Annotated in this window: 57 protein-coding genes and 1 pseudogene; 48 read left to right on the top strand and 10 right to left on the bottom strand. The window is 39.5% G+C overall.

The genetic code is table 11. The annotated features are described in order from the left end of the window. Positions 1-158 precede the first annotated feature (158 nt). On the top strand, positions 159-1,118 hold the full coding sequence (locus NQ782_RS19035) for a tyrosine-type recombinase/integrase (protein WP_267581219.1): 960 nt from the start codon (positions 159-161) through the stop codon (positions 1,116-1,118). On the opposite strand, the gene NQ782_RS19030 is transcribed toward NQ782_RS19035, so the two are convergent. The 10 genes from NQ782_RS19030 to NQ782_RS18985 all read right to left on the bottom strand — a co-directional run bounded on the left by NQ782_RS19030 (position 1,084) and on the right by NQ782_RS18985 (position 5,843). Beyond that, complete coding sequence (locus tag NQ782_RS19030; protein WP_031980966.1) at positions 1,084-1,335, bottom strand: hypothetical protein; 252 nt, start codon at positions 1,333-1,335, stop codon at positions 1,084-1,086. The two genes, NQ782_RS19035 and NQ782_RS19030, sit on opposite strands and share 35 nt — an antisense overlap. Further along, positions 1,332-1,619: a hypothetical protein gene (locus NQ782_RS19025; RefSeq protein WP_267581218.1), complete on the bottom strand. Its 288-nt coding sequence runs from the start codon at positions 1,617-1,619 to the stop codon at positions 1,332-1,334. The genes NQ782_RS19030 and NQ782_RS19025 overlap by 4 nt, the downstream gene beginning before the upstream one ends. 2 nt (positions 1,620-1,621) lie before the next feature. Further along, complete coding sequence (locus tag NQ782_RS19020; protein ID WP_267581220.1) at positions 1,622-2,395, bottom strand: BRO family protein; 774 nt, start codon at positions 2,393-2,395, stop codon at positions 1,622-1,624. Next, positions 2,395-2,670: a hypothetical protein gene (locus tag NQ782_RS19015; protein ID WP_267581217.1), complete on the bottom strand. Its 276-nt coding sequence runs from the start codon at positions 2,668-2,670 to the stop codon at positions 2,395-2,397. The genes NQ782_RS19020 and NQ782_RS19015 overlap by 1 nt, the downstream gene beginning before the upstream one ends. Positions 2,671-2,680: 10 nt before the next feature. After that, positions 2,681-3,229, bottom strand: coding sequence for a hypothetical protein (locus NQ782_RS19010; RefSeq protein WP_267581216.1), 549 nt, complete (start codon positions 3,227-3,229; stop codon positions 2,681-2,683). Positions 3,230-3,231: 2 nt separating this feature from the next. Further along, a complete protein-coding gene (locus tag NQ782_RS19005; protein ID WP_267581215.1) occupies positions 3,232-3,468 on the bottom strand; it encodes a hypothetical protein in 237 nt (78 codons plus the stop codon). Next, positions 3,452-3,868: a hypothetical protein gene (locus tag NQ782_RS19000; RefSeq protein WP_267581214.1), complete on the bottom strand. Its 417-nt coding sequence runs from the start codon at positions 3,866-3,868 to the stop codon at positions 3,452-3,454. The genes NQ782_RS19005 and NQ782_RS19000 overlap by 17 nt, the downstream gene beginning before the upstream one ends. Continuing rightward, positions 3,861-4,604, bottom strand: a complete 744-nt coding sequence (locus tag NQ782_RS18995) for a hypothetical protein (protein WP_267581213.1) — start codon at positions 4,602-4,604, stop codon at positions 3,861-3,863. The genes NQ782_RS19000 and NQ782_RS18995 overlap by 8 nt, the downstream gene beginning before the upstream one ends. Before the next feature lie 241 nt (positions 4,605-4,845). Further along, a complete protein-coding gene (locus tag NQ782_RS18990; protein ID WP_267581212.1) occupies positions 4,846-5,067 on the bottom strand; it encodes a hypothetical protein in 222 nt (73 codons plus the stop codon). 14 nt (positions 5,068-5,081) lie between these two features. Beyond that, a complete protein-coding gene (locus NQ782_RS18985; protein WP_267581211.1) occupies positions 5,082-5,843 on the bottom strand; it encodes a S24 family peptidase in 762 nt (253 codons plus the stop codon). 105 nt (positions 5,844-5,948) lie between these two features. On the opposite strand from NQ782_RS18985, the gene NQ782_RS18980 reads away from it, so the two are divergent. The 47 genes and pseudogenes from NQ782_RS18980 (at position 5,949) to NQ782_RS18750 (ending at position 41,758) form a co-directional block, all read left to right on the top strand. After that, entirely contained in the window at positions 5,949-6,200 is a 252-nt protein-coding gene (locus NQ782_RS18980; protein ID WP_267581210.1) for a Cro/CI family transcriptional regulator, read from the top strand. Positions 6,201-6,258: 58 nt separating this feature from the next. After that, on the top strand, positions 6,259-6,555 hold the full coding sequence (locus NQ782_RS18975) for a hypothetical protein (protein ID WP_140995445.1): 297 nt from the start codon (positions 6,259-6,261) through the stop codon (positions 6,553-6,555). Next, positions 6,555-7,421, top strand: a complete 867-nt coding sequence (locus NQ782_RS18970; RefSeq protein ID WP_267581209.1) for a DUF1376 domain-containing protein — start codon at positions 6,555-6,557, stop codon at positions 7,419-7,421. The genes NQ782_RS18975 and NQ782_RS18970 overlap by 1 nt, the downstream gene beginning before the upstream one ends. Next, a complete protein-coding gene (locus NQ782_RS18965; RefSeq protein ID WP_267581208.1) occupies positions 7,421-8,752 on the top strand; it encodes a DnaB-like helicase C-terminal domain-containing protein in 1,332 nt (443 codons plus the stop codon). The genes NQ782_RS18970 and NQ782_RS18965 overlap by 1 nt, the downstream gene beginning before the upstream one ends. Further along, positions 8,749-9,027, top strand: coding sequence for a hypothetical protein (locus NQ782_RS18960; RefSeq protein WP_267581207.1), 279 nt, complete (start codon positions 8,749-8,751; stop codon positions 9,025-9,027). The genes NQ782_RS18965 and NQ782_RS18960 overlap by 4 nt, the downstream gene beginning before the upstream one ends. Next, positions 9,024-9,833, top strand: coding sequence for a hypothetical protein (locus tag NQ782_RS18955; RefSeq protein WP_267581206.1), 810 nt, complete (start codon positions 9,024-9,026; stop codon positions 9,831-9,833). Before NQ782_RS18960 ends, NQ782_RS18955 begins: the two co-directional genes overlap by 4 nt. Positions 9,834-9,862: 29 nt before the next feature. Next, a pseudogene (locus NQ782_RS18950) lies at positions 9,863-10,105 on the top strand (hypothetical protein); the annotation flags it as partial. A gap of 80 nt (positions 10,106-10,185) precedes the next feature. Next, a complete protein-coding gene (locus tag NQ782_RS18945) occupies positions 10,186-10,455 on the top strand; it encodes a hypothetical protein (protein ID WP_267581204.1) in 270 nt (89 codons plus the stop codon). A 14-nt stretch (positions 10,456-10,469) separates the two neighbouring features. Then, on the top strand, positions 10,470-10,964 hold the full coding sequence (locus NQ782_RS18940; protein WP_261492486.1) for a hypothetical protein: 495 nt from the start codon (positions 10,470-10,472) through the stop codon (positions 10,962-10,964). A gap of 65 nt (positions 10,965-11,029) precedes the next feature. Beyond that, the gene (locus NQ782_RS18935) at positions 11,030-11,926 is read left to right on the top strand and encodes a hypothetical protein (protein WP_114200763.1); all 897 of its coding nucleotides are present in this window, start codon (positions 11,030-11,032) and stop codon (positions 11,924-11,926) included. Between the two features lie 553 nt (positions 11,927-12,479). Next, positions 12,480-12,845, top strand: coding sequence for a Gp49 family protein (locus NQ782_RS18930; RefSeq protein WP_267581203.1), 366 nt, complete (start codon positions 12,480-12,482; stop codon positions 12,843-12,845). A gap of 316 nt (positions 12,846-13,161) precedes the next feature. Continuing rightward, positions 13,162-13,437, top strand: coding sequence for an HNH endonuclease (locus tag NQ782_RS18925; protein ID WP_228131753.1), 276 nt, complete (start codon positions 13,162-13,164; stop codon positions 13,435-13,437). 37 nt (positions 13,438-13,474) lie between these two features. Next, positions 13,475-13,693 (top strand): hypothetical protein, encoded by a 219-nt coding sequence (locus NQ782_RS18920; RefSeq protein ID WP_000238616.1) that lies wholly within the window; start codon positions 13,475-13,477, stop codon positions 13,691-13,693. A gap of 75 nt (positions 13,694-13,768) precedes the next feature. Next, positions 13,769-14,167, top strand: coding sequence for a hypothetical protein (locus NQ782_RS18915; protein WP_000856318.1), 399 nt, complete (start codon positions 13,769-13,771; stop codon positions 14,165-14,167). A 15-nt stretch (positions 14,168-14,182) separates the two neighbouring features. Next, entirely contained in the window at positions 14,183-14,713 is a 531-nt protein-coding gene (locus NQ782_RS18910) for a hypothetical protein (protein ID WP_000433061.1), read from the top strand. Continuing rightward, the gene (locus NQ782_RS18905) at positions 14,703-14,927 is read left to right on the top strand and encodes a hypothetical protein (protein WP_032021382.1); all 225 of its coding nucleotides are present in this window, start codon (positions 14,703-14,705) and stop codon (positions 14,925-14,927) included. The genes NQ782_RS18910 and NQ782_RS18905 overlap by 11 nt, the downstream gene beginning before the upstream one ends. Positions 14,928-14,932: 5 nt before the next feature. Further along, positions 14,933-15,226, top strand: coding sequence for a hypothetical protein (locus tag NQ782_RS18900; protein WP_032028292.1), 294 nt, complete (start codon positions 14,933-14,935; stop codon positions 15,224-15,226). Continuing rightward, positions 15,156-15,455: an HNH endonuclease gene (locus NQ782_RS18895; protein WP_032028291.1), complete on the top strand. Its 300-nt coding sequence runs from the start codon at positions 15,156-15,158 to the stop codon at positions 15,453-15,455. The genes NQ782_RS18900 and NQ782_RS18895 overlap by 71 nt, the downstream gene beginning before the upstream one ends. Beyond that, positions 15,452-15,655, top strand: coding sequence for a hypothetical protein (locus tag NQ782_RS18890; protein WP_032028288.1), 204 nt, complete (start codon positions 15,452-15,454; stop codon positions 15,653-15,655). Before NQ782_RS18895 ends, NQ782_RS18890 begins: the two co-directional genes overlap by 4 nt. Positions 15,656-15,847: 192 nt before the next feature. Beyond that, complete coding sequence (locus tag NQ782_RS18885) at positions 15,848-16,330, top strand: terminase small subunit (RefSeq protein WP_001219093.1); 483 nt, start codon at positions 15,848-15,850, stop codon at positions 16,328-16,330. 46 nt (positions 16,331-16,376) lie between these two features. After that, on the top strand, positions 16,377-17,201 hold the full coding sequence (locus NQ782_RS18880) for a hypothetical protein (protein WP_031980906.1): 825 nt from the start codon (positions 16,377-16,379) through the stop codon (positions 17,199-17,201). A gap of 65 nt (positions 17,202-17,266) precedes the next feature. After that, positions 17,267-18,943 (top strand): terminase large subunit, encoded by a 1,677-nt coding sequence (locus NQ782_RS18875; protein WP_032028286.1) that lies wholly within the window; start codon positions 17,267-17,269, stop codon positions 18,941-18,943. Positions 18,944-19,001: 58 nt separating this feature from the next. Then, positions 19,002-19,595: an HK97 family phage prohead protease gene (locus NQ782_RS18870; RefSeq protein ID WP_031979550.1), complete on the top strand. Its 594-nt coding sequence runs from the start codon at positions 19,002-19,004 to the stop codon at positions 19,593-19,595. Continuing rightward, positions 19,592-20,911, top strand: a complete 1,320-nt coding sequence (locus tag NQ782_RS18865; RefSeq protein WP_031979551.1) for a phage major capsid protein — start codon at positions 19,592-19,594, stop codon at positions 20,909-20,911. Before NQ782_RS18870 ends, NQ782_RS18865 begins: the two co-directional genes overlap by 4 nt. Before the next feature lie 91 nt (positions 20,912-21,002). Beyond that, positions 21,003-21,170 (top strand): hypothetical protein, encoded by a 168-nt coding sequence (locus NQ782_RS18860; RefSeq protein WP_171071154.1) that lies wholly within the window; start codon positions 21,003-21,005, stop codon positions 21,168-21,170. 10 nt (positions 21,171-21,180) lie between these two features. Then, positions 21,181-22,614 (top strand): phage portal protein, encoded by a 1,434-nt coding sequence (locus NQ782_RS18855; RefSeq protein WP_031980904.1) that lies wholly within the window; start codon positions 21,181-21,183, stop codon positions 22,612-22,614. Continuing rightward, complete coding sequence (locus NQ782_RS18850; protein ID WP_000028576.1) at positions 22,614-22,907, top strand: head-tail connector protein; 294 nt, start codon at positions 22,614-22,616, stop codon at positions 22,905-22,907. The genes NQ782_RS18855 and NQ782_RS18850 overlap by 1 nt, the downstream gene beginning before the upstream one ends. 7 nt (positions 22,908-22,914) lie before the next feature. Next, positions 22,915-23,271, top strand: coding sequence for a phage head closure protein (locus NQ782_RS18845; protein ID WP_031980902.1), 357 nt, complete (start codon positions 22,915-22,917; stop codon positions 23,269-23,271). 3 nt (positions 23,272-23,274) lie between these two features. After that, positions 23,275-23,760: an HK97-gp10 family putative phage morphogenesis protein gene (locus tag NQ782_RS18840; RefSeq protein WP_031980901.1), complete on the top strand. Its 486-nt coding sequence runs from the start codon at positions 23,275-23,277 to the stop codon at positions 23,758-23,760. Then, positions 23,760-24,131, top strand: a complete 372-nt coding sequence (locus tag NQ782_RS18835) for a DUF3168 domain-containing protein (RefSeq protein WP_017724752.1) — start codon at positions 23,760-23,762, stop codon at positions 24,129-24,131. The genes NQ782_RS18840 and NQ782_RS18835 overlap by 1 nt, the downstream gene beginning before the upstream one ends. Before the next feature lie 76 nt (positions 24,132-24,207). Further along, on the top strand, positions 24,208-24,681 hold the full coding sequence (locus NQ782_RS18830; RefSeq protein ID WP_031980900.1) for a phage tail tube protein: 474 nt from the start codon (positions 24,208-24,210) through the stop codon (positions 24,679-24,681). Then, positions 24,681-25,196 carry a phage tail assembly chaperone family protein, TAC gene (locus tag NQ782_RS18825; protein WP_031980899.1) on the top strand — a complete coding sequence of 172 codons (516 nt, stop codon included), beginning with the start codon at positions 24,681-24,683 and terminating at the stop codon, positions 25,194-25,196. Before NQ782_RS18830 ends, NQ782_RS18825 begins: the two co-directional genes overlap by 1 nt. Positions 25,197-25,231: 35 nt before the next feature. Continuing rightward, complete coding sequence (locus tag NQ782_RS18820) at positions 25,232-25,447, top strand: hypothetical protein (RefSeq protein WP_031978683.1); 216 nt, start codon at positions 25,232-25,234, stop codon at positions 25,445-25,447. A 141-nt stretch (positions 25,448-25,588) separates the two neighbouring features. Further along, positions 25,589-25,873 (top strand): hypothetical protein, encoded by a 285-nt coding sequence (locus NQ782_RS18815; protein ID WP_000718016.1) that lies wholly within the window; start codon positions 25,589-25,591, stop codon positions 25,871-25,873. Between the two features lie 57 nt (positions 25,874-25,930). Further along, a complete protein-coding gene (locus NQ782_RS18810; RefSeq protein WP_032028282.1) occupies positions 25,931-29,602 on the top strand; it encodes a transglycosylase SLT domain-containing protein in 3,672 nt (1,223 codons plus the stop codon). Between the two features lie 77 nt (positions 29,603-29,679). After that, positions 29,680-30,009, top strand: a complete 330-nt coding sequence (locus NQ782_RS18805) for a hypothetical protein (RefSeq protein ID WP_031980896.1) — start codon at positions 29,680-29,682, stop codon at positions 30,007-30,009. Next, a complete protein-coding gene (locus tag NQ782_RS18800) occupies positions 30,002-30,343 on the top strand; it encodes a phage tail protein (RefSeq protein ID WP_000071085.1) in 342 nt (113 codons plus the stop codon). Before NQ782_RS18805 ends, NQ782_RS18800 begins: the two co-directional genes overlap by 8 nt. Positions 30,344-30,397: 54 nt before the next feature. After that, complete coding sequence (locus NQ782_RS18795; protein ID WP_267581202.1) at positions 30,398-31,702, top strand: pyocin knob domain-containing protein; 1,305 nt, start codon at positions 30,398-30,400, stop codon at positions 31,700-31,702. Next, on the top strand, positions 31,686-32,495 hold the full coding sequence (locus NQ782_RS18790) for a phage minor tail protein L (RefSeq protein ID WP_031980894.1): 810 nt from the start codon (positions 31,686-31,688) through the stop codon (positions 32,493-32,495). Before NQ782_RS18795 ends, NQ782_RS18790 begins: the two co-directional genes overlap by 17 nt. A 6-nt stretch (positions 32,496-32,501) precedes the next feature. Beyond that, a complete protein-coding gene (locus NQ782_RS18785; protein ID WP_000778497.1) occupies positions 32,502-33,257 on the top strand; it encodes a C40 family peptidase in 756 nt (251 codons plus the stop codon). Beyond that, positions 33,241-33,906: a tail assembly protein gene (locus tag NQ782_RS18780; protein WP_000920733.1), complete on the top strand. Its 666-nt coding sequence runs from the start codon at positions 33,241-33,243 to the stop codon at positions 33,904-33,906. The genes NQ782_RS18785 and NQ782_RS18780 overlap by 17 nt, the downstream gene beginning before the upstream one ends. A 56-nt stretch (positions 33,907-33,962) precedes the next feature. Continuing rightward, positions 33,963-39,944 (top strand): phage tail protein, encoded by a 5,982-nt coding sequence (locus tag NQ782_RS18775; RefSeq protein WP_001018922.1) that lies wholly within the window; start codon positions 33,963-33,965, stop codon positions 39,942-39,944. After that, positions 39,944-40,123, top strand: coding sequence for a hypothetical protein (locus NQ782_RS18770; protein ID WP_000323007.1), 180 nt, complete (start codon positions 39,944-39,946; stop codon positions 40,121-40,123). The genes NQ782_RS18775 and NQ782_RS18770 overlap by 1 nt, the downstream gene beginning before the upstream one ends. A 66-nt stretch (positions 40,124-40,189) precedes the next feature. Continuing rightward, on the top strand, positions 40,190-40,465 hold the full coding sequence (locus tag NQ782_RS18765) for a holin (protein WP_000005351.1): 276 nt from the start codon (positions 40,190-40,192) through the stop codon (positions 40,463-40,465). Then, positions 40,449-40,958: a lysozyme gene (locus tag NQ782_RS18760; protein ID WP_000066823.1), complete on the top strand. Its 510-nt coding sequence runs from the start codon at positions 40,449-40,451 to the stop codon at positions 40,956-40,958. The genes NQ782_RS18765 and NQ782_RS18760 overlap by 17 nt, the downstream gene beginning before the upstream one ends. Continuing rightward, positions 40,958-41,326: a hypothetical protein gene (locus NQ782_RS18755; RefSeq protein ID WP_032028976.1), complete on the top strand. Its 369-nt coding sequence runs from the start codon at positions 40,958-40,960 to the stop codon at positions 41,324-41,326. The genes NQ782_RS18760 and NQ782_RS18755 overlap by 1 nt, the downstream gene beginning before the upstream one ends. Before the next feature lie 234 nt (positions 41,327-41,560). Continuing rightward, positions 41,561-41,758, top strand: coding sequence for a hypothetical protein (locus NQ782_RS18750; RefSeq protein WP_001186628.1), 198 nt, complete (start codon positions 41,561-41,563; stop codon positions 41,756-41,758). The last annotated feature ends 238 nt before the right edge of the window (positions 41,759-41,996 follow it).

Here is a 41,996-nt window from a genome sequence, read left to right as displayed (position 1 = left end):
CGCTCTAAATTGAGCGCTTTTTATTGAATTTAATTAAAATATGTTTTAATAAAAAATATAAAAAACAATGATTTATAAATTTAATTTAATTTGCTTGCAATTCAAATTGCATAGAATTTAAAATCAAGTGCAACAAAAGTGCAGCAAGATTTTAAACAATGGCGACCTTTCAAAAACGTAATGGTAGAGTGACAGCTACCGTTAGAATTAAACCACATCCGGCTAAATCAAAAACATTTGATACGTTGCGCGATGCAAAGAAATGGGCGCAAGAAACAGAAGTAAGATTAAAAAATGAAAAGTTAGAAATTTTTGACCATATCATTTTTAAAGATGCCTTAATTGAGTACCGTGATACGGTCTCTATTAATAAACGCGGTTATGAAAAAGAACGAAGAAAAATAAACTTTTTATTGAAAGCGATGTATGTGGATCAACCATTAATTCAAATTAATAAGGACTTTTTGACAGAATGGCGTGAGCAAAGACTTTTAAATGTTAAAGGTGCCACGATTAGGCGTGAATTCATATTGCTTTCCGCTTTTTTCACATGGTGTATTGATGTCAAACGTTGGCTATCTGTAAACCCCTTACGTGAAATTAAATTCCCTTCAGAATCGCCACATCGTGAACGTGTAATTAGTGATGAAGAGATAGAAATCTTATTACCATTCTTATCTACAGAGATGCGATATATCTTTTTAATTGCATTAGAAACTGGAATGAGACTTTCAGAAATCTGCGAGCTGAAATGGGAAAAAATTAGATTAAGTAAAAACTACTTAATTTTGGAGCTTACAAAGAACGGCCGTGCAAGGGAAGTGCCCCTAAGCACTAAAGCAGTTGAAATCTTTAAATCCATTGGCCCAAAAAAGCAAGGGTATGTGTTTAATATAACTAGCGATGATGCAACCGATGAATTTCGTGATGCTAAATTTGAAGCGGGTTTAGAAGGTTTTACTTTCCATGATAGCCGCCATACGGCGGCCACAAGGATTGCTCAAAAAATTCAGCTATTAGATTTGTGCAAAATGTTTGGATGGAGCAACCCACGCCGTGCAATGATTTACTACAATCCCACATCTAGTGAGATTGCAGCGCGGCTTTCACAGCCGTAAGAGAATAGCGGCCTTTAATATCTTTGAATCTATGCTCTTTGGCTAGCTTCTTAAAAGAGTGATAAGACAAGCCGGGTATACGTTCACATAACTGAGTAATATTTAGCAGCTCATCACCTTGGGCTGCTAGCACCTTTGAAACAGCCTTTTCACAAACTTTTTCTATCAATTGCTCCAGTTCAGAGGCAGGCATAGAAACAAATTTAACTTCTGTCATTCCACACCATCCAATGCCTCAAGAATAAGAATTAATTGCTTTTCAATCTCGGCGCCTCTCTTAAGGCCTAGACCATCCATAAGATCCAAAACAATATCCCTTGCCCCATTAATACGACAGAACAAATCAAACTCCTGTGCTTCGAGTTTTTGGGCGCTCTTTACAACCTTTCTAAGTTTTAAAGCGAGCTTATCGCGTGACTTTGGCTCAAACTCTGAATTTTCTTTATCTAGTCCACGAGATAATGAGCCTAATTGACACATAAGTTTAGATGGCTGTTTCATAGTTACGCTCCAAAAACTGAGGTTAAATCAATGTTAAAAATTGCAAGCCAAGCATCTCGGTGATATGAATTTACTTCGGAGAAGCGTTGACCCTGTACAGTTGCTTTTTTAATTTCTAAATGGTGCTCACGACTATATTTAGAGAGTAGGCGACCTTCCTTATTTCCAAAGTTGGTTTTGAGTTTTGTGTTGATTGACGCAACCGCTGCGAAAGAAATGGATTCACCTAATTTCTGTTTAAGGTCTTCATTTTCACGCTTAAATTTAGATGCAGTTGCCATGGCTGTAGCCTCTCGGCGACTGCCAATCTCCGCTTTAGTTGTAATAGCATGGTCGCGTTCGGCCTGAACTTGCTGCAATTCTTGAGTCTTGCGAAGAATCACGTTATTGGCTACTTGCAAAGCCTTAGCCATTATGATTTCAGGATCATCATTTTCCTGACCAACAATATAACCACCATTTTTTCGGATGCTTGGCAAGACATCAGAAGTGATCCATTTTTTAAATTGCTTCGCTTCTGGTTTTCGGCTTTTTAGAGTTGCTGAGTAAAGGCCGGATTCATTAATGATGGTTATGTTGGGATTGCCACCAGAGCTACTACGCACAATTTGCGTAGTACTTACTTCATCATTATCTAAATTGCGTACCATATCAGGTGCGTTGCGATAACCTAAAACTGTTGCCACATCAGGAGCAACAAACCAAATCTCACCATCATCTTTTACAATAGTGCGTACTTCATTTTGATTGAAGTTGAATACAGATACATTACTCATCATTTAGTCTCCTCAACCTTTTCAGCAATCCCCTCTAAAATTCTCCACCCATCTAATCTATGAAGTGGCTCTTGTACTCCGCTGGCATCACATTGTTGCTGAACCATGTTTTCAATGGCCACTACAACCTCTCTAGTTCTAGGAACTACAATGCAACCCTTTGGCACCGCCTGAGCTTTGGTTAACTCACTAACAGCCAAATCAAAACCATATTGCCACTGCTGAGGTTTACCTTTATAGCCGCACCGAATTTTTAACTGTTCAATATCGATCATTAAAGTTCTCCTAAACTCGCAATGGCATTAATAAGCCGTGTACGCCGTCCACAAACTCAACATAAGTTGAAGTGGTAGCACCAGATGGATAAAAGCGAGGGTAAAGGCAATTAAGAATTTTTGAGCATTTCATGAACTGGCCCACATACTCTAAATTCCACTGAACAAACTCTTTAGGCGGCTCAGTTGGCTTTGGAATATCGACACGGCTAATATCTGGAAACTTGCCATCAATTGGGCGAAAGAACTCAAACATGCCTTTTTCATAATCCAACAACCAAAATTCATCATCGATTTGGCTTAATGTAATAGTTTTAACCTTTGGATTATTTCCAACCTTTTTAATAAAAGATTTAACTATTTCAATTGGGATGATTACTTCTACATCTTTAACTTCTGGGGCATCACAGATAAGCGCACAGTGACCATTTGTAGCAGCCATCATTCCATCCTTAACCAACACGCCCATTAAGTAGAACCTTACTTCACGATGTGCCGCAAAAAGGCTAGTTGCTTGGAGGTGTTTATAAGTAAGTGTTACTTGTTTTATAAAATTCATGATCACGCCTTTAAATGATTTTCAAATTCTTTAAAAAGTTGGGTAGCTGCTTTATTCATTTTTCCGTCATACATGATGTGTACGTTTCTAGGAAAAAGTTTGCTGACTGTGGCGCAATAAAACTCCATACGCCCACATGGTCTAACAATTCCGCGATACCCAATCTTTGTAAGCCACAATAAAAACGCCTTAAAAAGAACCTCTTTGGAGAGGTCGACGTATTTAACGCCGTTTGTCATGTTTGAACCCGTCTAAAATAGTCTTAGAGATAGCCGCATTTGCAGGAGCTAAATGATTTGGATTTACCTTGACTGCATCCTGGTCGAAACTTAAATTCCCAATAGAAAGTTTCAGCTCATCAAGTTGATATTGCCCACCAGTTAATTGAGCAAGTTCGCCGTTGTGATAATCTTGAGATAAATCTGCTTGAGTTTTAGCAATCTCAATCAAGCGAAAGGTTTTATCAAATCCTAACTTGCTTAAATCAAGGTCTTTTAACTTCTCAGCAAGACTTAGTTCAATTGCAGAGAGTAGGGCGTTTATGTCACCCATATCATTTTTGGCTTCACTGCGTGCAGTAATGAGGTCATCAATAGTTACATTTTGATTATCTGGATAAAGTTGTGAAGAACTACGCATTTTTGTTTACTCCCTTTTCATTTAATGCTGCTAAACGCTCTTTGTGGTCATCAATCAAGTTTTGGAAGCAATCACTTGTTCTACCATCTATCGCCATTAAACTTGCTGTAGGCATGACTGCTGATAGGATCTCAACTTGACGATTAGGCATGGTTTTTTGAAAGTGGATTCTTGCGCTAATAGCATCTCGCAAATCAAAATAAAACTGAGATGACATTGGGATGCACTCCCCAGTAGCATCAATTGCCTGTGCATAGTAATAATGGCAACTATCAGCAGTATTTAACTTGTCTTGCCAAACCATCATTTCTTCATAATTTGGTACAAGTTCCACCAACTGTTTCTGAGACATTTTTTTGATGCGTAAGTTTGTGAGGCGGAATTCATGCTGGTTAAGCCAAACTCGCTCCCACATAGGTACGTTTTCATCTTCAAAATCCAATATAGAATTGTCAAAAGCACCATAACTTATGTAGTAACAAACTTGAGGGTTTTTGCTTTTTAAGCTTTCTAGCTTTCTTTCTGCTTGATCAAGATGAAAGAAAGGGCGATTTATCACACCGAATGGATAAACCTCCTGGCCTTGTATTTGAATTGAAAAATAATGACAAGAGTCCTCATCAAGCAACCATGCTTCAATTTGGGCAAGCATCTTTTCAGGAGTCTTAGCTTTGTTGGATGAACGAAGGTGTGAATTAATACTGTTTTGTTGACTAGTATCTGTGATTTGGTTCATAATGAATCACCAGTTATAGTGATGCAGCTCTGAAATTTTGGTCGAGGACAGAGAAAGCATCTAGGTTTTAAAAATCAGCTCCACAATGTGGGGCTTTTAGTGTTTGTTGATATGAATATTAGGCTTGCCTAATTTTAATGTCAATAGGTAAGCCTAATTAAATTTGGTATTCCTAATTTTTTTTATTTGATAGATAAAAGAAAGCCCATCACAGGGATGGGCTGGTAATACTTTTTTAGTATCATTTTTCTTTTTTTCCTGAAAACACTGGTTGTCCTAATTTTCCTTCTTTTACCATTTTTGTAATTTGTTCATTTGACAGCACTGGGATAAAGAAACAGTCCCCAACTTCTTTTGAAAGAATTTTTACTTCTTCAGCTGTTAGCACTAACGCTTCACTATTTTCAGCAGCATCATTAATACGGGCAATAATTTGATTAATTGGTAGTTTTGAGTTGTCCATGGCTTGTCCTAGAATTAATGTGAATATGGATGTTCTTGTCTATGCTGACTTGGTGGAACAATATCTGTAATAGCAGTAATACTTTCAACTTCATCCATGTTAAAAGTAAGGCGTTCACCGCCATTTACTGCAATAAGGCTTAGTACATCATTGTTGATCCCAATAAACTCTTTAATGGTACATCTCCCATCCTTCAGACACACCTGAACGAATTCAGTCGGCACAAGTTCCGCATCAGGATCACATACTACATACCAACCATTACGGATAGCTGGAAACATTGAGTCGCCAGTACCTTTAATGCCATAGGCTCGTGGACCTGCTGTATGAGTTGGAACATAGCCATCCCCAGCATTTCCATCGTATCCCATATCTGTGAAATACCCATCCATTCCCATCTTTGAATAGGCTTTAACAGGGACATATCTTTTTTGAATAGGGAATGGCTTAGCTGCGTTTTGAACAAACTTAACAGCATCTTCACTATCTGGAATATTGTACTTCTGCTTAAAGGCTTCAATATCTAGGTTTTTAAATTTTGCTTCATTGATTTCTTTTGGTTCTCCCACACCAGTCGCTAACCAATCAGGATTAATTCCTAGAAATTTAGCTGCTTTTACTAGATTTTCTCCTTCCATTGTTTTTGATCTGCCCGATAACCAATCGCTTACAGAAGGTGGTTTAACACCAACTGCACGAGCAAGATCAATACCTTTAACTTTTTTAGATGGCAATATTTCCATTGCATATCTCAAACGTTCAGCAAGAGTGTTCATAAAATATCCTCATAAAGTTAGGCAATCCTAACATAAAAATAATTAGGTGTCCCTATTGATTTTATATTAGGCATACCTAATAATTGTGTGATCAAGGAGAATTAAATGAATGATGCTCAACTTATTAAAAAATTAGGTGGAGTCAACGCTGTTGCAAGACTTCTTGGAATAACAGCTGCATCTGTATCTGGATGGAGTTCAATACCTGTCGATCGAAAAATCAGGCTTGCTGTAATAGCTGAGGATATGGGGGTATGTACACGGAAAGAGCTTTTCCCAGATACATATCAAGATATCTGGATCGAATTAAGACCCACCAATAGTGAATTACTCAATATCGACTTATCAAAGAAATAAAAACCGCCATCTGCTGGAACAGATAGCGGTCTGAATATCGTATTTGGAGCAAACCAAAATGAATGAACCAATACTAGCACAAAATTCAGACTGTGCAAGCCCATATGATGATGAGGATCAAGTCCTTACTCAATGGCAAATAGACCATGATGCATATGCCGAAACACTTGAAGCTTATAGAGAAACACATCGGGATCTTGAAAAAGCTTTAGGTGTTGAAAAGGACTTCGACAAAACATGTCACAGCGCAAAGGAAATCATAGATGACTTGCGAAAGAACGGTCATTTGTACGCACTAATCAATCGCTTTGAAGAAGCCGTCATTAACCGTCTAAGAGCAAAGGATAAGTTGTAATGCATTACTACGAGCGAAATATTGGTGATTATTACCGCAAGGCTGGAAGATTAAACATTTTGCAGCATGGGGTTTATAACTTGCTCATGGATGCCTGTTACGACCGTGAATCGTTCCCAACGCTTGAAGAGGCTATTGAATGGGTATGGGCGGAAACTGAGGAAGAAATTGACGCTGTTAAATTTGTACTTAAGAAGTTTTTCAAATTAAATGAGGACGGGGTTTATGTGCAAACACATATTGAGGAAGAGTTGTGTCGCTACAGAGAGTATTGTGCAAAGCAATCTGAAAATGGCAAAAAAGGTGGACGTCCAAAAAAAGCACCTAAATCAGATGAATCTGGAAAAAATGGCTTTAAAAATGAAAGCCAAGACAACCCAAATGAAAGCGAATTAAACCCAGAAAAACCCAAAGAAACCCAAATAAAGCCTAAACCATCTAACCATCTAACCAACGAACCATCTAACCAAGAAAATAATATATGTCCGCCTAACGGCGAACCTATGTCTGCTGAAAAGCCTAAAGAGAATTTCAAAAATGAGATTCAAGAGGTTTTCGAGTTTTGGAAAGTGACGTTTAACAAGAATAATCGAACCGTTCTTGATAACCCGCGCAAATCCAAAATTCAAGCAAGACTCAAAGAGGGTTACACGGTTGAAGATATCAAGACGGCTATTGTTGGGTGCTCTAAATCTCAATTCCATATTGAGGGCAATCATACTGATCTAACGCTAATTTGCCGCGATGCAACCAAGCTTGATCACTTTCTTGCCATGTCTAATCCAGCACAGGTAATAGCATGTCCTCAAACTGAGGATGAGCAACCAGCACCCACTCAATACAAAGTAATTGAAGGGAGATGGTAATGGGGTTTAGTTCAAATATTCATGATGTGAACATGGAGCAATGTGTTCTTGCGGCTCTAATGACTACAGCTTTGTCACTAGAGACAATTGGTCAAGAATTGGATGCAGAGTGTTTTTACTCAGATCGTCATCAACAAATATACAAGGCAATCGTAGAGCTATCAGAAAGCAATTGTCCGTATGACGTGGTAATGGTGAGTAACTACCTAAAAGGCAAAAACGTTTTGCATTTGATGGGTGGGGAAGAATACTTAATTCAACTTATGCAAGATGCGCCGAGTAGTTTTTACAACGCTGAAAGTTATGTCACTCAGTTAAATAAACTCAAAACACATCGAAGAATTGAGCAGATTGGTTTACGTATTGCTGCAATGGCGAAAGATACAACTTTGCCTGATGTATTTGTTGAGGCTGAAAATCTTCTTGGGCAAGTAGATAAGACGGATGATGCAGATATGGGAGCAAGTTTTGGAAGTGCTCTCGATAGTGCCTTAGAGCAAATGATTGACAAGTTTGAAAAGCAGAGCAGAGACGAAACAACGGGTGTTAAGTTCAACCTTAAAACACTAGATGAGATGTTAGGAACCGTACAAAACGGTCATTTTTGTGTAGTTGGTGGACGTCCCGGTTCTGGGAAGTCAACTTTAGCCCAAATGATGGCAATTGATACGGCAATGCTTAAAAAAGAGGGTGTTCTTTTCATATCAGCAGAAATGGACAAAGAAACACTATCTAATCGTATGTTTAGCTCACTTAGTTCCATTCCATACAACAACCTACACAATGCAACACTTTACGATGGGCTACTAAAAGAATATGCAAATTACAAACAAGTTTATAGCGATCTGCCTATATGGATAGAGCCAAAGCAAAAACCAAGCATTAGTGAAGTAAGAGCATATGCAAGGAGAGCTAAGCGCCGTTTTGCCAAAGCTGGCACCAAACTTGGCTGCATCATTGTTGATTATCTTCAGCTTGTAAGAGATCCAAGCAAAAAAGACCGCTTTCAAGAAGTTGGCTCTATTAGTCGTGAACTTAAATCTATGGCTAAGGAGTTTGAATGTCCAGTTGTTGCGTTGGTTCAATTAAATCGCGAGTCAGAGAAAGGCAAAAAGCCTAAAGCATCCGATATTAAAGAGTCGGGACAAATAGAACAGGATGCAGACCAGATCATCCTTGTTAATCCATTAACTGATGACAAAACACTTCAACCTCTCGGGGTTACAGAATTAATTATTGCCAAAAACCGACACGGGAAAAGGGGGACAGTCCGAGTTCAAGAGCATTTAGACATGTGTAGATTTAAAGCCATTCAGGAGCTAGAAGAATGAAAACATTCCTAATCATTATGACCGTTATCTGTATTGCTACTTTTATGGGACTGGTTGTAGCTGCAATAGCTGCAAAGCTGCACCAGTTTTCAGGAAGTCTAGCTAAATTTCGTTTTTCTTTGGCTTTCATGGATATCACTTTTTTCTTTTTATGTGTTTTGACCCTAATCGTATTGGGTGGAGGTAAATATCTGGCGTTTTCTCACGGAATTTTATTTTTGTTGGCGTTGTATCTAATTTTTTATCGGTTCGAAAAGTGGGAGCATAAAGCATGAGCCATAAAATAATTAAACCTGACCTTGATTTGGTTTTTGCGAGATTTGCCATTTTTGGAATGTTGGCAATTTTATTTGCAGTGCTCTCTACCAATGGCTTGCCATCATGGTTTTTATGGCTCGTTCTGTTGTGTGGTGTGTTCTCAATATTTGAGACAGCGATTAAAGCGGATGAGGTTTTAGAGGGTGCAGTAAATACCCAAACCGTGCTTGATAATCTTACAAAGCGAGTAATCATTCAGCACAGAATAATCAAATATCAAGACCAATCTATTAACCAACTGATTGATAGGAAGCACAAAGAGATAGGTGAACTTAAGAGCTCAATACAAGGCGGTCAAGGGCGTATTACTGAACTAGAGCGCTTAAATCAAGTGAAGGCTCAGACCATTCTTAACTTACATGAAGAAATTAAAGAATTAAAAGCATCTCATCATGGAGAAATAATTGGGCATGAAGTCCACTTGAAGCAAGTTAAGAAAAATCGTGATGATCTTGAAAAGAAGATGGAGCAAATTAAATGGCTGGTAAACCATCAACATAAGATCATTACGCAGCATGACCAGTCTTTAGAGCGAATGCTTGAATTTAAAAAGCAGATTAAAGACCTCGTTTTAAGCTTAAGAAATGAATACAACCTTTGGGCTAATGAGGAGATTCCACAGATAGAAGTACAACTTGATCATCTTGAAAATTTGATCGAAGCCAATAGCCAGAAATGTAAGTGTACCGACTTACCAAAAGCGCAGAAATTCTTTAACAAGCTGATCATTTGCCATCAGTGCGGAAAGGAGCATTTGATGTGAATAAAGATCAAGACTTATCAAAAATCGGAATGATGTTTGTTCATTGGATTCAGGTCCATAGGGAGTCAATCAATCGTTTTGAGGATTTCCGCAATTGCTTTGTAGATGATCCAAATGAGCCTGTGCATAGCAAAAAGGATTACAACAAAGCTTGGGAAATTCAGAAAGAAGCTTCGGTTTTGGGTGGTGAAGCTAAAAGACGCTATGAGGCATTGCTTGAAGAAGTTGACCTATATCTAGCGCGTGAAAGAACGGATGTTTTAGGTCAAGACAATCAATATGAAACGCACCGCCAAAAGGCTGAGGAAGCGATAACAAATGGCGCAAGTCTGACAAAGCATGAGGTGGATCTATGAAATTCAAAGTTGATGTGGATGCATTAAAGCTCACCCTGCAATGGCAAGGGTTCTTTTTGAAGGGTTGGTTTAAGGATCAATGGTATGACCTTTTGGACTATTTGGAGGTAACTTTAAAAATACTCTTGATCCTTCTACGGGTTCTGTATTCTCCAATTTTAATTATCTATGTCATTTGGCAAACCAAAAAAATGTACAGACAAATAGCAAGTGGAGAAGTCAATAGAGAAAAAGTCAGAAGTCACATCAAGAGATACGGTAAGTAAGGGGAAAAATAATTATGAATTCAAAGTTACATATCATGCAAGGTGTAGACTGGTCTAAATATGATTTGCCTGAATGGTTGCGCCAATTTGGTTATTGGCAGGGTGCAATGATTCGATTTGGTGGATCTACTGAAAATCCATTAGTAGGAGCGATTAAAAAAGCAAAACTTAGACTTAAGAAAGGGGATAGGGAAAAGATCGTTGCTTATTATCTCTGTGATGAAAATTTTATCGAGAAGCCATCTAAAAAACCTAATGTCTGTCTAATTACAGACGATGAAGCTAGGGCCGTTCAGCGCTTGATCATTGATATTTTAGACGGCTGCACTTCTGAGGCTATGCTTGATTGGATGGACGCAATTATAGAGCGTTATTTCAATCAAAAATCGTGGACTCAGTTAGTAACTCCAGAGCGAACGGCCATGGATGCAAAATACGATGTTCGTTGTGGCTTAGCAGCTTTGCACAATCGCTACCAGTTTATTAGATATAAAAATGGCTCAGTATGATCTAACTATTGATATTTATTGGTAATTCAGATAATTGTATGAAGATTAAACAACGGTGAGCAAGAATGATAGAAAATCCGCAACATTTTAATTTAATAACAAATTTTGAAGAAATCACATCTAGACCTAATTTTGTTGAAAAAGTGACGATTGCTAGGGGTGAGGATGTTCAAAACACTATCTCTGATTTAGTTGGTTTTTATGTGCTAAGGGATTTTGTTAGTTGTGGGATTTCTAGTTGTGGAAAGAAACATCAAAAAGGTTATATCGCAGCGCTTCATGATGGCAATGAAATTATCATTGGACATAAGTGCGGGAAAAAACACTTTGGTGTGAGTTTTGATGAAAAAGCTAAACAATTCAAGCATCTTAGAGACAATGCGAATCAATATCTGCAAATTAAGGCAATGTATGAAAAGCTGCCACAGTTAAAGGAAAGTCTAGAAAGAATTTTGAACCAGTCGGGCAAAATGACATTCTTGCAAATAAAGATGGCAGTAAAGAGCTTTAAAGAAGATGCATTTGATTACTGGATGCGAAGGAGAATTGGACAAGAGGTAACAAGCAACGGATCTATTTTTATTGATGACTTCAAAACAGAAGAAGAAATCAATGCTGAAATCCTAAGTGGTAGAAAAAACATCTCAGACATCAAGCGGGTTTTAGTCGCAAATATTGCTGAATATGATGTTATCGCCAATTGGCATAATGCTGAAAAGTTAAAGGACTACTTTGATCGGCTGTACAGGGAAATCAAAAATCCTAACCAGATGGACGGGGTAGCTATTAAGGCATTAGCAAAAAAGCTTAGACAGCATGACCAAAATTTGAGGGAGTTGGAGGACTATATAAAAAGAGGTAATCGCTTATTTACCCCTGAAAACCTAGTTCAATTCGCCGTATTATTTACGAAACCATATGAGCAAAAAATTATTGAGAAATATGCAAATAATTTTGCTTGAACACTTGACCCTGATCAGGGCTAGTGGTATTTTTGTGTTAAAGTTGTGCAAAGTGTAAATAAGGTGCAACTAAATTAGTTAGTAACCCTTGCAACATAAGCAAGAAGGTGAAACCAGATTAAAGCCTGTCATTAAGTTGATGGGCTTTTTGCTTTTATGCCCTACAAGCTTAGAACATTGGATTCCGATGTGCTGGACTGGATTGCTAGTCGATGCTTAAACGTAGGGCTATTTGCTTTTTGGAGCATTTAAAAATATTAAAACCCATAATCAAAAGTTTGCTGATTAGCTAAAGACTGTTTAAGCAAACACGTCTAGACACCACGAAAGAGTGTACAACCCATGCAGTTCATCGCGCATGGATGGGATATGCAGGAAATACATACTAGATTGGGAGTGATGCCCCGCCCGAAATCGAGATGATGAAAGCTGAAACGTAAAATACTGTGCCCATCCAGTGGTTTTATAAAGTAGGTGAGTAGCGGTAGGCCACAGTACTGTTATAAAGCTGTGGCAATCTATTTTTTGTTGCCTATCATAAGTGAGAAGAAGAATGTCAGATGAACAAAAACTTGAACAAGAACTTCAAGACAAAGCCTTGAATGCACCACGCTTAACACCTGATCACATTGATTCAAAAATTAAAGCAGTCCGCTTTATTAATGGTGATGTAGTGCCTGATTATTTTGCAGATGATTATAAAAATGATTGCGGTGCAAGCTGTTTAACTATTTGTATTCTGTCATTAGAAAACGGGTTTACGGTTACAGGTGAGAGTGCATGCGCAAGTCCTGAGAATTTTGATGAGAAAATTGGACGTGAAATTGCATACAAAAACGCACGAGAAAAAATCTGGCAATTAGAAGGCTATTTGTTGCGAGAAAAACTTCACCAAGCTGAGCTGGATAAACAATTCTAAAAGCTTTCGCTACGTTTCCTTTGTTGATTGGATTTATCTCGCGGGAGGTGCTTTGTTGGGGCGCCTCTCAATTTTGCCGGACGGATTACGGCGCATGAAGCCCTGCCAAATACTAGTTATTGGTGGGGCTTTTATTTTTCTGGGGGATATATGACAGATATTGTTGAAGCAAAAAAGAATCTTGATAAATACTCAGAAGAATTAAGCCGCTACCAGAACTTATCTCGTACTGGATTAAGTCTCGAAGAAATGCTTGTTATAGACCGCATCATAATGCGATTGAAAAACAAGATTAATAATTTGCGGTCTATGTTGAATGCGTGACTCCAAACGATTAGCCGAAGTACGCAAGCTGCCATGCATGAGATGTGGTGCACCAGCACCAAGCCAAGCCGCGCATTCTAATTCTAGTAAAGACGGTAAGGGCAGATCCATTAAGGCTTGCGACTCTAAAACTTTTTCTATGTGTTTTTCCTGCCATCATTTATTTGATACCTACCAACTAGGGAGCAGACAGGAAAGCGAGGAGCTATTTAATAAATGGCTTAAGCGAACCAACGCAATGCTTGAGTCAGAACAAGAGTTATTTTGATATGATTTAACCAACGTAATTGGTGTAAGGATTTACAATGGTTAAGCATGTTGATTATGAGGCTGTATATGACGGTGAGAATTTTTCTTTCATCAAAGTATTAATGGATGATGGTTCATATGACCCAATAGCTGGAACAAATGGGCCTTATGGCATCATAACTATTGTTGGATATGAGGTTAGGATTTCGTACCCTGAAAATCTCACACAAGAATTAATAGAGAAAATGGTAAACCAATTTACTAGAAAGAATTAAGCCACCCTCGGGTGGTTTTTAGTTTAATCGGAGCCGAAAGGCTCTTTTTTTGTGCCTAGAAAAAGGAAGCGAGAAATGAAAACCAACCAGAAAGGCCAAGCTGATGTGGTATTAGCCGCACTTTGCTTTCTTGCCATTTTAATTGTCATTGTTTTGATTATGTTTGCATGGCCTCACTACAAGGTGTGGAAGCAGGGCATGAACGGTCAAGCACTATTGGCAGAAGCTGAACAGTCAAAAATGATTCAGGTTCAAACGGCGCGAGCTGAACTTGAAAGTGCCAAGTTACGAGCAGAAGCAATCAAAACTATTGGTCAGGCCGCAAAAGATTACCCGGAGTACCGTAAACAAGAGTTTATCGGCGCATTTGGTGATGCTTTACGTGATGGCAAGATTCAACAAATTGTATATGTCCCAACTGAGGCAAACATTCCAGTTTTAGAAGCTGGTAAACGTCCCGTTGTGGATGAATAAGGTATAGGTGGGAATATGGAACCAGCAACATTCCCAATCAATAGTTATTCAGGAATTGTTCAGGTAATTAACTACCTGAACAATAACCACTCCAAAGCAGCCGCAGAAGGCAAACCTTTAGTCGTTAGAATCAATCAGAAGGAAGACGACAGGAGCGCCGCACAAAACCGGCTTTATTGGGCTTGGCTTGAGCAGATAAAGCAAAAGACTGGTAACTCAAAGGATGACCTTCATTTACTTTTTAAGAAAAAGTTTCTTGCCCGGATCTATGTTGAGGGTCGGCAAGAGACTGCAGAAAAGTACATGGCTTTGCAGAACTTTAAAGATGTTATTCAAGCATTCGATGGACCTAAGCGCCGTCAACTTGAAAAGGATTACCAAGTTTTGGTCAATACCTTCATTAAAGACCACCTGCAAAGCAAGAAGGCCACCATTAAAGAATTCACCAAATATCTGGATAAGATCAACATCTATGCACATAGAGACTTGGGCGTGATGTTGATTATCCCGGATGACCTTAAGTGGTGCTATCAAAATGAGCAGTGATTCAAATTTGCATGATGTGGTGCTTAAGCTGATAGAGCAGACAAATAAGCTTATAGACCATAACAATAAGTTGACTGAACAAAACAATAAGCTTATCGAACAGAATAGCTTAATCATTCAAATCAATGCTGAACAGTCTGCACAACTATCAGAAGTCTTGGCAATGTTTGAAGATGATGAACCAGCGCCAAAGTCTAAATCATTGGATGGGTGAGCACGATGAGTCCAAAGAACATTATTAATAATCGATTGGGTTTTTATGGATTGGGTGATGAGTCTAAACAACCTCACATTGTACTTGAGCTCGAAACCCCGGAAGTTTTGCGTAAACAATTGGAGCTCCGTTTAGTTAAGTTGGTCCAAGAGTATCAACATAAAGGTTTAGATATTGATTGGATATCCATTGACTTACTTAATGGTGTAGATGCGCGAGTAAACTTAAATGAAACTCCAAACATTCAAGAACAAGTTGCAGACGCTACAGGCACCCGCACAAAGCCAGAAGAACTCTAAACAAAACAATTGGGGTTCTGGTCGTGGTGGCCGTCCGTGGCGCCGTCTTAAAGCAAAGGTCCATTTGCGTGATGAATGGACCTGTCAATGTTGTGGCATCGTTACCAAAGACTTAGAGCTTGACCATATTGTAAATGTGGCAAGAGGTGGAACGGATGATGAATCCAACCTCCAGTCTCTTTGTGTTCCATGCCATAAAAAGAAAACCCAACAGGAGAGTAGACAATGAGTTTTGAAGTAAATGATTTGGTGGTTGGACTTGGGCATGTTGGACTTTTAAAGATCACCAAAGTCACAGATAAGAAAGTTTGGGTTGATCTACTCAATCCACAGGTCATGAATTTTATTTGTAGTGATAGCTGCTTAAAGTCTCAAATTCGACCCGCATCGGAGCAAGAGAAGTTATGTGGCTATGCGATGAAGAATTGAAGCTGTCCAGTAGCGCCGTAGCAATTTAAATATTTGCACCAAATTGATGCACAAAAATACAGCAGGCAGGGGGGGAGGGTAAAACTTTCAAGCCCTTCGCCGTTGGACACCGCCCCCCATCTCATTTATAAAAAAATTTCCCTCTCAGAAAAAGTTAAAGCAAAAAGTTAAAATCAAGTTAAAGGTAGAGCAATGGCATTAACAGAGAAAATGGAAAAATTTGCTCTTGCCATTGTTGACGGCAAGACAAATAAAGAAGCAGCAATTTCAGCAGGTTATGCAGAAAAAACCGCATCACAACAGGGTTCCAAATTAAGTAAAGATCCTGAAATTATTGTCTACATCGAAAAGTTAAAGGCTCAAAAAGAAGGGCGCTCTTTAACTTCTGACCAACCTAAGGTTAAACCTGAAAACGAGCCAGAAAATAGCGGTGAAGATGAAACCCCGGTTGATGAATTCCAGTTTGAAGGTGATGATCCTTTAGATTTTTTAATCAAGGTCATGAACTTTAATGGCAATAAACTACCACTAAGAATGCAAGCCGCAATTGCAGCATTGCCTTATAAACACGGTAAAGTAGCTGAAAAGGGCAAGAAACAAACCAAAGAGGAGGAGGCAAAGCAAGCTACGAAATCTAGCAAGTTTGGTACTTTAAATAATCAACTTCCAAGTTAATTAATAATGTGTAAAATAATGGCGAAATAAATTTTATGTAAAACTTATGTGTGAAAATAGCGAAAAATTCAAAGATTTATGTGAAAACCAAGCACTTTATACTAGCTTTGTAATGGTAGGTAATCATTCTATCTATGATTATACTTCTATCATGCTTGAGGAAGTTAATTTTGAATGTGATGTTTGTAATAAAGTTAGACCTTTTCATAACTTAAATAAAGATTTATATGTATTTCGCTTTATAGGAAAAGTTAATAATCTAAATGTAATGGCTGAATTTGAATGTGTTTCATGCAAGTCGCAAAAAAAAACATTTTCTATAGGAGTTGATTATGTAGATGGTTCAGATTTAGCAGGAGAAAAATGTGAGTATAAAATTACAAAATTTGGTGAATTTCCACAAAAAAAACTAACTAAAAATAAAGATTTGGATAAATTTTTTAAAACTGAAATGCAGTTGTATAGAAAAGCAATTGCTTGTCTTGATAATGGTTATGGTATCGGAGCATTTGTTTATTTTAGAAGGCTTATTGAAAACAGCATTATTTCACTTTTAGAAATGATCGAAAAAGATGATGGTGCTGATATAAATATGAAAAAAGCAATCAGTGAGTTAAAAAAAGAAAGCCCAATGTCTAATAAGATTGATATTGCAAAAAATGCTTTACCTCTTACACTTTATGTGCAGGGGAAAAATCCATTGGGTTCGCTTTATAAAATTCTGAGTGAAGGTGTACATAGCTTTACAGATGAAGAATGTTTAATAAGAGCAAAAACAGTTCAAAATTGTTTAGAGTATTTAATAGGTGGTTTAGCAGAAAATAAAAGAAGAAAAGAATTATTTGGTAAAAATTTAAATCTACTAAGCTAGTAATTAAAGTTTATTTATTGAAAAACCGTCTTAAAAAAGGCGGTTTTTTTATAGGAAAAAAATAAATGACCGCAATGCTTACAGAATGGACAACCGCTTGCCCAGACTGGGAGGAGCGTATTGTCAATAAACAGTCGCTCATGCCTTGTGCTCCTTTGTTTCCACAAGTTGCAGACGTTGCCGAGCGTATATTTAAAGAACTTATCCTTGTTGATGTGATGGATAGCCCAAAAATGGGAGATGTCACACTTGAATGGGTTATTGAGTTTGTACGCGCAATCTTTGGAGCTTATGATCCGAAATCAAAACGCCGTTTAATACGTGAATTTTTTCTTCTTATTTCAAAGAAGAATACTAAGTCTACAATTGCTGCAGGTGTGATGCTTGTTGCATTGTTACTGAATGACCGACTTTCAGCCGAGTTAATTATCTTGGCACCCACTAAGGAAGTCGCAGACAACAGCTTTAACCCGATTCGTGACTTTATCCGCGCAGACGAAGAACTCAGTGCAATGATTAATGTCTCTGAGCACACAAAGACAGTTACACACTTAGGAACTGGTGCAACACTCAAAGTTATCGCAGCGGAATCCAATGCGGCAGCAGGCAAGAAGGCCTCAATCATTCTAATTGATGAGGTCTGGCTTTTTGGTAAGCGTGCCAACGCTGAATCAATGTTTCGTGAAGCAAAAGGCGGTCTGACTTCACGGCCTGAAGGCTGTGTAATTTATCTGTCTACGATGTCAGATGAAGTGCCCTGTGGTGTGTTTAAGCAGCTTTTAGATTATGCCAGAGATGTACGTGACGGAATTAAAGTTGATAAAAGTTTTCTGCCACTTATTTATGAATTCCCTAAGCATCTAGTAGAAGCTGGCGAACATTTAAAACCTGAAAATTTTTATATTACAAACCCAAACTTGGGCGCATCGGTTGATCTTGAATATCTAATTTCGGAATTTAACAAAGTTAAAGATGCTGGTGAAGAATCTCTTAGAGACTTCTTGGCCAAACATTTAAACATCGAAATTGGCATGAATTTACGTGCAAATCGATGGGCTGGTGCAGAGTTCTGGAATCAACAAAAACATGTTTTTGGGCTTGATCAGTTAATTGAGCAATCTGATGTCATCGCATTCGGGATTGATGGTGGTGGGCTGGATGATTTGCTTGGAGCTGCTGCATTAGGGAGATTAAAAAAAGATCCTCGTATTTGGTGGCTTTGGAACCATGCATGGGCAAATAAAGTTGCTTTAGAGCGCCGTAAAGAAAACATCCCAAAGTACCAAGACTTTGAAAAAGAGGGAAGTCTGACTGTAGTTGAGAAAGTTGGCGAAGATATCGACCAATTGGCAGCAATTGCCAAGAAAGTCTATGACAGCGGCAAGCTTTATAAAATTGGACTAGATCCACTTGGTTTAGGTGGCTTACTTGACGGGTTGTTAGAAGTTGGAATACCAGAAGAGTCGATGCTTGCTGTTCCACAAGGCTACAAGTTGATGGGTTATATCCTTACAACAGAAAGAAAACTTGCAGAGGGAAATTTATTTCATGCAGGTCAGCAACTCATGACTTGGGCAGCGGGAAATGCGCGTGTCGTAATGGTTGGTAATGGGATGCGAATCACTAAGCAAGAATCAGGGGTGGGGAAAATTGACCCTTTGATTGCAACATTTAATGCCGTGGCTCTAATGACCATGAACCCTGAGCCAACAAATAAAGAATACAACGTCTATTTTTTCTAAATAATTTTTAACTTAAAGCCCGCAAATAGCGGGCTTTTTCTTTTTAAAGGAGAGCTTAATGCCTGCTCTACAGAAATCATTTGGCTCTTTTGAAATTAAGAGCACGAACGAGGAAAAGCGAACTTTTAAAGGGATTGCAAGCACACCAAATGCAGACCGCGCAAAAGACATCATGGTCCCAAGCGGGGCTAAGTTCGAGCTTCCAATGCCACTTCTTTTTCATCATGAGCACAGTGCTCCGATTGGACAGGTCATTGATGCAAAGGTGACTGATAAGGGAATCGAAGTAGAGATTCATATCCCAGAAATCATAGAAGAAGGGAACTTAAAAGCCCGTGTCGATGAAGCCTATCAAAGCCTCAAGTATGGATTAGTTAAAGGGCTTTCAGTTGGGTTTTTAGCCGATTGGGAACAGGCTCAATTTATCGAAGGTGGTGGCATCCAGTTTAACGAATGGGAGTGGTACGAACTCTCACTGGTGACCATTCCATGCAATCGCGACAGTTCAACAGATTATTCAAAAGCTTTCGAGGAATACAAAGCCGCGTTGGGCAATAAACCTCAGAAACCCGCAGCAGATGGCGTTTCATCTGAGCAAAAACACGTAATCGTAAAACTTGGTAGCCCAACTAAGGGTGGAGTATCTCTATGAATAAATATTTAAAACAATTGCTTGATGCGTTGGCAAAAAAACAAGCAGAAAAGCAAGGTGTTATCACTAAAGCATTGGATGATCAGCGCACACCCAATGAAGAAGAAGAAGAGCAAATTACTGCAATTGATCAAGAAATTGCCACAATTCAAAAAAATATTGATCGTGTAAAAGACATGATCAAACAAGCCGAAGAGGCTGGGGAAAATGGAACACCTGTAGCAGGTGGCAGTCCAGAAGAGGCTGCTAATACCGCTGGTGGTGGTAATCCAGCACCACGTGTTGAGGTTGAATCCAATCTTGAAAAAGGTGTTGGTTTTGCAAAATTTGTAAAGTGTCGAATGATTGCCTCAATTGAAGCGAAGAAGGGCAATTATAAATCAGCAGTTGATGTTGCTAAAAGCTTAGGTGAGCCGCCAGAAGTAATTGCTTTAATTGAAAAAGCCACCCTAGGCACAACGACTGATGCTGGTTTTGCTTCACCATTGGTGCATACAAACCGCTTAGTAGGTGAATACATTGAATTGCTTCGTGCTAATACAGTGCTTGATAAGCTGCAATTCCGAAAAGTTCCATTTAATGTTGAAATTCCCGCGCAGGCGACAGGTTCTATGACGGCTTGGGTTGGTGAGGGCGAGGCCAAGCCTTTAACTAATCCAACTTACGCAGATGTCAAAGTCGGCAAGCATAAAGTAGCTGCAATTGTGGTTTACACCCTTGAGCTTTTAGAGGGTAGCGATCCAGCAGTTGATGTATTAATTCGTGATGACTTGGTTGCTTCATCTGCTCAATTCACTGATGCTGAATTCCTTAGCGCTAGTGCAGGAACCACCAAAAAGCCAGCAGGTCTTTTAAATGGCGTTACGCCAATTACTTCAACAGGTAATACACCTGAAGCAGTTGCTAATGACTTGCGCGCTTTACGTGCTCAGTTCCTATCTAACAACCTTTCTCTTGCTGGTGCTTACTACCTTATGAGTGAAGTTAAGGCTGCAGAGCTTGCAGATATGCGCGATGCTTTAGGTAATACCTACTTTAAAGGCATGGAAGCAGGACTTAATCAGAAGACCTTAGGCGGCATCCCAGTTATTGAATCTGAAACTGTGGGTGATGTGATTATTCTTGTTAAAACATCTGAAATTCTGATGGCAGATGGTGGTCAAGTTGAAATTGCTTACTCTGACCAAGCAACTTTAGTTGATGGAACAACTGTTCATAACTTATGGCAAGAAAACAAATTTGCTATTCGTGCTGAACGTTTTGTTTCTTGGGCTAAACGCCGTCCGATTGCTGCAAGCTTCATTCAATACACTTAATTGATTGAATCTATTGATTAGAAAAAACAGCCCTTAATTGGGCTGTTTTTATATCTAAACATCACAATTGTTTAGCTATAGGAACAGTCTCATGAAAATTGAATATTTAAAGCAAATGCATGATGCCAATGTTGGTGACATAAAGGATGTACCAGACTTGGCAGCAAATGTCCTAATTAAAATAGGTGTTGCAAAGCCTTATGAAGAGCAAAAAAAGGCAGCCGCTAAACCTAAAAAAGAAGTAAAACCAATCGAATAAGGCGGTAATTATGGGCATTAGAGACTGGTTTAAAGGTAAAAAAAGCCTCCAAAGTGTCCATACTTCTGGGCAAAATGTTTGGAATAGTTTAACCGTTCAAGAGCCATATTCTGGCGCATGGCAGAAAAATGATGAATTAACACGCACTGAGCTGACAGCGTCCGATGCTGTATTTTCTTGTGTGAGCCTTATTTCTAAAGACATCGGCAAACTTCCTATTGTACTCAAAACTAAAGTTGATGGTGTTCTGGTACATGTTGACATCCCAGAAAAGCTTCGGGTGTTAAAAAAGCCAAATAACTATCAGACATGGCAACAGTTTCAAGAACAATGGACATCAAGTCTATTATTGCGCGGCAATACCTACGTTTGGAAATTACGCGATGCCTTTGGTGAGGTTTATCGAATGGTGGTTTTAAACCCCGATTTGGTAACACCGCTAATTGATAAAAATGGGAATGTCTTTTACCAATTAAGTAAGGATTGTTTGACTCAGGCAGAATCTGAAATTCTACCAGCTTCTGAAATTATTCATGATCGGATTAATACTTTTTATCATCCATTAGTAGGGCTATCACCAATTATGGCGTGTGGTGTAGTTGCAAAAATGGGGGTGAAAATCCTGAATAATGCTGCAAACTTCTTTGGAAATGGTAGTAGACCGGGTGGAATTCTGGTTGCTCCCGGTCCAATCGCAAAAGAAAAGGCAGAAGAAATTCAAGCGAGATGGAATCAAAACTATTCTGGGTCTAATTATGGCAAAACTGCTGTGATTGGTGATGGAATGACTTATACAGTTTTAGGTATGAGTGCTGCAGATTCCCAAATGCTTGAGCTTTTAGAAATGTCAGGCCGTGTTGTTTGTAGTGTATTTAATGTCCCTCCCTTCAAGATAGGCATTGGAACTGTTCCAGATGACCCAGAAAAGGCAAACGGTATTTATTATTCTGATTGCTTGCAAGCATTTATCGAATCTCGTGAAAACTTGATTGATGAAGGATTAAACCTAGAGTCATTTAAGGTAGAAAGCTTTCTTGATATTGACACTTTAATACGTATGGACTCGGAAAGATTCCACAACATGATTCGTGAAGATGTCAAAGGCTGTATTTTAACGCCAAATGAAGGCCGAGCAAAAATTGGAATGCTTCCTGTTCTTGGTGGTGATGCAATTTATATGCAACAACAAAACTTCTCACTTGAGGCACTTTCAAAGCGGGATTCTAAAGACGATCCATTTGGAAAATCTGAATCGTCATCTCAAAAAACAAATGATGCCCAGAAATCTTTTGATTCACTTTATCAAGGCGTTTTTTCTGTTAATGAAAAATATCAAATGGGCCAATTTGTGACCCATAAAGGAAGTCTGTGGCACTGTGAAAAGGATCATACTGGCGAATTTGATCATGCTAACTTTAAGCTTTGCGTGAAGGGGGCTAAATAATGTCAATTACAGATTTGGCCACTGTCAAGGCTCACTTGCGGTATGACTCAAACGACAATGATTTAGAGCTAGAAGCATATAGAGAAGCAGCAGAACAAGCCGTCTTAGATTATGTGACCGATGAATTTGCAGATGGCAATTATCCAAATCAATTTAAAGTAGCGGTTCTTCTTCTGTGCGGTTATTACGATAGCAATCGAAATCTTGAAAGCGAAATGCTGGTCGATGGCAATTATTTACCTCCACCTGTTAGAGCCTTGCTCTATAAATTTCGCAATCCTACTGCTATTTGAGGTATTTATGGGACAGAAAGCAAGCGACCTACGTTACCGCATCACTATTCAAAAGCCCATCCAAACCCAAGATCAAAACACAGGAAAATTAATCACCTCATGGTCTAATTTTGCAACAATTTGGGCAGAAGTTACTGATCTTTCAACAAGGGATGTTATTGCGGCAAAAGCAGCAAACAGCGCAATACAAGCCCGCGCAAAAGTTCGTTATAGCAGTACAACAAAGCAAGTTGATAGCACAATGCGGGTACTTTTTGATGGGTACTTTTACAAGATTGATGGTAACCCTATCCGAGATCCAGACTCACGCCGTGAGTATTTAACTATCAACCTTGCAACAGGTGATAAAGCATGGAATGTGTGATTTATGGCTACTCAAATACATGGCTTGGAGCCTGCTTTAAGAAAAATGCAGGCAATCGGTAATGAAAAAACTGTAAAACGTATTGCCCGTAAAGCGATGCGGCAGGCAATGAATATTGCAAGAGATGCAGCTCGTCAAAAAGTTAAACGCCTAGATGATCCTACCACTCCAGAAAAAATCTGGAAAGAAATTGTGGTTCAAAATGGCCGGAGTAGAAATAAAAACACTTTGGTTATGCGCGTGGGGGTGCGTGGTGGGGCACGTATTCCATATACAAATAATGCCCAAAATAGACGTTCTGGGCGTGTTGGAAAAACGTATCAAACAGATGGGCGAGTCTTTTACTGGCGATTCCTTGAGTTAGGTACAAGTAGACAGCCCGCCACCCCATTTTTAAGACCAGCGCTTTACGAAAACATTGAACAGATAACAGATAAGTTTGTTCAAGTATTTAATTTTGAACTCAGTGTGGTTTTAGGTGCAGCTTAATGATTGATGTTCCAATTTTTAATTTAGCCAGAGCAGATCCAGCGGTTAAGGCTCTACTTGAAAGCGATGGAATTTTGCGAGTCTGGAAGTTTGGAAGTGCTCCAGATGAGCCACAAGCGCCATATGTGACATGGCAAACAATTTCTGGTGATTCAAATAGCAACCTTGATTCACGTCCTGTTTCAGATAATGCAATTATTCAAATTGATGTATATGCAACTGATGAGGATGTTGTTGATCAGGTTGCGAAAGCAATTCGCTTTGCAATTGAACTTGATTGTTATGTAGTTCGATATGGTGAAGCAGATAAGGACCCAGTAACAGGAATGCCTCATTATTCATTTGATGTTAGCTGGATCATAAACCGCTAATAAAACTTAAACCATATTTTCACTTAGCACCCATTTCGGGTGCTTTTTTTATGCCTAAAATTAAGGAGCGCTCTTAATGGCTAATGTTAAAACTCAAAAAACACAGTTATTTACTGTGTTAAATGGTCAAGTGGTTCGTTTTGTTTGCTCTAAACGGATTGACTTGGGGCAAGATTCATTTCAAAAAATTGATGTAACTTGTCTTGATGCAGAATCAAAACAGTATGTTCGCGGTATGCGTGATCCTGGTGAAGGTGCAATAGAAATCGATTACGATGATACGAACACCAGTCATGACAAGTTAATTGAAATTGCCGAATCTGGAGAGATTTTAGAGTGGCATGTTGGCTCAGGCCATGCAGCAACACCACCAACTTACGATGAAACAACTGGGATTGATCTACCAAAGGATCGTATGTGGTGGTCATTCAATGGTTATATTAATCCTACTGCACCGAATGCATTTGAAGTCGATTCTGTAGTTGGTTATTCATTCACATTAATTCGTACTTCTGGTGTAACTCCAACTAAACGTACGGTGACTTCATAATGGCTAAGATCAGCATTACAGACTTAAAACAGAGTGTAACTACTCTAAACGTTCCGGTTAAAAAAGCCGTCAAGTGGAATGTTGAAGTAACAGAAAGTAATGTTGCTTCACTTAAAAAATTGACCAAAAATTCATTGTTAGAACTTGGTGAAACGGTTGAGCTTGAAGCTGATATTTTTGTTAAAAAAATGAACTTCAAGGAAAGTCGCGAGGCATCCAAAGCAATTGAATGGGATCTTAATTATGAGAATCTTGAGGATTCAAAGGTTAAGAAAATCGACTCAACTCACATGCAAGCTGCTCAATTACTTGGTTCAATTTGCTCAGATCAAAAGGGGACACCTTTTTTCTCAACTGTTAATGACATCTATAAGGCAGAGCCTAGTTTAATAAATGCTATGTATGCTGCTGCCGATGAAGTTAATAATTTTTTGGGAAAGTCTCGGAAGAAGAGCTTGCAGACAGAGAACTCCTCATTGAACTCGTCCTCAATGGAATCGGTGGAAACACCTTAGAAGAAGCTGAACAAAAACTTTCACATAGAGAGTTGATGTATTGGAGAGCCTACCGTCAAAGGTATGGCTCTCTTTTCTTCGGTCGCCGTTTAGAGCAAAGCTTTGGAAGCTGGATGGCACATTACACAGGCTTCAAAGTTAAAGAGGGAACAAAAGTAGACCCTTATATATTTATGCCTCATGAAACGCCTCCAGACGATGACAATTCATTGTCATTAGAGGAGTATTTTGAGAAGTATCATAGTAACTAGCCCTGCCATAAGGTGGGGCATGTGACATTTACATACCGTTTTGTTAAATTGAAGAAAATTGAAAAACGGTGTGTAAATGAATAAGTTTTTAATTATTGTTATTTTGGACAGCAAAATACATTAAAGAGGCATAAGGACAATATGAAAAAGATATTTATTTTTTTAGTTTTGATCAATTTAGTTGGGTGCTCTAATGATAAACCAAAAGAATATTTTGAGGGAGGTTTCGATTCAATGGAGAATTGTATCCGTGATGTTAAGATTAGATCAAAACACACACCAGTCGTTGAACTAATGAATGATACAAAGGTTAGTGGTAGCTTTGATGGACTAAAAAGGTCACAAGGAATCTGGACATGCGAGATAAAGCAGAATAAGACAGGCTATCCTTTTTATGGTTTTTTTAGTATTGAAAAGGATTTATAGTTTTTCTAAAAACAACTAACCGCTGAAAGGCGGTTTTTTTATGCCTGGAGAAAAGAAATGGCTACAAATTCACTTGGCAGATTAACACTGGATCTAGTGGTTCAGACGGCTAGTTTTTCAGAGCCACTAAGTAGAGCTGAACGGCAGGCGCGAACATCGAGTCAAGGGATTGCCAATTCTTTAAATATTGCAGCTATTGCTGTAAGTGCATTAAGTGGTGCGGTGGCTGGTCTTTCAGTGGCTCAACTTGTTAATTTTAGTGATCAAGTTATTCAGACTGGAAATGATATTCAAAAGTTTTCAAAACTTGCGAATGCTTCAGTGCGTGAATTTCAGTATTACGCTAAAGGGGCAGAAACTGCTGGAATTTCATTGGAATCTTTTGCAGATAAAATGAAAGACATGCAAGATCGTATAGGCGATTTTCAGCAAACAGGTGGTGGGCCTTTAGCTGACTTTTTCACCAATATAGCCCCTAAAGTTGGTGTAACGATTCAACAGTTTCAAAAGCTGTCCGGTCCAGAAGCACTTCAACTATTTTATAACTCATTGGAAAAAGCTGGAGCCTCTACCAATGATATGAAATTCTACATGGAAGCAATCATTTCAGATTCTTCTTTACTTATACCATTGCTAGAAAATGGTGGTGAAGGATTTAAAAAATGGGGTGACGCGGCTGAAAAAGCTGGTGCAATCATGTCTGATGATTTGGTTAAAAGCCTAGCTCAAGCAAGAGAAAACCTTCAATTAATGGATTTACAATGGCAGGGAGTCGAGGCAAGACTTGTAAATAATGTTGTTCCTGCTATCGAAACAGTTATAGAGAATTGGGATGATATTAAAGCGGTAACTATTGCCGTATCTGCTGGCATTGCAACTAGATTTGTTCCTGCTTTGGTTGTCGCTACATATCAACTTGGGCAAACTGCTATTTTTGCAGTTCGTGCGGGCGTGGGCTTAGCAAGCTTTGCAAGATCTGCTGGCGCTACAGCTGGAGTCATGGCTTTACTTGGTGGTCCTGCTGGATTGGCAATGTTAGCAACACAAATTGCTGTAGCTGGTGGTGCATATTTATTGATGACCAAACACACTCAAGATGCAACAAGTGCATTTGAAGAGCAAGGTTTAGCAATTAGTGAACTTCGAGAAAAATATAAAAGCTTTACCGCAGCACAGTTAGCTATAAAAGGTATTGAGGCAAGTGAGGAGGTTGAAAAACAAACCAGAGAACTAAAAAGTCTTCTTACAGCGTTAGAACAATTTGAAAACGACTTGAAAGTTCAAGGTGATATTAAGCAATTTACAGCGATTCAAGCGTACCTTGCTAGCTTAAAACAAGGTGGGGATGAAGCTAAGAATGCTTTTGCTCAGCTACAAAAGCAAGGCTTGGTTAGTGAGAGTACACTTAAGTTTGTTGCTGAATTAGATACAAAAATTAATGCTGCAAATAACTCTATAGATCGTCAAAAAGAGATCCAAAAATTAGTTAAAGATGTTACTGATGAGACAACTAAATCACAGCAAGCTCAAGCAAAAGCTGTCAAAGACTCTACTAAGGCATGGCAATCACTGACACAAAAACAACGTGACTACATTACCCAAGCCAAACAAGATGTGCTTAGAGAAGGATATATCAAGACACTTGTAAGAGAGGGGGTAAGTGTAGATAAAGCGAATGTTTATGCTGATGCACAGATCGCAGCAAATGGAGAAAATGCTTTTAAAGCACCATTGCCAAAGGATGTGCTACTTGCTGCCCGCGAGAACTTCAATCTAAAAAACTATACTTTTAGTAAAGACGAGTTGGCGGCAATTGCTCGTGCACAAGGTATTGCTAAGGCAAATAATTTTGCTCAGATTGAAAGTTTGTATGGTTTGCCTGCTGGAACACTTGCTGCCTTGATTCTTCAAGAGTCTGGGGCGAATGCTGGAGCAAAAAGTCATACTGGGGCAACAGGTCTTTTCCAAACAACGAGTGTATTTAGAAAACAGTATGGCCTTAATTCAAAAAGTTCGATTGAAGAAGTTGCAACAGCAGCGGCAAAAGACTTGCAAAAACACTACCAAGATTTTGGTGATCGTGCAAAAGCCTTAATGGCCTACAATGCAGGTGCAGGTGGCTTAAGAACCTATTTGAAAGGTGGTCTATCAGATAGCAAGCGCAAAGAGGTTGCTGGTTACGTACCCGGTTTCCAAAAATGGTTCGCCGGAGTATCTGGAAAATCTACTGTAGACAATTCAATTTTAATGCCTACACAGGCAGATCAACTTGAATTAATCAACAAAGCTGCCGAGTCTCAACAGGCTATTGATGAGGCAAGAAAAGAAGTTAACGCACGGTATTACACTGAAGCTCAACGACTTGCAAAGGAGCATCAAGATAATATTGATAAGATCACACTTGCGTACGCTGGTACACCGCAGTTAAAAGAAAAGCTTGCTCAAGAGAATGCATTATATGCCGCTCAAATTGCAAAACTTGAGTCTGATAAAAAGGAAGAGTACAACCAGTACTTTGCTTTTGAAACTGATCGAATCAAGCAGATTGAACAAAACTTTGATCGACAAAAAGAGTTAATCGACTCTAATGCCGAGTATGAGTACGGGAAATCGAAAAAAGCTTTAGAGATTAAAGCTGCTCTTGAGCGTCAAAAACAAGTTGAAATTGCTGCCGTAAAACGCGAAGAAGATGCACAAATTCAGTCGGCGTTTGAGGGTTATCTAAATCAGACTGAAATTGTTGTGAAGCGTTACCAACGTGAACGTGAAGAAATACTTCAAACTTATAGTTTAAGTAAACGTGTTCGCGAAGAGATGGCAAAATCTAAGGATTATGCAATTTTTGAAACTTTAAACCAAGCTTCTGACAGCGTCTTTCAAGTTGGTCAGAACTCTGCTCAATCTCTATTTAATAGACTTAATCCTGAAGAGTTTTCAAAGTTTAATTTGCAAAATCAATATTCTTCAGATTTCGGAGGACTCCAAACATCCTACAACGATGAAGTTGCTGGAATAAGTGCAATATCAGATGAGAATCTTCGCAATTCTATGCTTTTAGATGCACATGAGCAGTATTTGCAATCGAAAGCCGCACTTGATGCAGATTACGCACAAAAAGAGCGTGATTTGGATCAACAGAATTTTGAAACCAAGATGCAAGTTTATTCGCAAATTGCTGGAATGACTGGGCAGGTCTTTTCAGACATGACCGCACTATTAGAGCAAAGTGTTGGGAAGTCAAATGCACTTTACAAAACTATGTTCTTTGCCTCTAAGGCTGCTTCAATAGCTCAAGCAATTGTTAACACGGAAGAGGGGGCTACAAAAGCACTGGCACAAGGTGGCGCTTATGGAAGTGTTTTGGCTGGAGTTGTTAGGGCAACAGGTTATGCTTCAGTTGGTATCATGGCAGCTCAAACAATCCAAGGTATGGCCCACAACGGTATAGATAATATCCCGCGTGAAGGTACATGGCTTTTAGATGGTGGTGAACGTGTACTAAATCCTCAACAGAACAAAGATTTGACGAATTATTTAAATAATCGTCAAAACGGGGCTAGTGAGGGCAATGTACAAATTAGTCAGCAAATTACGTTTGCTGATGGATCTGCAAGCGTCAATACACAAGGGCAAAAGCAAATTGCTGAATCTCTGAATAATGCAATGGACGCATGGGCTAGACGCGAAAGCCGTCAAGGTGGTGTCTTGTTTAATCTAGTGAGACGCTAATTACCCAAGTTTAACCACTTAAACCCAAATAAACCCACTTTACTGAGTGGGTTTATTGCTTTTCAGGAAGTGAGAATATGAAAAGATATTTTATAGCATTCCTCTTTGCTTTTTTGATAACTGCAGTTTTTTACATAAGTTTAAGTTTGATTAAGTCTAATCATATTGCATATGCAACAGGCTTTGTATTTGGTTTGGCGCTCACCCTCATTTTTAAAAAACAATCTAAGAGTTCTAAAGCTGCAGAGCTACTAAACAAACATGTAAAAGAATGGGCAGTTCGTGAAAGTAGGCGGGCAGGTTTATTGGCTCCAGATCATGACACGACTAGTTTAGAAAATTGCAAAAAACGTTTTAAAGATAGTCCGGTAAGTATGAAAGTTGAGTGGTCAAAAAAAGATGAGTAATCGTAAATTCACTTGGTGCCAAGATCTAGAAGGCAACTCTGGTTCACAGAGCTTTAATACTTTGTCATCTAAGTTTGGTGATGGATATGAGCAAAATGTCTCAATAGGAATCAATAACCGAACAGGTACTTGGCAATATTCACGGACAGCAAAAAAAGCCGAAATTATGCAAATCAAAGCATTCTTTGATGATCACAAAGGTGCTGACTCGTTTCTTTGGGATTCACCTTTAGACGGTGAGGTCCGAGTAAAAACAGGTGAATATCAACCCCGCTGTTTGGGCGGTGATGTTTGGCAAATCTCTACGACATTCACCCAAGTCTTTTATCCTTAATTTTTAATCTCTTTGAAGCCCCTCTTTAGGGGCTTTTTTTATGCGAGTAAGAAAATGACTAAGCAAGTTATTAATGTTGGTTCAGCTGCAAATGACGGATCAGGAACACCAGCTCGAACAGCTTTCCAGTATGTGAATGCCAACTTTTCTGAGCTATATGATTTCCTAACCGGAACCACTAATGCAACCACACTCCCCGCAGCTCTACCAATTGCAAAGGGTGGTACAGGCGCAACTACGGCAGCTACTGCACGAACTGCATTAGGATTAGGTGATGCTGCAACAATGACAAAAACCACCAGTAATACAGATGCAACTTTAGGGCGATCTTTAGCTGTTGGAAATTTTGGTATCGGGCGTGGAATTCGAGTTATAGACACAGATGCATCTGGAGACTTAAATAAGGTTATTACTCCTGGTTTTTATGGCAATGATACTTTTGCGTCTGGAACATTGGCTTTAAATTTTCCAGTTGCAGGTCAAGTGGGGACATTGATTGTCACTGATATCAGTGGGTCAAATAACTATAGAGCACAAATTTATATTCCGTTAACTGGTGGTTCAGTAAGCGGAAACTTTTTCTTTCGATCGACTTCAGATTTAGGTGCGACTTGGAGTCCGTGGACACGTTTAATTAGTAGCAATTCATTAGATTATCAACGATTACTTAACAATGGTTTTGCTGCAAATAAAAACTTGGGGTCAACAGCATTATCCGGTTTTGATGCAGGTGGTTCATATATTGGGTTACAAAGTACTGGAGCTGGTGCTACCTCAGCTGGTGATTATCCTTTAGCCCAAGCTCAATACATTATTGGTATGAATGCTGGGAACACTGCAGAACACGCTGCACATTTAAGTATTGCAACTTCAGTAACCTATATCGGCTTTAGACGTAAATCATATCAAGGCGCTTATACACCGTGGTACGCATTGCGCGGAGAGCATAACACCACAGTCGATGCAAACGGATTTATCAAATCCGCTTCACCCGTTGCTAAACTCTTTGCTGATTCAATTGAGTTAAACGATGACGCACAAAAACAGCCAATTACTTTAGAAAAATTAGGTGTTGGTGATTATCTGATTAAAGGCTCATTAGGTTTTGCTCAAGAAGGTTGGTATATCGAAATGCCAAAGGATGCAAACGGTAACGTGTTGGTTGCTGTAGCTTATAAGCAACTTGAAAATAATGACATCTCAATTAAGACATACAAGAAGAAGTTTGATATTGAAACTGCTTCGATTGTTCCTGATCTTGAAAATCCTGTAGATATTCCTGAAGGTCGTAATATTGACATCCGTTTCCATGAAGAAATTGTATTAGAGGAGACACTACCAGATGACATTGAACAGTGATTTCCAGAAACTTTATGTAGACGGCCTTATAACATTGTATGAATTAGATGCCAGCAGCTTAGGTGCTGGCATTTTACGTTTCCATGGACATATTTCTTATGAAGACTGGGAAAAAATTTATGTCTCAGCGGATTTGACGAGCTGGAAAGCTGATACAGCAACAATCAAGGCTGATAAAGTTTTTAATATCGGCGATCAGAAAGTATGGATGCGAAATATTATTTGGCAAGGTCAAGTATTTGAGCCAATGGCGCTTGAAGTCTCTGGCCTTGAAATGCGTTCGGATGGTAAAGCTTCTGCACCGACTTTAAGTATGGCCAACAATATTAATGGAATTCAAAATGCTTTATCTGCCTATTGTTTGCAATTTAAAGACTTTGCTGGGGCTAAACTTAAAGTCATTACCACACTTGCTAAATATCTGGATGCCGAAAACTTCACGGCAGGTAATCCTACTGCTTCAAATGAGTTCAAGGAGCAGCTTTGGTATATCGAGCAAAAAACATCCGAAAATGCCCAGCAAGTGACCTTTGAGCTTTCAAATCCAATTGATTTTGAAGGGTTGAAAATTCCTGTACGTCAAATTACTTCACTTTGTCATTGGTGCATGATGGGAAATTACCGTGGTGAGGAATGTGGATATACCGGAGCGGCAATGTTCACCGATAAAGATGAGCCTACCAATGATCCAGCTTTAGATCGATGTAGTGGGAGTTTGCGTTCATGCCGCTTACGATTTGGTGAAAACAAGCCATTACCTTTCGGCGGGTTCCCAGCTTCAAGCTTATTGTGAGGTTTTATGAAACTTACAGCAAAAACCAAAAAAGCAATCATGACCCATGCCGATGAATGCTATCCGCATGAATGCTGTGGGGTAATTGTTGGAAAAGAATATATCCGCTGCCGCAATGTTTCAGCTCAATCTGATCAGTTTGAAATCCATCCTGAAGATTTAGCTATGGCTGAAGATCAAGGCGAAATCTTAGCTTATGTGCATTCCCATCCAGATGGAACAACAAGAGCATCGGAACTCGATCTGATTCAGATTGAACTACATAAAAAGCCATGGGTAATTTGTTCATATCCGGATCTGGATTTTCAAATCTACGAGCCGTGTGATTATCGCGCCCCTTTAGTGGGGCGTAATTATTTTCATGGCTGGCAAGATTGCTATGCACTTATACGTGATTTTTATAGCCGTGAGTTAGGTGTGGAGCTGTTGGATTTTCAGAGAAAAGATGCTTGGTGGGAGGATAAATCCCATCCATCACTTTATCTTGAAAACTATGAAAAAGCAGGCTTCTATGAAGTAGATACACCACAATATGGCGATATGCTTGTTTGTCGTGTTGGGCGTACTGAGCATCCCAATCATGCGGTTGTTTGGCTGGGTGATAATGGTCAGCTTAAATCTGAACAGACAGAACAATGCATAGGTTCAAGTTTAATACTGCATCATCCGTATAACAGAAAGTCAGTACGCGAAATTTATGGTCAACAGTGGCGTGAACGTACTGTAAAAATCTTGAGGCACAGAGATGTTAAAAACAATTAAGTTATATGGCGTTTTGGGTAAAAAATTTGGACGTGAATATAAGCTAGATGTCGCCAATACTCGTGAAGCTATGCGGGCTTTATCAGTTCAGATCGCTGGCTTTGAGCATTTTATGTTGCATGCACATGAGCAGGGCCTACGCTTTGCCGTGTTTTTAAAAAGAAAGAACTCAAGTAATAAACGAGGCAAGAAACGCCCAGCCATTTACGATCATGAAACTAAGCGCCTAATCACTGGTGACAATATCGGTGAAGAACAGCTTGATATGAATACTGAAGCTGAGGTTATTCATATTGTTCCACGTGTAGTTGGTGCAGGCGGTAATGGAATATTACAGACTGTATTGGGTGCTGTGATGGTCGTGGTGGGGGTTTTAGTAACTGTAGGCACATTGGGCGGTGGAGCACCACTCGGTGCTGCATTGATTGGCTCAGGTATTGGAATGATGCTTGGTGGAGTGGCCATGATGCTTATGCCTAAAGTATCTACCACTCAAGATCAAAACCAAGATGGCAACAGAGCAAACGAAGGTTTTGGCGGTGCAGTGACTACAGTGGCGCAAGGCAATCCTGTACCCATTCTATATGGGCAGCGTGAAGTAGGTGGATTCATTGTCAGTGCTGGTCAGTATCCAGAAGATCAGATGTAGTTTTTTAATCTTTTACAGGCGCTTTTTAGCGCCTTTTTTATTGCGTGAGATTTGATATGGCGATTGTAAAAGGCGCAAAAAAAGGCAATCAACAAGCTAGACAGCCAGTAGTTGCCCCAGATTCAGCACAATCTAAAACCTACATTAAAGTTTTATACGGTATTTCCGAAGGGCCGATTGAAGGCTTGGCAAATGGTCTTCAATCCGTTTTTCTTGAGGAAACGCCGCTAGAAGGTCCAACTGGAACTCTTAATTTTGACAATGTAAAAACAGATTTCCGTAATGGTACTAATGATCAGGAATATATAGAAGGTTTCCCTGCTGTTGAAAATGAGACAGCAATAGATGTTGAGTTGAAATCAGGCACGCCTTGGGTAAAAGCATTTAATAATCTAGATCTGGATGCCGTCCGTGTACGTTTCAAATGGGGTCCTTTGCGTACTCAAGACGCAACAAATGGGGATGTGAGCGGATTAACAATTGAGTATGCGATTGATTTGCAGACTGATGGCAATAGTTGGAGTGAAGTATTAAGAGCTAAAATTTCAGATAAGACTTCGGCAAATTATGAGCGTGCTCACCGTATTGACCTACCAAAGGCTGATAGTGGCTGGTTATTGCGAGTTCGACGTATTACCCCTAACTCATCTTCTGAATATATCAGCGACAAGATGTATGTATCTGCGGTAACAGAGGTAATTGATGCAAAATTACGTTATCCAAATACTGCTTTACTTGGTCTTCAATATGATGCCGAGACTTTTGGAAACGTAGCAAAAGTTGCTATGGATACAAAGGGTAGGCTCCTAAAAGTTCCTACTAATTACAATCCAGCAACACGGCAATATGTTGGAATGTGGGACGGCACTTTCAAAGAGGCTTATTCCAATAACCCGGCATGGATCTATTACGATATATGCACCGTAGACCGTTATGCTTTGGGTGACCGATTAACCCCACTCATGGTTGATAAGTGGTCTTTATATCGTTTAGCACAATACTGTGACCAAATGGTGCCGGATGGTCTAGGGGGGCAGGAACCACGCTTTACTTGTAACGTTTATCTTCAGAGCGCAGAAGGTGCATTTGAGATTTTAACTAAGTTAGCTGGTGTGTTTCGTGCGATAACGTTTTGGGATGGTAATAGCATTATTTGCGATGCGGATATTCCCCAAGATACATATTTCACTTATACACGTGCCAATGTCATTGATGGCAATTTTGAATACTCAGGAACCCGTGCGCGTGATCGCCATAATGTTGTAAAAATTGCGTGGGATAACCCAGCTAATCACTACAAAACCGAATATGAGTTTGTTCGTGATGAGAAAGCAATTGCTGAAGCGGGCCAAGTTCGTATTTTGGAAATTGATGCTTGGGGATGCACTTCGCGCGGACAAGCGCAGAGAGCAGGTCACTGGGCTTTAAAGTCAGAGCAACTTGAAACACGTACAGTGTCTTTCAAAGTTGGTCTAGATGGACACATTCCTTTGCCGGGGAAAGTAATTGAAGTTGCTGATCCTCTATTTGCAGGTCGTGCAAATGGTGGTCGTGTATCTGCTATTTCGGCAGATCGTAAAAGTATTACTTTGGACCGAGATAATGTGGTTGCAAAAGCTGGCGACCGACTCGTAATTAATGGTGAAAATGGCAAAGCCCAAACACGTATTGTTCAGTCAATAGCAGGTAGAGTTATTACAGTAACCACGGCTTTTGATGTGAATTCGATTGCTGTGCTAAACATTTGGGTTTTAGATGCTCAAGACTTGGCAACAATGAAGTTTCGGGTCATCTCTATTACTCAAGATGATAAACATCAATTTAGCATTACCGCTCTTCAATACAATCCTTCAAAGTTTGATGCAATCGACACTGGAGCACATTTTGAAGAAGCACCTATTTCAATTGTTAATCCTACTGTTCAGGATGCGGTTACAAACGTCACCATTACAAGTGAAAGCCGAGTAGATCAAGGTATTAATGTTGCCACAATGATTGTGTCATGGGCACAAGCCCGTGGAGCAGTTAAGTATCTGGTTGAGTGGCGTAAAGATGACGGGAGCTGGATTAAATTACCACTGACAGGCAATAACTCGGTAGAGGTACCAGGTATTTATGCGGGTCAATATCAGGCGCGTGTAACAGCAATTTCAGCATTTGAAATTTCTTCTTTACCGGCATACTCAGTTTTGACTGCATTGACTGGTAAGCAGGGGTTACCACCAAAATTAGCTTTTATCCGAGCGATTGGCACAATGTTCGGAATGAAAGTGGAATGGGGATTTCCTGCAACTGGCGCATTAGATACTGCATATACGGAAATTGAATATTCTACGACTTCCAATGGTGCCAATATTCAGCCTCTGGGTTCTTATGCTTATCCAACGACTTCACTACAGCAGCAGGGTTTGGCTGCTAATGTGACACTCTGGTATCGGGGGCGGTTGGTTGACCGGATCGGTAATAAAGGGGATTGGTCTAGTTGGGTTAGTGGCACTTCAACTGCACAGGCGAATGATATTCTTGATGCGCTTGATGGCTTAATTTCTGCAACGCAGTTAGATCAGGACTTAAGAGATACGATCAATAAGATTGATACGATTGAAGGTCTTGATGGAGATATCGGAAATTTAATTGACAAAGTTACTGCTCTTGAGGGTGAAATTGATTCTGCGAATGCAGCAATCGATGCTGAAACCCAGCAAAGAGTAAGTGATGTTTCTGGATTAAACGATAGCCTTACACAAGAAATTAGTGATCGAATTGCAGCAGATGCAGCTGAAGCACAAGCCCGTGCAGATGCAATTGCACAAGAATCTTTGGTACGGCAGGGTGAAGTTAAGCAAGTTTCTGATGCCGTTGCGAAAGAAACCAATGACCGCATTGCTGCAGTTAAAGGTGTCAGTGATGGTTTAACTCAAGAGATTCAGGCTAGAACTGATGGTGACCAGCAGATTCTTAATGCTGTCACTACCTATAAAGAAAGCACCGACACATCAATTGCAGCTGTTCAAGAATCGGTTGATATTGTTGCAGATGACTTACATGCTACAGCAACAAAACTTGATGGAGTTTATGCTCAAGTAGCCCCACTTACAGCTGATCAGAACAACTGGACCGCAGATAATGGAAGTAACCAAGCTGCTGCTTGGACGATTCAGTCAGCATTTGCTGAAGGTGATTTAGCCCTTAGTAAGCGCATTGATGTCGTTAATGCTCAGGTAGGAAATAACCAAGCAGCTATTCAGCAAGAAGCCTTAGCAAGAGTCAATGGTGATAGCGCACTAAGCCAAAGAATTGATACTTTAAGTTCAGATTTTGGCAATAACAATGCTTCTGTTCAGCAAAAACTTATTGCTCTGGCTGATGCTGATGGTGCACAGGTTCAGGCACTGAATAATTACATTGCTTCCAATGACTTGGCTCTGGCTTCGGTTATAGACGATGTAACAGCAGTTGTAGATGATACTAGTGCAAATACACAAGCAATTGATGGATTAAGAGCCAGTGTAAAGGTTGCCACGGATGATGCTGGTAAAGCACTTGAAAATAGTGCTACTGCCATAAGCAAGGCTGATACAGCGGTGTCTCAGGCAGGTTCAGCTTCATCAATGGCACAGGAAGCAACAGCAACTGCACAATCGGCAAGTTCAAAAGCAGATGGTGCTATTAATACAGCCAATACCGCTAGTAGTGATGCTGCAACTGCAAAAACCAATGCTGCAACTGCTTTAAGTAAAGCTCAAGCTGCTGCTGATGCTTCTAGTGCCAATGCATCATCTATTGATGAAATCAATGTTGCTTTAGAGGATAAAGCATCAACTGGTGCACTTGAAGAAGTTAAAGCGAGTGTTGAGGATATTGATGGCGTTGTTAAAGCTCAAACGCAGAAGCTTGATGGTGTTTATGCAAAAGTTACGCCATTAACTGCTGACCAAAACAACTGGACAGCTGATAGTGGTAGCAACCAAGCAGGGGCGTGGACAATTCAGTCTGCTTATGCTGATGGCGATTTAGCTTTAAGTAAGCGCATTGATACTGTTTCAGCTTCAGTTGGTGAAAACACTGCACTAATTCAACAGGAAGCTACAGCAAGAGCGAATGGTGATGCTGCTACGGTACAAGCTTTAAATGTTTATAAAGCGAGTAACGATGCAGCTTTATCAGCAGTGAGTCAACGAGTTGATATTAATACCGCAGACAATGAGGCAACTGCTTTAAAGGTTGATGCGATTGATGTCAGGGTTAAAACAACAGAGGAGAAAACAGGGCAGGCTCTCGAAAATAGTGCCACAGCGGTAAGTAAATCTGAAGCAGCAGTTTCGGAAGCTGGGTCTGCTGTTACTGTAGCAAATCAGGCAAAAGCAACAGCTGGCACTGCAAGTAGTGATGCTGCAACAGCTAAGGCAAATGCAGCCACAGCACTATCACAAGCCAATGCAGCAGCAGATGCATCTAGTGCTGCAATTGAGCGTGTTGAGTCTGTAGAGGCTGAGCTTAGTGACAAGGCCTCAACAGGTTATGTGGATAGTGTGAAAGCTACCGTTGATGAGCAGGGTGATTTGATCAATGCAAATACTGAGCGATTAAGCGGAGTCTATGCAAAAGTTACCCCACTAACCGCAGATAGTACTTCACTAACTGCGGACAGCTCATCAACAGAGGCTGGCTCATGGTCATTACAGTCAGCAGCAGCTGAAGGTGACTTGGCTCTAAGTAAGCGGATTGATATTACTCAGGCTCAGATAGATGAAAATAAGGCAACTATTGCTTCTGAATCTACTGCACGTGTAAATGCTGATAGCGCACTTGGGCAACGAATAGATACAGTGCAGGTGCAATTTTTAAGTAATTTGGCAACTGTACAGAGTGAAGTTAAAACGGTCAGTGATGCTCAAGGGGCTACAGCAGGTAAAGTCGATACGATTCAATCAACTGTCGATGGACATACTGCAAGTATTCGAACTCAGCAAGATGCTATTGATGGGATAAGTACACAGTACACTGTCAAACTCGATACAGGAGGTTATGTTGCTGGATTTGGTTTGATGAATTCTGGCAAGTCATCTAACTTTATTATTCGTGCTGATATGTTTGCGATTGCCCCACCTGCTGCAAATGGTAATGCGGCCAAATATGCATTTGTTTATCAGGCTTCACCAGTCACGTTACCAAATGGCACTGTGATTCCAGCAGGTTTAAAGCTTGATGATGCGGTAATCGGAACGGTTAATGCGGATAAGCTCTGGGTAGAGAAACTTAGCTCAATTAGCTCTGATCTTGGTGCACTTAAGGCTAAATCTGCCAACATTGAAGATGGAGCAATTCAAACAGCACATATCGGCAATGCTCAAGTGGATACGCTGAAAATCAAAGATAATGCTGTAACAGTTCCAGTTTCAGCATTTGCTGAGATTTCGGTCGCAGTAAATACTGAGTATGTCACGATTCAGACTTTGGCAGTTCCATCTGATATGGGGCATACAACTTTAACTTTTGGTGCCGTATTTAGTTTTACTGGATACAGCCCTAAACAACAGGTTTTATGCCGTGTACTTAAGAATGATCAAGTCGTTTTTGAGGATCTGGAAGTTCACTTTATTGAGCACAGTTCTGTTGCTTTAATTACTGATGCAAATGGCTCACATAACCATAATGGCTCAACTGTGAATGTCTCAGGTAATACCGGACAAGATGGTTCACATAGTCATAGCTTTAATGCGAGTGGTACAACAGGTTCAACAAATGCGGGAGGGGATTATCATAGCCATTCATTCAATGCCAATGGCAGTACAAACAGTAATGGTTCACATAGTCATAGTGTTAATTTAAGTGGCAATGTAGTGATGTCAGAAGGTGGTGCACATACGCACAATATTACTGTGCAAGGCAATTCTCGTAGTGCTGGAACCTTGAATATTTCAAGACATGATTCAACTGGCATTGCTGGAACTTTTAAATTACAACTTAAAGCAGTGTCAGGTGGCTCAATGAATGTGTCACAGCGTTATATTCATGCAATGACGATGAGGAAGTAATGGCATATTTTGCAGTTTATGAGGTTGAAACTGGTGAAATACAAAATTTAATTGAGTGCCCTAAGTTTCTAGTTGAAACAATTCATCTTGAAGAGGGGCAACAGTTTTTAGAAGTGGATCATCAAGTATCAGCAAATAAGTATTTAGTTAAAAATGATGAGTTAGTTTTAAGAGATTAACTCATTCAATAGTTATGAAGCACCCATTTCGGGTGCTTTTTTATTGCCTATTTCTGGAGAAATAAAATGTCTGAAACCCAGTCTGCACTTGAAGCTAGTGCAGCAACATTAACATCAAAAGTAACAGCAACTAGCGGTGTGGGGTCATTTATCGGATTTGCAGCAAAGATCGATGTTATTGCATGGGGTGGTTTAGTAATCGCTGCACTTGGTTTGGCTGTACAGCTTTATTTTGCTTGGGCGCGTAATCGCCGTGAGAAGGTAGAGCATAAGTTACGAAAGGCAGAGTACGAGCTACGTATTAAAAAGTTAAAAGGTGACTGTAATGTCAAACAAGACTAAATATATTGCAGCAGTCTTAGCAGCTTCGGCTGCTTTTTTTGTGGGCGTAAAAAACGATGAAGGGTTTACATCAAAGCCAGTAATTCCCGTTAAAGGGGATCGGCCAACACAGGGCCATGGTTCTACATTTAAACCCGATGGCTCACCAGTAAAAATGACAGATCCACCAATTACACGCGCGACTGCAGATAAATGGTTGCGTAATGATGTCGCAAAACGTGAAGTAGCATTTAAAGATTCATTGAAGGGCGTGAAATTATCACAAACTGAATATGACCTTTACTTGGATTTTTCATATCAGTACGGGGTACCAACATTCGCAAAATCATCAATGCTTAAACACTTGAAAGCTGGTCAATATAAAGCGGCTTGCGACTCATTACTTAAATATAAGTACGTTGCAAAGCGCGATTGCTCTATTCGTAAAAATGGATGCTATGGCGTCTGGACTAGACAGCTTGAAAGACATGCTAAATGTATAGGAGCGCAGTGATGTGGATTGTATTTGCAGCTAAATATTGGCGAGAAATCATTATTGTGTTTCTCGCTTTTTTATTGGCCATATCTTTGGCCGTACTCAATTACAAAACTGGTCAGCTAAAAGAAGCTGAACAAAAGTGTCAATCTCAGATCCAAGAGATTGAGCGCAAGAATTTGAAAGCTCTTGCAGAAAAGCAAAATCAGATCAATAAAGTGAGCGCAGACTATGAGCAAGTCAAAGCAGAGCAAAACACTAAAGTCGAATATATTGAGCGTGAAGTGCAAAAGATCGTGGAGCGTCCTGTTTATAAGTCTAGCTGTATTGATGATGACGGGATGCAGCAACTCAATGAACTCATTAAAGCTGGTAATACCAGCTAACCTCATCCAAGCATGCCCTAATTTAAATGAAATTGAGGGTACAACTGGCAAAGATTTAATGATCTGGTCAGTTGATACAGTTGCAAAATATAATGACTGCAAAGCAAGACACGGTGCGCTTGTGAAGGCTCTTGAGTAATGACTTTTTAGTGTGCAATTATTTGCTCAATAATCTGGATAATTGCACATTTTGAGCAAAATTATTCTCATCTCTTTTTCTCTCGAGGTTTTATCATGCAGCAATTAATGATTATGGTCACAGAAGTTGGAAAGCTTGAGCACACATGTAATTTGCTTGCTGAGGTAAACAAAGGCGGTAAAGTCATAAAGGTTTTCGACTACAACGGTAATCAATTACCAATCAACATTGATGGAACCGTGACATTTAATAGACGCCGTTGGGAACTTCCCATTAAAGTAGATTTAAAATAATTTTGAATGTAGTTTAAAAAATACGTAAAACAAGACAAATGCAGATTTAAAAAATAGTGCAACAAAAGTGTAGTAATCTTATTTAACCTACTGATTTATATAAGTAACAACCGCTCTAAATTGAGCGCTTTTTATTGAATTTAATTAAAATATGTTTTAATAAAAAATATAAAAAACAATGATTTATAAATTTAATTTAATTTGCTTGCAATTCAAATTGCATAGAATTTAAAATCAA

It is taken from the genome of Acinetobacter sp. BD54, assembly GCF_044778325.1.
GTDB lineage: Bacteria > Pseudomonadota > Gammaproteobacteria > Pseudomonadales > Moraxellaceae > Acinetobacter > Acinetobacter baumannii.
Note: the sequence above shows the minus strand (reverse complement) of the source record. Positions and strands in the feature narration are given on the sequence as shown.

What these genes read in the sequence shown, in the direction of transcription:
- NQ782_RS19035 (WP_267581219.1), top strand. Translation starts at nt 159, where the DNA reads ATGGCGACCTTTCAAAAACGTAATGGTAGAGTGACAGCTACCGTTAGA.
- NQ782_RS19030 (WP_031980966.1), bottom strand. Translation starts at nt 1,335, where the DNA reads ATGACAGAAGTTAAATTTGTTTCTATGCCTGCCTCTGAACTGGAGCAA.
- NQ782_RS19025 (WP_267581218.1), bottom strand. Translation starts at nt 1,619, where the DNA reads ATGAAACAGCCATCTAAACTTATGTGTCAATTAGGCTCATTATCTCGT.
- NQ782_RS19020 (WP_267581220.1), bottom strand. Translation starts at nt 2,395, where the DNA reads ATGAGTAATGTATCTGTATTCAACTTCAATCAAAATGAAGTACGCACT.
- NQ782_RS19015 (WP_267581217.1), bottom strand. Translation starts at nt 2,670, where the DNA reads ATGATCGATATTGAACAGTTAAAAATTCGGTGCGGCTATAAAGGTAAA.
- NQ782_RS19010 (WP_267581216.1), bottom strand. Translation starts at nt 3,229, where the DNA reads ATGAATTTTATAAAACAAGTAACACTTACTTATAAACACCTCCAAGCA.
- NQ782_RS19005 (WP_267581215.1), bottom strand. Translation starts at nt 3,468, where the DNA reads ATGACAAACGGCGTTAAATACGTCGACCTCTCCAAAGAGGTTCTTTTT.
- NQ782_RS19000 (WP_267581214.1), bottom strand. Translation starts at nt 3,868, where the DNA reads ATGCGTAGTTCTTCACAACTTTATCCAGATAATCAAAATGTAACTATT.
- NQ782_RS18995 (WP_267581213.1), bottom strand. Translation starts at nt 4,604, where the DNA reads ATGAACCAAATCACAGATACTAGTCAACAAAACAGTATTAATTCACAC.
- NQ782_RS18990 (WP_267581212.1), bottom strand. Translation starts at nt 5,067, where the DNA reads ATGGACAACTCAAAACTACCAATTAATCAAATTATTGCCCGTATTAAT.
- NQ782_RS18985 (WP_267581211.1), bottom strand. Translation starts at nt 5,843, where the DNA reads ATGAACACTCTTGCTGAACGTTTGAGATATGCAATGGAAATATTGCCA.
- NQ782_RS18980 (WP_267581210.1), top strand. Translation starts at nt 5,949, where the DNA reads ATGAATGATGCTCAACTTATTAAAAAATTAGGTGGAGTCAACGCTGTT.
- NQ782_RS18975 (WP_140995445.1), top strand. Translation starts at nt 6,259, where the DNA reads ATGAATGAACCAATACTAGCACAAAATTCAGACTGTGCAAGCCCATAT.
- NQ782_RS18970 (WP_267581209.1), top strand. Translation starts at nt 6,555, where the DNA reads ATGCATTACTACGAGCGAAATATTGGTGATTATTACCGCAAGGCTGGA.
- NQ782_RS18965 (WP_267581208.1), top strand. Translation starts at nt 7,421, where the DNA reads ATGGGGTTTAGTTCAAATATTCATGATGTGAACATGGAGCAATGTGTT.
- NQ782_RS18960 (WP_267581207.1), top strand. Translation starts at nt 8,749, where the DNA reads ATGAAAACATTCCTAATCATTATGACCGTTATCTGTATTGCTACTTTT.
- NQ782_RS18955 (WP_267581206.1), top strand. Translation starts at nt 9,024, where the DNA reads ATGAGCCATAAAATAATTAAACCTGACCTTGATTTGGTTTTTGCGAGA.
- NQ782_RS18945 (WP_267581204.1), top strand. Translation starts at nt 10,186, where the DNA reads ATGAAATTCAAAGTTGATGTGGATGCATTAAAGCTCACCCTGCAATGG.
- NQ782_RS18940 (WP_261492486.1), top strand. Translation starts at nt 10,470, where the DNA reads ATGAATTCAAAGTTACATATCATGCAAGGTGTAGACTGGTCTAAATAT.
- NQ782_RS18935 (WP_114200763.1), top strand. Translation starts at nt 11,030, where the DNA reads ATGATAGAAAATCCGCAACATTTTAATTTAATAACAAATTTTGAAGAA.
- NQ782_RS18930 (WP_267581203.1), top strand. Translation starts at nt 12,480, where the DNA reads ATGTCAGATGAACAAAAACTTGAACAAGAACTTCAAGACAAAGCCTTG.
- NQ782_RS18925 (WP_228131753.1), top strand. Translation starts at nt 13,162, where the DNA reads ATGCGTGACTCCAAACGATTAGCCGAAGTACGCAAGCTGCCATGCATG.
- NQ782_RS18920 (WP_000238616.1), top strand. Translation starts at nt 13,475, where the DNA reads ATGGTTAAGCATGTTGATTATGAGGCTGTATATGACGGTGAGAATTTT.
- NQ782_RS18915 (WP_000856318.1), top strand. Translation starts at nt 13,769, where the DNA reads ATGAAAACCAACCAGAAAGGCCAAGCTGATGTGGTATTAGCCGCACTT.
- NQ782_RS18910 (WP_000433061.1), top strand. Translation starts at nt 14,183, where the DNA reads ATGGAACCAGCAACATTCCCAATCAATAGTTATTCAGGAATTGTTCAG.
- NQ782_RS18905 (WP_032021382.1), top strand. Translation starts at nt 14,703, where the DNA reads ATGAGCAGTGATTCAAATTTGCATGATGTGGTGCTTAAGCTGATAGAG.
- NQ782_RS18900 (WP_032028292.1), top strand. Translation starts at nt 14,933, where the DNA reads ATGAGTCCAAAGAACATTATTAATAATCGATTGGGTTTTTATGGATTG.
- NQ782_RS18895 (WP_032028291.1), top strand. Translation starts at nt 15,156, where the DNA reads ATGAAACTCCAAACATTCAAGAACAAGTTGCAGACGCTACAGGCACCC.
- NQ782_RS18890 (WP_032028288.1), top strand. Translation starts at nt 15,452, where the DNA reads ATGAGTTTTGAAGTAAATGATTTGGTGGTTGGACTTGGGCATGTTGGA.
- NQ782_RS18885 (WP_001219093.1), top strand. Translation starts at nt 15,848, where the DNA reads ATGGCATTAACAGAGAAAATGGAAAAATTTGCTCTTGCCATTGTTGAC.
- NQ782_RS18880 (WP_031980906.1), top strand. Translation starts at nt 16,377, where the DNA reads ATGTGTGAAAATAGCGAAAAATTCAAAGATTTATGTGAAAACCAAGCA.
- NQ782_RS18875 (WP_032028286.1), top strand. Translation starts at nt 17,267, where the DNA reads ATGACCGCAATGCTTACAGAATGGACAACCGCTTGCCCAGACTGGGAG.
- NQ782_RS18870 (WP_031979550.1), top strand. Translation starts at nt 19,002, where the DNA reads ATGCCTGCTCTACAGAAATCATTTGGCTCTTTTGAAATTAAGAGCACG.
- NQ782_RS18865 (WP_031979551.1), top strand. Translation starts at nt 19,592, where the DNA reads ATGAATAAATATTTAAAACAATTGCTTGATGCGTTGGCAAAAAAACAA.
- NQ782_RS18860 (WP_171071154.1), top strand. Translation starts at nt 21,003, where the DNA reads ATGAAAATTGAATATTTAAAGCAAATGCATGATGCCAATGTTGGTGAC.
- NQ782_RS18855 (WP_031980904.1), top strand. Translation starts at nt 21,181, where the DNA reads ATGGGCATTAGAGACTGGTTTAAAGGTAAAAAAAGCCTCCAAAGTGTC.
- NQ782_RS18850 (WP_000028576.1), top strand. Translation starts at nt 22,614, where the DNA reads ATGTCAATTACAGATTTGGCCACTGTCAAGGCTCACTTGCGGTATGAC.
- NQ782_RS18845 (WP_031980902.1), top strand. Translation starts at nt 22,915, where the DNA reads ATGGGACAGAAAGCAAGCGACCTACGTTACCGCATCACTATTCAAAAG.
- NQ782_RS18840 (WP_031980901.1), top strand. Translation starts at nt 23,275, where the DNA reads ATGGCTACTCAAATACATGGCTTGGAGCCTGCTTTAAGAAAAATGCAG.
- NQ782_RS18835 (WP_017724752.1), top strand. Translation starts at nt 23,760, where the DNA reads ATGATTGATGTTCCAATTTTTAATTTAGCCAGAGCAGATCCAGCGGTT.
- NQ782_RS18830 (WP_031980900.1), top strand. Translation starts at nt 24,208, where the DNA reads ATGGCTAATGTTAAAACTCAAAAAACACAGTTATTTACTGTGTTAAAT.
- NQ782_RS18825 (WP_031980899.1), top strand. Translation starts at nt 24,681, where the DNA reads ATGGCTAAGATCAGCATTACAGACTTAAAACAGAGTGTAACTACTCTA.
- NQ782_RS18820 (WP_031978683.1), top strand. Translation starts at nt 25,232, where the DNA reads ATGTATTGGAGAGCCTACCGTCAAAGGTATGGCTCTCTTTTCTTCGGT.
- NQ782_RS18815 (WP_000718016.1), top strand. Translation starts at nt 25,589, where the DNA reads ATGAAAAAGATATTTATTTTTTTAGTTTTGATCAATTTAGTTGGGTGC.
- NQ782_RS18810 (WP_032028282.1), top strand. Translation starts at nt 25,931, where the DNA reads ATGGCTACAAATTCACTTGGCAGATTAACACTGGATCTAGTGGTTCAG.
- NQ782_RS18805 (WP_031980896.1), top strand. Translation starts at nt 29,680, where the DNA reads ATGAAAAGATATTTTATAGCATTCCTCTTTGCTTTTTTGATAACTGCA.
- NQ782_RS18800 (WP_000071085.1), top strand. Translation starts at nt 30,002, where the DNA reads ATGAGTAATCGTAAATTCACTTGGTGCCAAGATCTAGAAGGCAACTCT.
- NQ782_RS18795 (WP_267581202.1), top strand. Translation starts at nt 30,398, where the DNA reads ATGACTAAGCAAGTTATTAATGTTGGTTCAGCTGCAAATGACGGATCA.
- NQ782_RS18790 (WP_031980894.1), top strand. Translation starts at nt 31,686, where the DNA reads ATGACATTGAACAGTGATTTCCAGAAACTTTATGTAGACGGCCTTATA.
- NQ782_RS18785 (WP_000778497.1), top strand. Translation starts at nt 32,502, where the DNA reads ATGAAACTTACAGCAAAAACCAAAAAAGCAATCATGACCCATGCCGAT.
- NQ782_RS18780 (WP_000920733.1), top strand. Translation starts at nt 33,241, where the DNA reads ATGTTAAAAACAATTAAGTTATATGGCGTTTTGGGTAAAAAATTTGGA.
- NQ782_RS18775 (WP_001018922.1), top strand. Translation starts at nt 33,963, where the DNA reads ATGGCGATTGTAAAAGGCGCAAAAAAAGGCAATCAACAAGCTAGACAG.
- NQ782_RS18770 (WP_000323007.1), top strand. Translation starts at nt 39,944, where the DNA reads ATGGCATATTTTGCAGTTTATGAGGTTGAAACTGGTGAAATACAAAAT.
- NQ782_RS18765 (WP_000005351.1), top strand. Translation starts at nt 40,190, where the DNA reads ATGTCTGAAACCCAGTCTGCACTTGAAGCTAGTGCAGCAACATTAACA.
- NQ782_RS18760 (WP_000066823.1), top strand. Translation starts at nt 40,449, where the DNA reads ATGTCAAACAAGACTAAATATATTGCAGCAGTCTTAGCAGCTTCGGCT.
- NQ782_RS18755 (WP_032028976.1), top strand. Translation starts at nt 40,958, where the DNA reads ATGTGGATTGTATTTGCAGCTAAATATTGGCGAGAAATCATTATTGTG.
- NQ782_RS18750 (WP_001186628.1), top strand. Translation starts at nt 41,561, where the DNA reads ATGCAGCAATTAATGATTATGGTCACAGAAGTTGGAAAGCTTGAGCAC.